Here is a 57,671-nt window from a genome sequence, read left to right as displayed (position 1 = left end):
GTGTGAAAATTATTAAGTGCCCCATAGTAGCAAGGTCGTTTTAAACTAGCTCTAGCTAGTTACAATCATTCACAATTTTTATACATATTAATTAACTTATGTGCATTATTTGAACAACTAAACATCTGGCGCTATCTCTATTCGATTACGACCATGAGTTTTTGCTATGTAAAGCGCTCTATTAGCGCGTTCAACTAACACAGTGCCATTAGTAAATGGTCGTAGAATAGCCAAACCAAAACTCGCAGAAATAGCACGTTTAGTATTAGTATCACCTTTTTTACGAACAGCCAATTTTGCAATATCCAAACGAATACAATCTGCAAATGCCATCATATCGTTGATAGTGTCAAAATAAGCTGTAATACAAAATTCTTCACCGCCATAACGATAAACTTTTGCAGTCTCTTTAATTTTTTCTTTCACTTTTTTTGCTACTAACTTTAATACTTCGTCACCTTTTTGATGGCCAAAGTCATCATTAAAACGTTTAAAATGATCAATATCAAACATAATGAGAACCGCAAGTGATGTGTGTTGATTTTGCTCAGAATACTTTTTACAAAAATCCGTAATATCTAAATCAAACTTACCTCGGTTATAAAAACCAGTAAGAGGGTCTGTATCAGCAACTTCTTTTGAAACATTGAGTGCTTCTTTTAAGTCTTTTATTTCATTATAAGCAAATGCAAGTTTAGTTTGAAACTCACGTGCATGATTTTGCATTGCAATCGATTCATCGGTTAAACGTTCAACGCACCCAAGCACTTGATTATAAGAGCTAATATCTGTAATCAAATTTAACTCATTCTGGGAGTCAACCAAGGTTGTAGTAAAACTTTTTGAATGCTCAAGCGCAATGCCTAAATCTTTTTGCACTTGATCGATTGTGCTATGAAATTTTTCGGATACGTCTTGAAATAACGCTAAATCGTCTTTATTTAAATGCTTATCAAATATTGCCTTCGCTCTATCTTGAGTGCAAGTTTGTTGCTGAGCAATGACATGATCAAGCTCTGCATTTAAAGAGGGTTTATTACCTTGTATATAACAATACCAAATAGCGTAATTGATTGGCGTAACCGGCATGCGGTACTTTACCATCATAGGAATCGCCTTTTTTAGGCATTGAGCAGAATGAGCAAGTGATACGGCACGATCCATAGTAAAATAAACTCTCAAGCGTCATTATTTTTATTGTTAGGTTTTTGATGTTAATTAATAGTAAACCTATAAGCAACTAATATTCATACTATTTTATGAACTAAATGAATATTTGATCCTTTAAATAGCACTTGCGTCTAAAGTTTGTGCAATACTCCATAAAGCACTAATAGCAGGATCATTTAACTCTTTACGAAGAACAGCTAGACCAATCTCAAAACCTTCTGGAGTAGCCCTCTTTGTATCCAATACTTGTACCTTATCCTGCAGTGGACTGTTATCTAGCACTATTTTAGGGACCATTGCGACACCTAAACCCAGACTCACCATTGACACCATAGCTTCATGACCAGCGACTTGCGCATAAATCTTTCCATGGACATTATTTTTACGCCACCACTGCTCAAGTCGTTGCCTTGAAAAACCTTGCTCCGGAACAATAAATTCAAGTTCAGACCAATCAATATTATCACCGTTGTTTATTAACTTTTCAGTGATCTGACAATGAATTCTAGGTGCAATTAAAACAAGTGGTGAATAGCCTATTTTTACAAATGCTATTTGTGTAGGAAGCTTATTTGGCTTGGCTGCAATTGCCATCGACTCGTGACCATCGAGTACCCTATTAATAGCTAAAGCTGGATCACCGGTATTTAAAGTTATTTCGATATGCTGATGCTGTGCACGTAATTGCTCTAATATTTGATGTAAAAAACTATAAGAAGCTGTCACTGAGCAATAAATACTAACATTGCCATAAATATGCTGTTGTGGATCTTTCACATTCGCTTTAAAACGTTGCCAACTGGCTAACGTTGCCGTAGCGTAATCAATAAACGACTCTCCTTCACGTGTTAATTTAACACTGCGGTTATCGCGTATAAATAATGCAACACCAACCTCTTCTTCCAAGTGTTTTATATTGCGGCTCAAAGTAGGCGCACTTATATGGCAAAGTTCGCTTGCGCGGCCAAAATGAAGTGTTTTAGCCAGTGCTAAAAAGTAGTTTAAATGTTTATGATCCATGCCAAACTCAGTGTTTCATATTATGAAACACTTTAATTCAAATATATCATTTTACGCAAGTAACTATTTTACATATGGTGTTTGTAAGCGCAGTAAACATTGCGCATCTAACAAATATTACTTTATAGGACACTAACAATGGCGAATTATTTCAATACCTTACCTTTACGCGAGCAATTAGCGCAATTAGCGCAATGTGAATTTATGGACGCAGCCGAATTTGCCGATGGCGTTGATGCACTTAAAGGTAAAAAACTCGTTATTGTAGGCTGTGGCGCACAAGGTTTAAACCAAGGCTTAAACTTACGTGACTCTGGTTTAGATGTTTCATACACATTACGTGCATCAGCCATTTCTGAGCGCCGTCAATCTTTCCTTAATGCATCTGAAAATGGCTTTACTGTAGGCACTTACGAAGAATTAATTCCTACAGCCGACGTAGTACTTAACTTAACGCCAGATAAACAACATACCGCTGTAGTAAGTGCGATTATGCCGCTTATGAAAAAAGACTCTACACTTGCTTACTCTCATGGCTTTAATATTGTTGAAGAAGGCATGCAAGTGCGTGAAGACATTACCGTAATCATGGTTGCGCCTAAGTGTCCTGGTTCTGAAGTTCGTGAAGAATACAAACGTGGTTTTGGTGTGCCAACTCTAATTGCTGTTCACCCAGAAAATGACCCTCAAGGTCATGGTTTAGCACAAGCTAAAGCGTATGCAGCAGGGACTGGCGGACACCGTGCTGGTGTACTTAAATCATCATTTATTGCTGAAGTTAAGTCAGACCTAATGGGCGAGCAAACCATTTTATGTGGCATGCTACAAACTGGCTCTATTTTATGTTTTGATAAAATGGTAGAAAAAGGCGTTGATGCGGGTTATGCATCAAAGCTAATTCAATACGGCTGGGAAGTAATTACCGAAGCACTTAAGTACGGCGGCGTTACAAACATGCTTGACCGCCTTTCAAATCCTGCAAAAGTAAAAGCGTTTGAACTAAGCGAAGAGCTAAAACTAATTATGCGCCCGCTTTATAATAAGCATCAAGATGACATCATCGACGGCACTTTTTCACGCACCATGATGGAAGACTGGAATAACGATGACGTAAACTTACTTAAATGGCGCGCTGAAACAGCAGAAACTAACTTTGAAAAGACTCCTGCTGGCGATGTAGAAATCTCAGAACAAGAATTTTTTGATAACGGTATTTTAATGGTAGCAATGGTTAAAGCAGGTGTTGAACTTGCATTTGAAACCATGACTGCCGCCGGTATTATTGAAGAGTCGGCTTACTACGAGTCATTACACGAAACGCCATTAATCGCCAATACTATTGCGCGTAAAAAGCTTTTTGAAATGAACCGTACTATCTCTGATACTGCAGAATACGGCTGTTATTTATATAACCATGCATGTTTACCATTACTTGCTGATTTTATGAAAAACGTTGATACAGACATTATTGGTAAAGGCCTTGGCGAGCACAGTAACCAAGTTGATAACCAAACATTAATTCAAATCAATGCTGCATTGCGTGAACACCCTGTTGAAAAAGTAGGTGCTAAACTACGTGGCTACATGTCTGCAATGAAGAAAATTGTTTAATTCTAGACAATAAAAGTTTCGCTTGTTAGAAACCAAGCCCATATGCTTTTCGCACGTGGGCTTTTTTATGCATATTCACAACACTGCTTACTTTCATTTGTTCAGCTTGAGCTAATAATTAGCCCATAATAAATAATGTGCTAACATGGCTTTCTAATTAAGTTGTAAAATAAATTATTATGATGTTACAAAACCTTTCTATTACTCAAAAAATAACAGCCCTTGGCAGTAGTATTGCTATCTTTGTTGCCGCACTAATAGGCCTAACCTCGTTATACAGTTCAGAAGATATTATTGAACAACGTATGATTGAGTCTGAACTTCCAAGTAAGCTGCAAACTATCAGTAACCATATTGGTGGTGAAATAAACGCACTCATTGGTGCTGCTGAACAATTATCGTCAAATGAATTCATTTTACAATGGTCGCAAACTAATACTAAAAATGATGCTGTCTTACTTAAAGAATTAAACCGTTTAGTCACGCAGTACAATTTAGCAACCGCGTCTTGGGCAAATAGAGACACAGCTCAATATTGGAACCAAAATGGCTTTTTGCGCGTATTAAAAAATGATACTGCTGATGGCTGGTTTTTTGCATTTAAACAATCGAAAAAACCATACTCAATAAGTATTTACCAAGAGTCTGCAAATGATGTAAAAATGTTTATAAATCATCAACAGCCTAATGGAACAGGCTTAGCTGGCCTTGCTAAAAGTATTACTGAGATGCAAAAGCTATTGCAGCAATTTAAAATTGAACAAACTGGTTTTGTATTTATTGCAGATAAAAGTGGTTTAATTCAGCTGCATAAAGATTCAAGTAAAGTAGCAAAAGTTAATATTGATGAATTATTTACAGCTGACATACATAACCAGCTATTAAGCAGTTATGGCTTTGTATTAAAAGAAATAAACTTAAATGGTGAGCCAACCCTCGTGGCGGCAACACCAATCAAAAACACCGATTTATATGTTGTAGCCCAAGTGCCAAAAAGTGAAGTATTCGCAAGCGTAAATACCCTGCAATGGCAAATTTTTACTTTTACATTAATCATTGCATTAGTTGCTAGCCTAATTAGTTACTTACTTGCTCGATCGCTCTCATCACCTTTATCTAAAATGGCAGAACTATTTTCACGCTTGGGTTCTGGTGATGCTAATCTTGCTTATAGATTACCTGAATCAAGCCAACCAGAGCTTAATAACTTAAGTGCTGGTTTTAATCAGTTTATCGAAAAAATAGAAATTGCTATTCAGCAAGTCGCGAATGAAAGCCATGACATAAGAAAAAGTTCAGATCATGTTTTTGAACAAGCTAAACGCAATTCACTCGCAATCGATAGTCAAAAAGAACAAACGATCTCGGTTGCTGCTGCAATAAACCAAATGGGTGCAACGGTACAGGAAATAGCACAAAGTGCGGCAAACACAGCAAAACTCACTGATAGCAGCCGTGAAAAAACTATACAAAGCCATCAGCAAGTTGTTCAAAGTCAGACAACTATTTCTGCTCTTGCGAGTGATATAGATGGCATTACAGAGCAAGTTACCCTGTTGTCTAAAAAAACAATTGATATTGCTAACATTATTGATGCAATCAGAAGCATTTCTGAACAAACTAATTTATTAGCATTGAACGCAGCTATTGAATCGGCTCGTGCTGGAGAGCATGGTCGCGGGTTTGCTGTTGTTGCCGACGAAGTGCGCGCACTAGCAAACCGTACTTCTCAGTCAACAAATGAAATTCAGTCAATGATAGAAGAGCTAACACAGATTTCTGATGATGTAGTTAACGATATTAGCCAATCAAAAGATAAAGCGCAGCAAAGCGTAGGGGCAATGCAAAACTCAGTAGAGTTACTTAATACGATAACCGAAACTGCAAACCAAATAAACGATATGGCCACACTTATAGCCACAGCAACAGAGCAGCAAAGCAATGTAGTTGCCGATGTAGGACGTAATATTGAGCAAATAAGTGAAATTAGTGATAAAGCAATGAGCGAGCAAATTAATACAGAGCAAGCCATTCGTGATTTAGCAAATAGCGCTCAAACTCTTGATGAGCTTGTCGATACATTTGAAAAGCATCGTTAAGTGGTTTGGCACTGCTATTACGAACAAGCTAGCATTAACTGCAGTTAATGCTAGCTTGTTCGTAGAGGTGAAGTTTTAATTACGATGAATAAAATTAATTAAAGTTTATATTTACAGCGATTTAGTCTTGTTAATATCCACTTTTTTAAAATTGAGAACATATGCCTCTTTTCTAACTTTTGTCAGTTTTTTAATCTGATGCTCCAACTTACTCGCATCACTTTTACTGCCCACTTTTTGTTGGTGGATAAGCAGTAAAGGGCCTTTCCCTCTGAGGTTTTTGGCCCCTTTACCCACTTGATGTGTAGCAAAGCGTTTTTCTACATTTGTTGTAATACCCGTGTACCAATGCCCAAAGCGAGTCTGCACGATGTACAAATACCAAATAGAATCCCTTTTTACATTACAAGATTCAATATGATGTAAACTTTTTTCATTATTAATGGTCAAAATATTACCTTAACGCCCTTAACAAAAAACAATTGCTAAAAGGGTTTTACCTTCAGTGACTAATCGGTATCATGCAGATTATAAAAAATAAGGATCACAACTAACAATGCAGTCGTTAAAAACTTTTTCCCTTTGGCTTATCGTTGCACTAACACTCAGTACAACAGCGGGTTGTTCTAGCTGGGTATACAGAATCAACATCCCTCAAGGTAATTTTTTAGAGCAATCTGATGTTGAAAAGCTTCGTGTTAGTATGACTCGAGAGCAAGTTATTTACGTTTTAGGCCGTCCAATTGCCGAGGATGCTTTTGATAACAATACATGGCGTTACGTTTATAGCTTCAATAAAGGCCGTAAAAACGAGCAACACAAATCTTTAGTTATTAAATTTGAAAACGAAAAACTAGTCTCTATTTCGGGCGATTATGATCAGCCAGAAAATTTCAACACACCGCTAGAGCAATAAAAAAGCGAGTTGTGCGTTAATAAAAAAGGTGACCCGTGCTCACCTTTTTTATTTCTACGTTAACGTTCTAATGGACGCCCACCCGTTACTTTGTTTGCTCGCCCTTCTTCCTTTGCTTTTTCAGCGCGTTTTCTACGGGCATCTTTAGGATCTGCAATTAATGGGCGATAAATTTCAACTCTATCACCATTTTTAAGTTCTTGATTTAATTTTACCGTTCGATTCCAAACGCCTAGAGTTAATGAAGTAGCCTCTATTTCTGGACATTTTTCTATAATGCCAGATTGGATAACAGCTTGCTCTGCTGTCGTCCCCTCTGGTACTTCAAGTGATAAACACGTCGCTATGGTTGGTAATGCAAATACCACCTCAACATTAATCATACTCGCGCTCCATAAACCTGCTTGGCACGTTGAGTAAATGCACTCACCATGTTTTTGGCAACATCGTTAAATATTTTACCAAAAGCAAGTTCGATTAATTTGCTTGAAAACTCAAACTCTAGCTCTAAATAAACTTTACATGCTTTAGCATCAAGTGCTTGAAAGTGCCAACGACCCTGCAGCATTTTAAATGGCCCATCCACTAGGCGCAGTAACACGGTTTGTTCATCAACAAAGGTGTTTTCGGTGGTAAACCACTTTTTTATACCCGCCTTAGATATTTCTAAACTCGCGGTCATGTTATTATCATGCTGTGAAACAATTTTTGAGTCTGAGCAATTTGGTAAAAACTGTGAATAAGCTTCTACATCATTAACTAGATCAAACATCTCTTTAGTGCTGTACATAACAAGCGCACTTTTTTCTATTTGTGGCATACTCACTCCCAACTGTGTGGGCGAATTTTAGCAAGCTTTGTGCGTTTCCCCAAATTTTCATACAGCTTAAATAAAAGCTTAATTTTTAAAAGCATTATTAAAAAATCGATGTAAAACATCTCACATTACGTATATTATAGGGCACTATGGCTAAGAAAAATTCATCAAAATCGACAAGTAATACCATCGCGCTAAACAAAAAAGCGCGACATGAGTATTTTTTACACGATAAGTTTGAAGCGGGTGTCGAACTCCAAGGCTGGGAAGTTAAAAGTATCCGAGCTGGAAAAGTAAACATCACCGAAACTTATATTCACCTTAAAAATGGCGAAGCATTTTTACTTGGCGCGCAAATCCAGCCACTTAATAGTGCATCAACCCACGTAATTTGCGATCCGTTACGTTATCGTAAATTACTATTAAGCAGACGCGAACTTGACCGTCTACTCGGAGCAACAGAGAGAGATGGTTATTCATTAATTGCTACTGCTATGTACTGGAAGAAATGTTGGGTAAAACTTGAATTTCATCTAGCAAAAGGTAAAAAGCTACATGACAAACGAGACGACGGGAAAAACAAAGATTGGTCTCGCGAAAAAGAACGCTTAATGAAGCACAAAGTATAATAAAAATGCCTAACCTTGTTAGGCATTTTATTTGATATGGATAACCTCCCCGTAGTAAACAGATCTCAAGCAGCTATTTAAAATGTTAACTCTGTTGAGCTTAATAGCAATAAAGTTGCGAGCGTCACGTAAATTCGCTTTGATAAATCTAGGCAAAAATTTTTATATTTAGTTGTTCTAAATAAAGAATTTTAACAACGTCATAGAGTTATTTAATTCGTTAAATTGTTCAAATATTTATGCCGGTTAGTATTGTCACGGCGCAAAGTTTATAACCTCGTAGACTCAAAAAATCGAGCAACATAAGCTCTACCTTAGCTAAAAACCAAACGTTTGGTGAAAATTCAACCTAAAAAGATAAGCAGCCCTAATTTCCCAAGAAATAAATTATTACAAATTAGTTTTATCTTCATTACTTACTTTTTCAGCCTAATTTAACAAGACAAGAAATATCAAATACAGCTCCTATTCACGCCCAGTTTGGCCTCAAGCAAAAATATATAAAAATTAATATATAAAAACTCTTTAAAATTCATAATCAAACCCTAAAAAACACGATTGATAACCTTTAATTTACATGTTATTAATTAATTCGCTTGTTAAGCAAATAATTTTACAATAAATAAACAAGGGTTTAAGGATGAAACAATCAACAGTATTTACACCTAGCATTATTGTGAGTGCAACACTCGCATTATCGGCAGGTTTTACAACAACAACTTACGCAGCAGAAGAAGCTAAAAAAGTAGAGCGAATTCAAGTTACTGGTTCTCGTATTAAGCGAACTGATATTGAAGGGCCTTCTCCGGTGCAATCAATCGGTAGAGCTGAAATCGAAAACATGGGTTACGATAACTTACAACAGCTTCTAGAAAGAATGCCTGTGGCAGGTAGCGGTACTTTTTCAACCCGTGGAAATAATCAAGATTCAACCGCTAACGGCTCAGCTGCAGTAAGCTTACGAGGCTTAGGTGCTGATGCAACACTGGTACTAATCAATGGTCGTCGTGTATCAATTAGTGCTTTTGCGGAAGGTATCACCAACTCATTTGTAGATATTAACAGTATTCCCGTTTCTGCTATTGAGCGCATCGATATACTAAAAGATGGCGCTTCAGCTATTTATGGCTCAGATGCAGTAGCCGGTGTAGTTAACGTTATTTTAAAGAAAGATATTGACGGCGTTGAGATTAATTTAGGCTATGGCGGTACAGATGGTCCAAATTATGAAGAGACAACAGCCAGCCTTGTTTGGGGTACTACGAGCGAAAAAAGTAGTGCATCCGTTATTATCGATTACTTTAAAAATACATCCCTTTCTTCTGATGAAATGGGCCGCCTAGGCACTGCAAACCAATCGCCTTATGGTGGTGAGGATTTCCGTTCATCTCGTGGTTTTCCTGGCTACTTTTATGTAGATGGTGTTAAAACTATCGATCCTGATTGTCCTGCTGAAAATGCAACTTCAAGTGGTAGCTGTTTATTTGATTACGGCCCATATGGCTATATTTCCCCAGCCTCTGAACGTATAGGCGCTATTTCACAATTTGAATACCGCTTTGATAACGGTATTACAGGCTTTTTAGAAATGGCTGTTCAGCATAATAGTTCTGTCGCTGCAGGAGCACCAACACCACTTGATGAAGATGCTGGCCTGACAGTGCCTGCTAGTCACCCTAACAATCCATTTGGTGAAGACATTCAAATTGGTCGTTACCGTACAGTTGATGCGGGTGCTCGCCAATGGGATATTGAGTCAGATACCTTACGCTTTGTTGCTGGGTTAAAAGGCGAAATAAACGATTGGAGCTGGGAAACAGCAGTACAAAAAGGTCGCAGTAAATCACTGCAAACTGGCGATCGCACACAAGGCTGGGTACGCACCGATTTTTTACAGCAAGAAATTGATGCCGGTAACTATAATCCATTTGGTGGCACATATAACGATCCTGCGGTAGTTGACAGAATAACAACCAGCTTAGTACGTCGCGGTGAATCTCATATGACGTCTTTTGATGCCAATATAACTGGTGAAGCATTTAGTTTTGGTGGCGAAGCAGTAATGATGGCCGCGGGTATTGAATACCGTGAAGAAGATGTAAATGATATTCCTGATGATCAATTTCAACGCGGTTTGATATTTGGTACTGAATCAGTATCCGCTTCAGCAGATCGTGATCAATACGCTGCATACGTTGAATTCTCAATCCCGCTTGCTGAAAACCTTGAATTGCAATTAGCTGGTCGTTACGATGATTACAGCGACTTTGGTACTACAACGAATCCAAAAGTAGCTCTGCGCTGGGCACCGACTGATGAAGTAACCGTTCGAGGTTCATGGGCGCAAGGCTTTAGAGCGCCTTCATTAGCGCAAATAGGCTTAGGTCCGTCACAAAAGAGTCAATTTTTTGTTGATACGCAGCGCTGTGAACAAACTGGGTTAGATTGCCAAGCGCTGGATTACAATATTGAGTTCTCTGGTAACCCTGATTTACAAGCAGAAGAGTCAGAATCATGGAACGTGGGCGTTATATGGGCACCAACAGCCGAGTTTGGCTTAAGTGTTGATGTATGGAGTATTACCCAAGATAACAAAATAGATGAAGAAGAGTTTGGCCCTATTTACGCTGCAGAATGTGGCAGTCAAAGTAGTACCGTGTGTGTTCGTTTGGCCCCAACGGGTGGTGCAAGCTTGGGCACAATACAAAAAATACACAGCACCTTCAAAAACTTATCATCGCAGGAAGTGTCTGGTGTTGATGTTTCAGCAAACTATAATCACTCTCTTGATGACTTAGGTTTACTTAAATTTAATCTAGAGTGGGCATATCAAGATAAATTTGAAAAAGATGGCCGTGATTACACGGGTGAATATGGTTACCCAGAGCACCGCTTTATTTTCTCAACTAACTGGGAAATTGGCGACTTTAACACTAACGTAAATATCAGTTATGTGGGTGAATTTGAAGATACACCTGATATCGACTTTGATGGTAATTTAGATTTTGATAGTAATACATCGCGTATGATAGATTCACAAACGCTTGTGGATTTACAAACATCGTACCGTATTACTGAATCAGCTAAAATATCTTTAGGTGTTAATAACTTATTTGATGAAGAGCCACCATTTGCTATTGGTGATGGCGATGGCGATTTATATGGTTATGCGTCAGGTGTGCACAACCCTCGTGGCCGTTACCTGTATACTAAAGTAAGCTTCTCCTTCTAAGTAAAGACACAAAAAAACCGCCAATTGGCGGTTTTTTATTTAAAACTAAGGGCTAAATTATAGCTCGCCTTCATTTTCAGATAAGAACTTTGCAACGCCTTCAGGGCTTGCGTCCATACCTTTTTTACCTTCAGTCCAACCAGCAGGACATACTTCACCGTGTTCAGTATGGAACGCTAGTGCGTCAACCATACGAAGCATTTCATCGATGTTACGACCTAGTGGTAAATCGTTCACTACTTGGTGACGTACATTGCCTTCTTCGTCGATTAAGAATGACCCACGAAACGCAACACCCGCTTCAGGATGCTCAACGTCATATGCTTTACAAATTTCGTGTTTAACATCTGCAACTAGTGCGTATTGAACTTTACCAATACCGCCATCTGCTACAGCAGTGTTACGCCATGCGTTATGTGAGAATTGTGAATCGATAGAAACACCAATAACTTCTACGCCACGCTTTTGGAACTCTTCAAAACGCTTATCAAATGCAATAAGTTCTGAAGGACACACAAACGTGAAATCTAGTGGGTAAAAGAAGATAACTGCTTTTTTACCTTTGATTGTTTCATGAAGGTTATAGCTATCTACAATTTCACCGTTACCAAGAACAGCTGCAGCGGTAAAGTCTGGTGCCTGGCGGCCTACTAATACACCCATTTTATTCTCCAAATATTTTGAGTTTGTTTTCAATTGCTTTCGCAATGCTGGTACTTATATGGGCGCTAAAAATTAAAAACCAATAGCGCATACATATAATTAATTGGCATTCTAAATTTTTTAGTTTAAAAAGAACAATCGTATTTAGCGATGTGAGCAATCGAAAATAACGAACACTTACAACTTGCACTAATCTGCTTGAATAATAGATCTATTTTGAGGTGTAAATTGCGTTGTAATTAGATAGTATTTTTAGCGTTACTGAAGAAGGGTTAATACATTAAATTGTTTAAAAAAACATATAATGTGGTATGAATTTTTACAGATAAAAAAACCTGCAAATGCAGGTTTTTCGTTTAGATTTAATCCATTATATCCGAAGGCATATCACCTCGAATATTCTGCCAAATTTCACCCGTTTGATGACCATACTTACGCATCATAGAAATAGCGCCATCATGCTCTTTATTTTCAGCCAGTATAGTTAAATCTTTATAAAACTGACGGGCAAGCTCTCGTGTTCCTGCATCTGAAAAGTAATGACAACCAATCTTTGAATAAAACCCTCTAAAACCGTTAAGAATTAATACATAAATACGGTTATTACCAGCAACTGCTAATTCGTGATGAACTTTATAATCGTAATCAGCAAATGCCTGTGCAGTATCTTCTAATTCATGGCTTTGTGATAAAATTTCAATAACGCGCTCTGGATTCAACTTAATAGCGGCACGCGTATAAATAGCACTAATATTCGTTCTTGCCGATAAAAGCTGATCTGTCAGCTCAGGCATTTTATCTTCATCAAGGCGTGCTAACGTTTCAAGAATATTTAAACCAGACGTTTCCCAAAAATTATTAACTCGTGTCGGTTTACCGTGCTGGATAGTCAACCAACCATCGCGAGCTAAACGCTGTAGTACTTCTCGTAAAGTTGTTCTTGTGACACCAATTAACTCTGAGAGCTCTCGCTCGGCAGGTAGAATTGAACCTGGAGGGAAATCGCCATTCCAAATAGACTCAACTATATATTCTTCAGCAAATCCTGCTGGGCTTTTCGCTTTAAAAATTCTCATTCAATTCCCACTCGAAGTAATCTACAACTTATCGTCTTACACGAATAACTGACTGATTGTACCAGAGGAAGCACAACTAACAAGTAAAGTAAGGCATATTAGTTCAACCAAATGAGTAGAAATTTAATATTTATAAATAATTAAATTTTGATTTTTCTATTTTAGCTACAGTGTATATAAATATAGGCCACATTCACATTAGGTACATTGTTATCACTTGCATATTTTTGTTTACACAAAGCTTTAGCTGAATTAACTTAACGGGCACTAGCTATACATATAAGTACAATAAAAGGAACACCTATGCAGCAGAGTGTTTTAACTGCAACATTTAAGAATTTTTTAGGTAATGCGCCACAATGGTATAAATATACGATCATTACGTTTCTAATTATTAACCCTATCCTTTTTCAACTAAATCAATACGTGGCAGGCTGGGCGTTAGTATTAGAATTTATATTCACCTTGGCAATGGCACTTAAATGCTATCCACTGCAGCCTGGTGGCTTACTTGTCATTGAAGCCTTATTTATAGGAATGACGACTGCAGGACAAGTTGAACATGAAATAGCACAAAACTTAGATGTAATTTTGCTGTTGATTTTTATGGTCGCCGGCATTTACTTCATGAAAGATTTATTACTCTACATTTTTACGAAACTAGTCGTGTCAGTCAGAAGTAAATCTATTTTATCTTTAGCGTTTACTCTTGCAGCTGCTTTTTTATCTGCATTTTTAGATGCATTAACAGTTATGGCAGTAGTCATTGCCGTTGCAATGGGATTTTACAGTATTTATCACAAAGTCGCGTCAGGAAAAGACTCCAACAGCGAACATGATATAAATGATGATAATCAAGTAAAAGAAGTTAATCGCCAAGAACTCGAAGAGTTTCGTGCTTTTTTACGTAACCTATTAATGCATGCATCTATTGGCACTGCACTCGGTGGTGTTTGTACTATGGTTGGTGAGCCTCAAAATTTAATTATTGCTGAGCGAGCGAGTTGGCAGTTTGGTGAGTTTTTCTTAAGAATGCTGCCTATCACCTTGCCTGTATTTTTTGCTGGTTTATTAACTACTTTTGTTCTGGAAAAAACAAAAGCCTTTGGGTATGGCGCTAAATTACCTAAAAAAATTCACACTATCTTAAAAAATCACGCTGAAGGGCTTGATAGTAAACGAACTAAACGCGATAAAGTTAACTTAACTATCCAAGCGTTCATTGCGGTATGGCTTATTGTCGGTTTAGCAATGCATTTAGCCGCTGTTGGGTTAATAGGTTTATCAGTGATTATATTGGCAACTGCCTCTGCCGGTATTATTGAAGAACATCAACTAGGAAAAGCATTTGAGGAAGCTCTGCCATTTACAGCGCTTTTATGTGTGTTTTTTGCCGTTGTTGCCGTTATTATAGACCAACACCTATTCACACCTGTTATTGCTTGGGTACTTACATTTGAAGGGCAATTACAATTAGTCATGTTCTTTATCGCCAATGGGTTACTCTCCATGGTAAGCGATAATGTATTTGTTGGTACTGTGTATATAAACGAAGTTGCAGCGGCACTGAAAGCTGGGGAAATTACCCGTGATCAATTCGACCTTTTAGCTGTTGCTATTAATACAGGTACCAATTTACCAAGTGTTGCGACTCCAAACGGTCAAGCTGCATTTTTATTTTTGCTTACATCAACACTTGCCCCAGTACTGCGTTTGTCCTATGGGAGAATGGTTTACATGGCATTACCATATACAATCGTGTTAACTACTATAGGGCTTACCTTTACTTACATAGGTTTAAGCGATATGACCGAACTAATGTATCAATGGGGCTGGATAGATCATCATGTAGCGACCATAGGGGCTGCATCAAGTAGTCACTAATCTCATCTTAAAAAAAGCTACTTCGATAGCTTTTTTCCTTTTTGTTGCTGCGTACTTTATCCTACGCCATAATATATCGTCTTATTTAAGCGTGGAATTTTTATGAACTGGCTTGCACAATTACCGACTCAACGTACCCCGTGGATTTTATTCACCGTTATTGTTTTTTTACTTGAAGTAACCGCCCTTTTCTTTCAATACAAAATGGGGTTAGCACCTTGCATAATGTGTATTTATCAACGTACCGCAGTACTAGGGTTACTTAGCGCTGGTATTATTGGCTCAATTAAACCGCAAAACAAAGTAGTCAGAATAGCGGCTTACTTAACTTGGGGCGTATCAAGTGTTTGGGGATACCTGATTGCTCAAGAACATATAGATATGCAAACCACCACAGACCCTTTTGCTTTTAGCTGTGAATTTGAACCTAATTTCCCATCATTTTTACCATTGCATGAGTGGATCCCTAGCTTTTTTCAGGCAACTGGTGATTGTGGAAATATAGACTGGCAATTTTTGGGTTTGAGTATGCCCGCTTGGATGGAAATCATATTTGGACTATTTGCTAGTGTATTTTTTATAGTGATTAGTAGTCGTTTACTTTTTAAAAGATCGGTTTAATTAGTATGTTTACTTTTTTCGAGTCAAATTATAGAATTAAAACATTTAAAAGTACGCGAAAGGCAAGCCGTTATAGCCCTGTCGCTAGGTCTGATTTCACCTACTGAACGCGTGTTATTACGTATAATAAAGCTTATATTATTAAGCCCACTGTTTTTAATATTTACCCTATTTGAAGGCTGGGTAGTTATTCCATTTTTAATGCTTGGTGTACTTTGTTATCCATTATTAACTACGCCTATCGAAATTAATTTTGCCAAAAAAATCTTAGTAAAGCATTAAAAGAATATGATCAGGGCGCTTAGAAGCGCCCTAACCCACTTATAATGTTATTTTATCTTTTAGCTTAGTTATTAACTTTTTTCCTACACCTTTCACTTTCGCTAAATCGTTTACTTCAGTAAACTCTCCATTTGCTTCCCTATAATCAACTATTGCTTGTGCTTTTTTCTTCCCTATTCCTGGTAGCTTAGCGAGCATACTCGCATCAGCATCATTAATACTTACAACATCATATTTAGGCATTTCTTTGACCACATCAACTACCTGTGAAAACGCTGCAGTAGTCGGGAGCAAACATAATATACTTATGAATAAGAGTTTTTGTAAAAGACGCATTTATTTTCCTTATTGTACTTTCGAATTATTAAATTTTGCTCAGGAAATAGTAAAATAAAAATAGCTCATTATATAAAATCACCTAAACACATGATCACTATTATCCGAAATCCTAAAATGCAGCTGGTACAACAAGTGATTTATTAAATAAAGTAAAGTTACAGTTTTTTGTCAAATCTTAAATAAACTAAAAATTAATATCAGATACTTGCAAATTACACCACAAACCATTACTGTACATAAAAACAGTAATCTAATGGTTTTCATAAACCACATTGCCACGCAAGCTTGCAGGAGAAATCATGGCTGTTGTTGTTAAATATGTTGTAGAACGAAACGGAGTCGAGCGCATGACGTTTACTACTAAAAAAGAAGCTGATGCTTATGACAAAATGCTCGATATTGCTGAGTCGCTTGAGCTAATGTTAGAAAAGGTAGATGTGCCATTAAGCGAGCAACAAATAGAGTCACTTGCTTTAGAAATAGCAAAGAGTAAAGAAGACTTTATGACTATATTAAAAGGTGGCAAAGACCCAGTTGTCACCAAAGCCCCAACAAAAACTAAAAAGTCAGATAACGTTGTATCAACTGAAGACAACAACGATAAAAAAGCAAGTTAACTAGCCGTTTGCTCCCTATTGGATGAGTTAAGCTAAATAAAAAAGGGAGCAACTAAGTTGCTCCCTTTTTTATTGCTTACCACTTATTTTAAAATAGGTGGTAATTGCTATTTAAAGCTCTTTCTCTACTTCATCAAATAAAGCAGTGATGTTTTGCTCTGGCTCTTTTGTTACTAAGCTGATAACAACAATTGCGATACAAGATAAAATAAAGCCAGGTACAATTTCGTACATAAAGCTACTTAAGCTTTCGCCATTAATAGTGAATGGGCCATAAATCCAAATTAGCACAGTAAATGCACCCACTAACATACCCGATAATGCACCGGCAAAGTTCATGCGTTTCCAATAAAGGCTAAATAAAACCAATGGTCCAAACGCGGCGCCAAAGCCTGCCCAAGCATTACTTACTAAATCTAAAATAGAGCTATCTCTGTCGTAAGCTAAGTAAATGGCAAACATAGCAACTATAGCAACACTGATACGGCCAACAGCCACTAGCTCTTTATCACTCGCCTCTTTACGCAAAAATGTTTTGTAAAAATCTTCTGTTAGTGAACTTGAACTCACTAATAACTGAGATGAGATTGTGCTCATAATTGCAGCTAATATAGCGGCAAGTAAAAAGCCTGCTATTAGTGGATGAAATAAAAGCTCTGAAAGAACTAAGAAAATAGTTTCTGGGTCTTTGACCGTAATATTATTTTCGTATGTGTAAGCGGCGCCAAAAATACCAGTAGCAACTGCACCAACAGCAGCAACAATCATCCAAGTCATACCTATACGACGCGCTGTGGGCATCTCCTTCACACTACGAACAGACATAAAGCGCACAATAATATGAGGCTGTCCAAAGTATCCCAACCCCCAAGCCATTGCTGAAATAATCCCTAAAGTAGACCCTGCACCTATCCAATTAAGCATTTCGGGGTTTACACTATGTAAAGTGGACTCTAAAGGCTGTTCTAAAAGTGAGTAGGTTACACAAGGCACTAAAATTAGTGCGATGAACATAATACAACCTTGAACAAAGTCAGTTAAGCTGACGGCTAAAAAACCACCAAACAAAGTATATAAAACAACAACACCTGTAGTGATATACAAACCCATCTCATAACTTAGCCCAAATGAGCTTTCAAATAATTTACCGCCGGCAACAACACCAGAAGAGGTATAAAGCGTAAAGAAAACAATAATAACTACTGCAGATACAACGCGTAGTAAGTTAGATTTGTCGTTAAAACGATTTGAAAAATAATCTGGAATAGTAATCGAGTCATTTGCTTTTTCTGTATAAACTCTGAGTCTTGGAGCTACTAAAAAATAGTTTAACCAAGCACCTGCGATCAAACCAATCGCTATCCATGTACTGCTAAATCCACTTACAAACATTGCACCGGGCAAGCCCATTAAAATCCAACCACTCATGTCAGATGCGCCAGCAGATAATGCAGCGACACTGGGGAAAGGTTTCGCCCACCTAACATGTAACCAGAGACATCGCTTGTAGATTGTTTATATGCATATAGTCCGATACCTAGCATTACAACAAAATATAACGCCAGTGAAATAATCATTCCTGTTTCCAAATTAGCCTCCGCACATTTAATAATACCAAGCTTTTAATCCGAATATTGACTCTTAAAATTTTATAATAAAGACAGCATTGAGGTAAAAGCATTCCAGCCGACTATATCATGCCTAATATGGAAATCTCCAACTTGTTACCTTTTCCTAGTTTAAAAATATTCATGCTGCACACTTTTAGAACAACACTATGTAAACTCACAAAATAAAACAGATAAACCCTCTTATTTTTAATGATAATTTATTAATCATGCAAATATACGTAATGCTATTTTGAATGTTTTCCAATATATTATTACAATACCTGCTGACTTTACTCATACGGAATTGTTTATGTACTTTTATGCCGCACGCCAACCGATTTTAAATCGTGAAAAAGAACTCATTGGTTATGAGCTTTTATTTCGCGATGGCGTCGATAATGTGTTTCCCGATATAGATGGTGACGAAGCGACAACACGTTTAATAGAAGGCAGTCAATTCAACTTTGGTTTAGAAGATTTAACTGATAATAAGCCCGCTTATATAAACTTTACGTTGGATACGTTATCAAAAGGTTATCCAACACTACTGGGTAAAGATACAATTGTGGTTGAAATACTCGAAACAGTTCAACCCGGGAAGCGCTTATTAGCAATTGTTAAAGACCTAAAAGATAAAGGGTATACTATTGCACTTGACGATTACATTCATCAGCCTGTGTGGCGTCACTTTTATCCATTTATAGACATCATTAAAATTGATTTCTTAACATGTGATACAAGTACAATAAAAAACGTTATTGACGATATAAAACAACATTCTCATATTAAATTACTTGCTGAAAAAGTTGAAACGTATGAAATGTATAGCTTGGCATTAGAACTCGGTTTTGATTATTTTCAGGGATTCTTCTTTTCAAAACCCGAGATGGTGCAAAGTAAAGCATTGCCACCATCAGAGATGGCATTAGCTGAATTACTGTATGAAACCTCAAGTATTGAAATAGATCTTAAAAAAATCACTAATGTATTTGAGCGTGATGTAAATCTATCTTATAAGCTTCTTAGGTATTCAAACTCTGCTGCCTTTGCAAGGCGTGCTGAAATCAGTACAATTAAGCAGGCACTTATTGTGCTTGGCGCTAGCGAAATTAAAAAGCTCTTATCATTACTTTTTGCTGCGCAAGTATCTGCAGATAAGCCCGTTGAATTAATCAAATTATCCTTAACCCGAGCACGTTTTGGTGAATTACTCGCTATTTCTCATGGCCAATTTAAAGATACTGGCATGGCTTTTTTAACCGGTATGATGTCTCTAATGGATGCTATTTTAGATGAGAGTATGGAAAGCGTAATGCAGAAATTACCTTTATCTAACGAAATAAAAGCAGCATTACTCGATAACGAAGGTTTATTGGCACAATACCTAAACCTAGTTAAGTATTATGAGCAAGCAAACTGGTCAGCTGCCAACGACATAACTACAGAACTAAACCTTGGTGAAAAAGTACCTGATGCCTACCATGAAGCGCTAGCTTGGGTCGATGAGCAAATGCATTTAATAATTCACGAATAATAACAACGCCAGCATTTAGCTGGCGTTTTTGTTTGCTGGTGTTGGGTTATAAGCTTTCTAAAAAGTCTTCATCAAAATCAGCGGGCTCTTCTTTGATTGGCGGGTTACCATCGTATAGTTCATAAATTTGACGCTGGAAATAAATATCTTTCACAAACAAGTATGGATCAAGTGAATCATTTAATAGCCCCTCTTGAGGGATTAATGAGGCGCGCGCTTCCACTGCCTTTAAAACAAACACTAGAATAGTTTGTGGAGTCGTTAATGCTACCTCAGGTAGTACAAAGTTATCGACGACATCACCCGTTAAGTTACGCACTGTTTTTGGCCCCATAGCAGGCAGCATTAAATAAGCGCCATCGCCCACCCCCACACACCCAAGGTCTGTCCAAAGTCTTCATCTACAACTTCAAGGCCTAATGAGCTGGCAACATCAAACAAACCAAATATGCCAACAGTAGAATTAACTAAAAAACGCGCAAGGCTAACACTTGCATTACCCGGCTTACCTTGCAGGCCGGCATTTATCATATCTACAGGAGCCGTTATATTGTCGGTAAAATGGACAACGCTCTGGCGTACAGGTACAGGTGTAACTGTCATGTAACCAACTGCTGCGGGGCGCAACAAGTATGCATCGAGTACATCCATATTAAAGTCATATAATGGACGATTAATACTTTGCAGAGGATCTCTCTCATCTACTTTACTTTGTGGTACTTGAGCACAACCGGCCAGTACCAATAAACATAAAAAAGTAAAACTATGCTTTAACATCTAACGTCCTTAAGGTATTAATGTATCAATTTGAAGTTGGTAGTCACTTACACTTTCACGCTTTAACGACTGTGAATGACCTTCTAGCTCACCAGAACTTGGCATAACCGAGTCATCTATAGAAATACGCGCCGAAATAATAATATTTTCGGCACTCGATAAGTTAAGCCCTGCAACCATTGCACTACTATCACTCAACTCGACTGTAATTGGAAATGAATATTTAGCGAGTTTAACAGCAGCTAATGGCATAGGTGAGCCAGTTGCAGCTTTTGCAAATATAAATAAAATACCGTTTTTTGGTTGTTTATCAATAAGCTCTTTTGCAATGTCGACAGTAACTGCAATAGCACCCGTTGTAGTAGTAACTGGCATAACTGAGCCTTCCGTTTGCATTTGCTGCTCTATATCAGCAATACGCTCAGAGATCATGCTATAACGAGAATCATTTTTTCCCATACTTGCCAATAAAACTTCAAATGCAGTTTTAGCTTGCGGCCAATCTTTACGCTCATACGCTATAAGCGCGAGTAACGAAATAGCATCTAAATTGGTAGGCTCAACTTTTAGTACTTTTGAGAGCATACCTGCCGCACGGGTCATATTAGCTTCGCTGCCTTCTAGTAATAAAACTTGGCTATAACTAATAAGTACCTGCATATTATCAGGATTCATACGTAGTGCTTTATCAAATGACTGCTGCGCCATGTCAAATTCATTAAGCGACATAGCAACTCGTCCAAGTAGCATCCAAGCGACTTCATCATCGCCCGAACGGCTAAGCTTAGTACGAAGCGCCAATGCAAAAGCCTGCAGCTCATTTTGACTAAGCGGCTCACCTTTTTGCATTACAGCACGCTCACCGTAATCCGCTAAATTATCCATTGCATCATGCCAAGCCGAAATTTGCTGCTGACTACCTGTAAAGCTATAAAAAATCCCCGTTAGCGCAAGAACAAATGCACCGCCTGTTAAAGCAAAAATACGATTATTACCTTTGCTATTAAGTGACTTTTCTGGCGATAATTCGTTCAATAAACGGCGTTTTAATTCAACAATTGATTCTGCGTGATTGACGCTATCAATGCGTTGATTATCTAAATCGGTTTGTAAATCAACTAAACGCTGCTCATAAATACTAATTAGCTCCGCATTGGCATTATGAGCAATTGTTTTAACGTGCTCTTTTTTTAAAAAAGGCAACATCACAAACGCAAGAGCAACCAGTGTGAGTAAAGCAAAACACGCCCACATTAAAATCATTTAACTTTGCTCCTGACGTTTATTTTGTTCAATTAGCTTAGCTAGCAGCATTTCGTCGTCACTGCTCCAGGTTTGTTTTACTGATGCTTTTCGCTGGCGAATAACAATAAAACCAAAGCCGACTATGACAATTAATACAGGTAATACCCAAAGTACTAAAGTCGCGGGTGTAACTGGTGGGTCGTAATGAACAAAATAGCCAAAGCGGTCAATCATGTAATCAATCACTTCGTCTTTGCTCTTACCTTCTTTAACCAATACGAGTACTTTATCGCGTAAGTCTTTAGCAACAACAGCGTCGGAGTCCGCAATATTTTGATTTTGACACTTAGGACAACGCAGCTCTTTAGTTAGCTCTTCAAACAATATTGCTTGTTTGTTGTTATCAAATTGATAGCGGTCTTGCTCTGCAAACGCACTGATGCTTACAAAAATGCTAAGCGTAAGTAGTAACCATTTCATTATTTAAGCTCCTGCATAATTGGCGCAAATTTAGCTCGCCATACTCGCGGGTTTATATCGCCCGTGTGATGCAACAAAATAGTGCCGTTTTTATCGACTAAAAATGTTTCAGGCGCACCCGACACGCCTAAATCCAACGACAAAGTACGATGTAAATCCAAGATATTAAATTGATATGGGTCACCCGCACGTTGCAGCATATCGCTCACTTCTGTGCGAAGTGATTGCATATCAAAAGGGCCATCAAAATCAGCATCGTAACCTTGTACGTAATAAAGCCCAATAATTTTAACACCTTGCTCACGTAACTTAGTTAAATAGCCAAGCTCAACTAAACATGTAGGACACCAAGTGCCCCATACATTTAGTAAGTAAACCTCGCCTTTTAAAGACTCGTTAGTCCATGGCTTATTGTCTTGCATTAAATCAGGTAGATTAAATGCTGGCATTTCTTGGCCTAATCGCCCCGTTTGAATTTCACGAGGGTTAGCAAAAAGACCTTGGTATAAAAATACACACACAAAAACAAACACTAAAAGCGGCGCAATAGCTAAAATTTTACGGTTCATAAAACACTCTCCGATGCAGCCCTACGAGCTGTTTTAGCTGATGTGCGGTAGCGTTTATCAAATAAAATCATAAATCCAGCGAGGGAAATAAGCACACCACCAATCCACATCCAACGAACAAACGGTTTGTGATAAATGCGAAGTGACCATGCGCCTTGGCTTAACTGCTCACCTAACGCTAAGTATAAATCACGTGTAAAGCCTGCATCTATTGCCGCCTCGGTCATAAACTGCATACCAATATCATACTTACGTTTTTCGGCGTGTAAGCGTGTTACTAATTCATTATTTTTAAGCACAGATACAACACCAGCATGACCACTGTAGTTTGGTCCGCGAATAGTTTTAACACCATCAAAGCGGTATTCATATTGATTAAGCTGGACTGTATCGCCTTGTTTCATAGATACATCACGCTCAACTGAATATGCCGATGTAAGCGTTACACCCGCAATAACAAATGCAATACCAATGTGCCCAAGCACCATAGCCCAGTAACTTACACCTAAGCGTTTTAAACCTTCTTTTAAGGTGCCATGCACTACGGCTTTAGTGTAAATATCGATCCCGGTTGATATTGCAATCCAAACCGCAAGCGTAGTAGCTAATAGCGTAAGTGGTTTTACTAAGTCGTAACTTGAAAACAACCAAGCGCAGGTAATAACAACACTTGCTAATACGCCCATTAATATTTTGTTTTGTAAGAAAGCCCATTTATTTTGCTTCCAGCGTAAAAATGGTCCTATTCCCATCAAAATAGCAAACGGCACTAAAATTATTGCAAACATTTTATTAAAAAACGGTTCGCCAATAGAAATACTGCCTAGGCCCATCTCTTTATGCACCATAGGTAATAGCGTACCAAGCAATACGATCAATGTAGCAACCACTAAAAATATATTATTGAGCCATAACGCCACTTCGCGCGATACCAGCTTGTATCGTCCTTCACTGTGAACTTGTGACACACGCAGTGCATATAACGCCAAGCCACCGCCTACAACGATGCCTAAGAAGGCAAGTATAAATAAGCCACGATCAGGGTCTGTTGCAAAAGCGTGTACCGATACAATAATACCCGAGCGTACAATAAAGGTTCCCAAAAGGCTTAATGAAAACGCTGCGATAGCTAGTAACACAGTCCACGATTTAAACACACCGCGTTTTTCAGTCACGCTTAAAGAGTGTAATAATGCAGTTGCAACAAGCCATGGCATAAGCGAGGCGTTTTCTACTGGGTCCCAAAACCACCAGCCGCCCCAGCCAAGCTCTGAATATGCCCACCAGCTACCAATTGTGATTCCTAGAGTTAAAAAGCCCCATGCAGTCATTGTCCATGGACGTGACCACTTAGCCCATGTGTTATCAAGCTTACCGGTTAATAACGCAGCAATAGCAAAAGAAAAAGCAACCGATAGCCCTACATAACCCATGTACAGTAATGGCGGGTGAATAATCATACCCGGATCTTGAAGTAACGGATTTAAATCACGCCCCTCTACCGGAAAATAAGGAAGTAGGCGCTCAAACGGGCTTGAAAGTAGCAAGGTGTACATCATAAAACCAACACCTAAAAAGCCAAGCACACCCAATACGCGAGCACGTAACACCCAAGGGAGTGATTTAGAGCGTGCAGCAACTACTGCTGTCCAACCCGCTTGCATTACAAGCCACAGTAAAATAGCGCCTTCATGGCCGCCCCATGTAGAGGTGATTTTGTAATACCAAGGCAGCGTGCTACTTGAATGATATGCTACGTAAGATACGGTAAAGTCGTCTGTTAAACTTGCATAAATAAGTGCAGCAAAAGAAATTAGTACAAAAGCAAACTGGCCTATTGCTAAAGATGGAGCCGCACGCATTAAGCGAAGATTACCGGTATGCGCGCCCCAAAGAGGAAAAATACACAGTAAAACGCTTAGCACCATGGCAAGCGTTAAAGAAAAATAACCAATTTCTGGGATCATAGCTAATTACCACTATCTAAGTTGTATTTTGGTTTTTCGTGCTTAATACCTTTAACTGCCTCTGCAACTTCTGCTGGCATATATTCTTCGTCATGCTTTGCTAGCACTTCAAATGCTTCAATAACATTAGGCTCGACTAATACGCCCTGCGCTACAATGCCTTGCCCCTCACGAAACAAGTCTGGCAATATGCCTTGATAACGCACAGTCACTAATGGGCCTGTATCTATTAGCTTAAAGCTTACTTGTAAGCTTTGTTCATTACGCTCAACCGTGTCTGGCACAACCATGCCGCCAATACGTAACTTTTGACCTATATGTGGTTTTTCTTTGTTAGGGCCTTTGCCATCAATTAATTCGCTTGGCGTATAAAAAAGATTAATATTTTCTTGCAGTGCATAAAGCACTAAACCAATTGACCCACCAATACCAAACAGTACGGCAATAATTACCAATAGTCGCTTTTTACGTCTTGGATTCATGAGATTTGTTCCTGCTTAGCTTTTTTAATTCGCGCTTCACGTATTATTTGTTGCTCCACTGAAGCCATAATACGTTTGGTGTCTCTCAAAGAGTTCACTAAAATACCGAGTAAAATAAGTGCGCATGTACCAAAAGAAAGCCAGACATAAAATCCATAACCTCCCATTGCAATAAAATCAGAAAAAGAGTCAAACTGCATAATTACCCCTTATTTAACAACGAGCGCACCCACGGTCGGTGCTTTTCACGTTGCAAAATTTCATTTTTAAGACGAATTAAAGTCACTGTTCCAACAAAAGCAGCAAAGGCTAAAATATTAACCATAAGAGGCCAAAACATACTTGGATCTATTGCTTTTGTGTCTAGCTTTGTAATGCTTGCACCTTGATGTAACGTATTCCACCACTCAACAGAGTAATGAATAATAGGTAAATTAATTACGCCAACAATTGCTAAAATAGAAGCCGCACGCCCTGCTGACTTCTTATCTTCAAATGCATGGTAAAGCGAAAGCACCCCAAGATATAAAAATAATAAAATAAGTTCAGACGTTAAACGCGCATCCCATACCCACCAAGCACCCCACATAGGTTTACCCCATGCAGCGCCAGTAATAAGCGCTATAGCAGTAATACATGCACCAACAGGCGCAATAGCAATAACAGCAAGCTCGGCATTTCGTAGCTGCCATACAAGTGCAACGATAGCGGCAATCGCCATTGAAGAGTAGGCGCCCATAGATAAAATGGCAGAAGGCACATGAATAAAAATGATACGGTAGCTGTCTTTTTGTTGGTAATCGGCAGGTGCAAAACCAAGCCCCCATACCCATCCAACAATCATACTAACTACGGTAACTACGGCAAAATATGGCAGTAACGTATTGCATAACTGGTATGCACGCTCTGCTTTAGCATAGGGATGTAACCACTTCCACATTAACTTACACTCACTTTTAAAGCTGACGATATGGCAATTGGTGCGCTAATAATAGCAATAAGTAACATTGCACCAAGGATGGCAAGCTGCCCACTATAATCCAGTGACATTGTACTGGTATCGATAGCCGACGTTGCAAAAATCAAAACAGGAATATACAAAGGCAGTACGAGTAAACTCATCAAAATACCCCCTTTTTGTAATCCTACAGTAAGCCCTGCGCCTATTGCGCCAATAAAGCTCAATAGTGGAGTGCCTAATAATAATGTTAAAACAGTCGCTGTTAACGCCGTACTTTCTAGGTTTAACAACAATGCAAATAGCGGGGTCATTAATACAAGCGGTAAACCTGTTACCACCCAATGAGCAGCCACTTTAGCAAGTACGGTTAGCGATAATGGATAAGAGGATGCAATTAACTGCTCCAACGAGCCATCGTTAAAATCATCCCTAAACAACTTATCTAAACCCAACATGGTAGAGAGTAATGCGGCAACCCAAATAATACCTGGCGCCATTCTCGCAAGTAGACCGGGCTCAGGCCCTATTGCTAACGGAAATAATGAAATTACAATTAAGAAGAATAAAATAGGATTTACAATTTCGGCGCGCTGGCGAAACGCAAGTTTTACATCTTTGGTAAATACCGCACTAAATAGCAACCAATAAGAGTGTTGACGAGTCATTAGTGGCGATACTCCAGTGTAACCGTTTGTAAGTTACTAAAGTGGGTCGTTAAGTCTTGGTGGGTCGTTAATAAAATGGCACCACCGCTTTGTAAGTGTTCAGTAAATCGCTGCTGTAAAAAGGCGACCCCGCTTTTATCAAGCGCGGTAAACGGCTCATCAAGTACCCATAATTTAGCATCACTTAACCAAAGCCTAACAAGCGATACACGTCGTTGTTGTCCAGCAGATAGCATTCTAACGGGTACATCTTCAAGTCCAACAAGGCCAAGTTGCGCTAAAATAGGATATAAATCAGGCTCGCTATAGCCATTAATTTGTAACCAGTGGCGAACATTTTCAACTGCACTAAGCTGAGTACTTACACCTGTTTTATGCCCTATAAAAAGCAGCTCTCTGGCATACTCTTCATAGTACTTAGATATAGGTTGATCTTGGAACAAAACAGACCCTTCATCAGGCACAGAAAAGCCAGCAATAATACGCAGTAGCGATGTTTTACCAGCCCCATTAGGACCCGCTAATTGCATGATTTGACCGCTATTAAGGCTAAAATTAAGATCCGCAAACAAACAACGATCTTGCTTGATGCAGGTGACGGACTTAATGTGTAACAAGATGACGATTCTCTCTGCCAAAAATTAGGCGTTAGTCTACCATAATGATAGGGTAATACGAATATTGCTTTATAATCGATTAACAAAAACTTGATTTAAAATAATGAATACACCAACGCAAATAACATTATCTAACTCATTGGTTACCAATCAATCGAGCAATGCTCAAACGAATGAATTATCGCAATTACCTGATGAGGTGCTTGCCGCTAAAAATATACAATTTTCGAAAGATTCGATTACGCTTGATGTATTTATTGATAAGCATTGGCAAACATTAAGGCTTGGCACTACTAACACACCTCAAAACTTACAAAAAATAGCCAGTGCTAACATACAGCTCAGCCCTGATGGCAAAAAGCTCAACATTATACCAAACAGTACAACCCTCACCTTAAGTCAACCAACTCAGTTACAGCGTTTATTAAATTATGTAAGCACAGGCACTGAGGTAGAAAGTAAGCCAATGGATGTCCAGGTTGTTTTATCGCCTACTCCCAAATTAGTCATTGATAAACTCAACGCCAGTATTGCAATAAATAAAGACGCAGCGCAGCTACTTATAACCGAGCAACCTTTAAAAGTAATTGTAAGCACTAACAATAAAGGCGCACAGCTAAATATTATTAACAGCTTTGCTGATACAGTTCATTCGCAACCACTGAATCAAACAAGACTGACTAAATTACTCGCAGCGCTGCTACCTAATGCACAACTGCAAGCAACACCAAAACTGGCCATTTTAACTCATCCACAAAAGTCGGGGTCGTTTACAACGCCTATAAATAATAAACAAGTTAGTGAACTACCCAGCACGACTATTAAGGTAAACTTAGTAAACCAGGCTGATAAATTGTTTATTAAAACCGATACTAGCAACATAAAAGTGATGCTTAATAACTCCTTCTCGAAACCATTTAACGAGTTGCTTTTAGCTCAAAAAATAATGCACCTGAAGTAGCCGTTTCTGCGAGTAATATTAAAGTAAATCCATTACTTACTACTGATAGCCCAATAAAATCGTGGCTACAAAATAGCTTGAGTGACTTAAGAACACGAATTAACGATGCGGTAAAATATTTTGAAAGTAAGCCTTTTACGACACAAAATAAGTCAGAGTTTACAGCTGCCAATTCATCCGCCACCTTACAAAAAAACACCAAAGTTGTACCACTAGACAGAGTTAACATTACCAAAAGTGCAAGTGTTCAGATATCAAAAAATACAAGTAACATTTTGACCGAGCACTTTTCTAGACTCCCGCCGCTTGTGCAACTAACTCAGCTTATGAAAGGAAGTGTTAGTGTTTGGCAATCATCTTCAAACATAACAACCAACACGCCAACAACAAATAACATTACTCAAAATACAGTAGCTAGCTCTACACCAAGTGATTTAAAAGCAAACCAATTAAACATCCTAAATGCGAGTACTAACAGTAAAACTGACACGTTAATTAAGACTACAAATGAAACAGTTACTAAAAATATTATCTCATTAGCAGAGCCGTTATCTAATACAGGCTCTCGTAGTCAAATGCTTCAACCAATAGAAGCAAAGCTATTAACTATATTATTAAAGCTTCCTGACACCACCGCCCCTACAGATAAAATGGCTAGCAATAAACAACTTTTAAGTAATCAGATCACTGATATTACAAATAAAGTAACAAAAGAAACACCCGATTTAACTCGGTTAATCAACCAAGCATTTAATCGTATGGTCTCAAGTAATAACACACACCCTGCGACCATACAGCGTGAAATACTTGCTACTTTACAACCGTCTCATCTAACGGGGGACATTTTGCAAAGTAGTTTCACTAAAGGGCTTGAACAAGTAGCTGTGAGTATTTTAGCCGCCCCTATAATTAGCCAGTCAGTAACACCTATCAGTTTTAATAATCAAACTGGCTTAGATGCACTTTTGCAAGTACTTATACCTACTTTTAAAACGGGTAACACTGGAGCAAAAATGCTTGAGCAACTCCAACAGGCTCAAGTTCAAGCTTTGGCTAGCGAAATTGTACAAGTTAAAAATACACTTACCCAAGTGAATATTTCAACACCAAATCAACAACCAGAGACAAACCCGCTTGCACAATTTTTATTACCCATGAGATTGCCACCTGAAGCAGCACAAACAGAAATAACACTGGGGCAATATAAAAAGCCAAACGCAGATAAATTAGGAGATAAAAATGTATGGTTTGTAAGGCTAAACTTTGATTATGCCCAACTTGGGCAGCTACAAATTACTGCTGAATTAATGGATAAAGCACTTGATTGCCAGCTATTAGCCTCAAGCCAAGAAGTAAGCGCGATTGCTCATCCTCACCTAGATAATTTAAGATCAAAACTAGCCAAACATGGTTTGCAAGTTGGTGAACTTAATTTAAAACGAGGAGATGCTAACAATCAGGCATTTTATAAATCTCATGCAATTATTAATATTAAGGTTTAGCTATGAGTGATACACCTATTAATAAATCAGCCATTGGACTTTTATACGAAGCTGGCAACACCCCCACTGTAAGTGTGAAGGGGTTTGGTGAGTTAGCTGATGAAATAATAGCAGCGGCTAAACTAAAAGGAATTATGATCCACGAAGATGCTGCACTTGCTAAAACGTTGTCGCATTTAGAGTTAGGAGAAGAGATCCCAAAAGAACTTTATTATGTAATTGCAGAACTCATTGCATTTTCGTATGTATTAAGGGGTCAATTCCCGCCAGGTTGGCAAGACTTTCAAGGTAAGTTGAATATTAAAGCATGAGATTATTTATACGCTGATAACTAAAAAGGCGCTAAGCGCCTTTTTGTTTATGCAATGAAAAGAGTAATTCAGCCTCAGCGCGAGGTAATTCACACTCGCGTATTACCTCCTCTAAATCAGCCCCTAACTCAACCATTTTAACAGCACGCGAATAAATTTTGGCATCTGGATCATCATACTTTTGAGCCGCTTGTTGTTGAACTAATTCTTGATGCTGCTGTTCAACATCAAGTACACGCTTACCTATACTCAACAAGCCTGTTCGTAATTCAGAAACCTCACTTCGCAAAATATGAGTTTGTTCGGAGGTATCTTTAAGCTGCTGCATGACAAAATTCAGCTCACTCGTTTGTTTATTTTTCAATGCAAAAACTAACGCTAACGATATTAGACCTATCGCCAGCGCAGCTATTGAAATACTAAGTAACAGCATATTTTTATTGGTAAAGCTTATAAATCGCTTAACTCATCCCATTCATCATCACTGAGTAACTTGTTTAAATCGACTAAAATAAGTAACTCATTATCACGATTACAAACACCTTGGATAAATTTAGCACTCTCTTCAGTACCGACATTAGGTGCACTGTCAATTTCTGAACTGCGTAAATATACAACTTCAGAAACACTATCGGCTAAAATACCAATAACTTGCTCTTCAGCTTCTATTATTAAAATACGAGAGTTATCGGTTGCATCAGCGGCGTCTAAACCAAAACGAGCACGCGTATCAATAACTGTTACTACGTTACCCCGTAAATTAATAATACCAATTACATAAGAAGGAGCACCTGGTACTGGAGCTATTTCAGTGTAACGTAATATCTCTTGGACTTGCATTACGTTTACGCCATAAGTTTCTTCTTCTAACTTAAAGGTAACCCACTGTAATATTTCGTCATTGTCTGCATTTTTATTTACTGACAGTAATTTATCTTGATTCATGCTGTTACTCCGTAATGGTCATTATTACTGACGACTATCTAAGCCTTTCTCTAATAGCGCATTTAAATTATCTACATCAATTAAAGCACACATTTTCTTTTTAATAACTCCAGCAAGCCATGGGCGCTTACTTTGATCTGTACGCCATTTTACATCTTCTTTACTCAATGTAATGTTATTTATTAACTTTTCAGCTAATAACCCCCATTGGCTGTCACCTAACGTTATTAAATATTGATAGTTAAGTGACGCTTCTAGTTTTTCGTCATACTTCTCAGGCATCACCCAATGCGCTGTATCAACAACATTAAGTTTTTCATCTCTATTAAGCATAACGCCTTTGAACCATTTTGGCTTACCAAATAAGTGATTTACTTCACCTAACTGATGAATCCCACCTAACGCTTTTAATGGTACAGCCAAAGTCAAACCCGCAACTTCAAAAAATAATGCTTGAAACTCACCGTCAAAATAATCTTCTTGGCTTTTTGTTACTGCTCTTTGTTCCGGCTCTACTGATAAATGTGAGCTTGTCTCTACAACTAAATCAGCTTTAACTGGCTCTGGCTCATTAGTAATATCTAATGGTTTTAGCTCTTCTGTTTGCAGATCTTGAGCAAATATTTTTTCCGCTGCTTTTAATTGTTCATTAGGCTTTAAATGTACTTGCCCTTTTTGCTGTTCACTCGGTATTTGTTCAAGCAGTTTTGCCACAGGTTCAAGGTTATCTGTAGGCTCGTCATCACGTAATAACGCACCTAAATATTGAGTCATTACTTTTTCATTAGCAAATAATTGCTTACTCATTCATTAACCTTGCTCTATTAAATAGTCTAATAATGCTTTATATGCAAAAACACCACGGGAACGAGGACAAAACTCTATTGGCACTTTTTGTGCCAAACTCGCATCTCTAAATTTTGTATCAACAGGAATAACACCTGGCCACACTTTATCTTTATAGGTTTCTTGTAAAGTTTTATATGCTTCCAACGATGCTTTAGTGCGTTTATCATACATAGTAGGAATTATAGTATATTGATAACTTTTCGCTTGAGAGCTTTGCATTAATTCCATAGTCCGCATCATCCTATCAAGCCCTTTTAGGGCCAAAAACTCGGTTTGTACGGGAACTAAAATACGCTCACTCGCAGCTAATGCATTAACCATTAAAACCCCCAACACCGGCGGGCAATCAAGTATTGCATAGTCATAATATTCACTAATTTTAGCAAGCGTTTTCTTTAGTATTAAACCCATGCCTGTTTTATTACCCATACTTCTATCAAGTGTAGCTATTGCCATAGTAGCGGGTAAAATATCAAGATTCTCAAGAGTTGACGGGCAAAGTGCTTGCAATATTTCTTCACTTTGCATGCTTGTTCCGCGAGCAAAAATATCGTACACACTGACTTCTAAATCTTCAGAGTCGATACCAAAATAATAAGTTAGTGATGCATGGGGATCTGTATCAATAAGCAATACACGTTTGCCCTGTAACGCTAAAATACCGGCTAGGCTAACTGCCGTTGTTGTTTTACCGACCCCGCCTTTTTGATTTGCAACAGTCCAAATCTTCACATTACATCCTAATTGCTATTCATTTCGCGTCGTTATTCGAATCCCACCATGAGGTAAACGAATTATTTTTATTGTATTATCGTCTGATGGTAGTTCCACTTCAGGCTCTGTCTGTACTGCTATATTTTTTTGCTCTAACGATGGACTATCTTTAGGTGGTAAACCATACTTAGAAAGAGCGATTACAACCTTACGGTTTTCAGCTCGACCTTTCTCTGTGTTATTATCAGCAAAAGGAGAATACTGGCCATAACCTTCTATTGCCATTCGTGCAGAATTAATACCCAACGCTTCAAGCTCGACTAAAATTGAGGTTGATCTTGCAACTGAAAGCTCCCAGTTTGAACGAAATATTTCGTTACTAATAACCTCATTATCTGTATAACCGCGCACTCTAATGTAGTTATCGACCGGGTCAATAATATCTTTGACAATTTTTACGACTTGCTTAGCACGCGAATGAGCAGCTGAACTACCACTAGAAAATAACATTCCTGAACTCAACTCTATAATGAGCCAATCTTGATTCAATTCAAGACTCGCTTCTCCATCACGAATTTCATCAATGAGTGCTGATTGAAGTTTAGTTAACAAGCTATCTAATGGTTTTCCTAAATATTTTTGTTTAATGTTACTTGTGTCACTTTGACCATCTAATAACTCAGGGCCTTGTTCCTTTTTTTGAATACTTTCGCCATACAACACCTCTTGTTCCGGCGTTACTCTGTCGGTTAAGACCCCACTCCCATTAACACCATCACCAACTTGTGAATGTTGGCGCGCAGATTTATCAAAAACATGCTCGAGCGAATCCGATAATATTTGAAATTTTTCTTCCTTATCTATAGCAATAGCGTACATAACCACAAAAAAGGCAAACATTATCGTCATATAATCTGCATAAGACACAAGCCAACGCTCAGTATGCTGACTTTTAGAGGAAGTGTGACGTAAACGTCGACGTAGCATAATCGTTATTTATCCACTAAATTAGGGCGTTCTACACGATAAGCTTCTAACTTTAATTCAATATTAACAGGGCTTTCGCCTAAACTGATTGCAATAACACCTTCAGCTAACAGTTCGTGATACAACATTTTTTGTTCAACACGTTGTTTTAGTTTATTTGCCATCGGTAAAAATAGTAAATTAGCTAAACCGACACCATAAATAGTGGCTATAAATGCTGTCGCGACACCAGCACCCAGCTTTTGCGGATCGGTAATAAATGACATAGCCTGAATAAGACCAAGCACTGCGCCCAAAATCCCTATTGTTGGGCTATACCCGCCCATAGCTTCATAAACGCGTCCTGCCTCTAATAAACGGTCGCGTTCTAATAATAAATCAATTTCAAGTGTATCGCGCAGCTTTTGCTCAGAGCAACCATCAACAAGTAAGCTAAGACCTTTAGCTGCATATGGATCGGGATGAGTTAAGGCCTCATTTTCAAGTGCTAAGTAGCCTTCTTGTCGTGCTTTGTGAGACCATTGTTTAACTTGTTCGATCGCTTCGTCTACATCATGCTTTGGCGAAATAAAAACCCAGTGGCTTATTTTTAGCATTTTTTAAAAGTACTAGATGATGTTTGCAACATCACAGCGCCAAGCGTACCACCAACTACGATTATAAGTGCTGGTCCATTGAATAACGCAGAGACAACACCGCCTTCTAAAGAATAACCTATCGCTATAGCGCCTAACGCAATAAATAAACCTAATATAGAAAGCTTATCCACAACCAATCTCTTTTTTAATCCTTAGAGCTATATCATCTAGAGCAAGACTTTCACTTGCTAAGCCAGCACTTGCAACCGCCTGTGGCATACCGTAAACAACACAACTTTTTTCGTCTTGTGCCCAAATAGTGGCGCCAGTCTGCTTCAACATTCGAGCACCATCACGCCCATCAGCCCCCATACCAGTAAGAACAATAGCCAGTACGTCACCTTGACAAGCTTTTGCAACGCTTGCAAAAGTCACATCAACACTTGGTTTATATGTTATTCGCTCACTGTTATCTTCAAATACGCGCAATGTTTTTGAAGACCCACGCCCCTCAAGCATCATTTGTTGGCCACCTGGAGCCAAGTATGCAGTCCCTGGTTGTAATCGATCCCCTTGTTGAGCTTCCTTTACTTTTATCTGGCATAAACCATTTAAACGCGAAGCAAATGCAGGTGTGAATGCGGCAGGCATATGCTGAATTAATAATATAGGATGCGGGAAATTTGCTGGTAATTGAGTTAATATTGTTTGTAATGCAACGGGTCCGCCAGTCGATGTACCAATAGCAACAAGTTGATATTTTTTACCACTAGCATGAACGGAGGCGTTAGAATTCGTACGTTGAAAGCTTCTATCTGGCTGCTTTAACGTTGCCGTGTTCCTTAATGAACTTGGAGTCGCTAATGGCATACTTTGCGGTTTAGCTGGTGTTATGGGCTTGAATGTACGGGGAACCCTTCTTCGACCAATTTCTTTCACTTTAGCTTGTAAAAGCTTTATTGCATCTTCATTGTTACGTGCAATATCTTCGAATTTTTTCGGTAAAAAATCCATTGCTCCGGCATCTAATGCATCAAGCGTTGCCGTTGCACCATCTCGAGTTAGTGAAGAAAACATCAAAATTGGTGTCGGATTACTCGACATTATTTCTTTAACTGCGCTAATACCGTCAAGCACAGGCATTTCTACATCCATTGTAATCATGTCAGGGCGTAGTTCAGCTGTTTTTTCAACAGCTTCTCTGCCATTCACAGCAAAACCTATTACTTTTATATCGCTGTCTTGCTCAAGTATTTCGCTCACTCTGCGGCGAAAAAAGCTAGAATCATCAACAACTAAAACTTTAACGGCCATTTAGCTCTCTTATTAAATTGAAGTGTAGGGCACTTTTACAGTGCACCTACTTTATTTATTATCAGCCCGCGTAATGTTTTAACATATTTGGTACATCTAAAATAAGTGCAATACCACCATCGGAAGTAATTGTAGCACCAGCCATACCGGGTGTTCCTTGTAATAAAGCATCAAGAGGTTTTATTACAACTTCCTCTTGCCCTATTAACGAATCTACGACAAAGCCTACTTGTTGTGTACCAATTTGGACAATAACTACATGACCATGTGCTTTACGCTGAGAGCGGTCAGCGCCTTTAACTAGCCAATGCTCAAGATAAAACAATGGAATTGCTTTTTTGCGCACAATAATTGTCAATTGACTATCAACAACATTCGTTTTAGTTAAATCGAGGTGGAATATTTCGCTAACACCCGCAAGTGGTAATGCAAATGTTTGCTCTCCAACAACAACCATTAAGGTCGGCAAGATAGCGAGAGTTAATGGTACTTTTATCTCTAAAGTAGTCCCAACACCTAACTCTGACTGAATACTTACTGAGCCATTAAGTTGGGTAATTTTGGTTTTAACTACATCCATACCAACGCCACGACCTGAAATATCCGAAATCTCTTCTTTTGTTGAAAAACCAGGTGCAAAAATTAAATTATATGCTTCAGTATCAGAAAGCCGGCTTGCTTGGTCGTGATCAAGAACACCTTTACTAATCGCTATTTTTTTCAGCTTCTCAGCGTCCATACCTGCACCATCATCTTTAATGGTAAGTAAAATATGATCGCCTTGCTGAGATGCTGATAACGTAACAGTACCTGTTCTTGGTTTTCCAGCAGCCTCACGAAAATCTGGCATTTCAATACCGTGATCAACAGAGTTACGCACTAAATGCACTAAAGGGTCGGCTAATGCCTCAACCAAATTTTTATCTAAATCAGTCTCTTCACCAACTAATAATAGATTAATGTCTTTATTTAAGCTGCGTGCTAAATCACGAACAACTCGAGGAAATCGGCCAAACACTTTTTTAATTGGTTGCATGCGGGTTTGCATAACCGCACCTTGAATATCAGCAGTAACAACATCTAAGTTAGATATAGCTTTACCCATTGCTTCGCTTTCAGAATTCGTAGCCAAGCTAACTAAGCGGTTACGAACAAGTACCAATTCACCGACCATATTCATAATTTGATCTAAGCGTTTAGTGTCAACACGCACTGTCGTTTCAGCAGTTGGTGCAGTAGCCTTTTTTGGAGCTGCAGCAGCTGTTTTTTCAGCAGGTTTTGCAGGTACTGGTTTTGATGCTTCAACTTTTGGTACTGGGGCTGCTTTGGGCTTAGGAACAGCTTGTTTTGCGGCTGGTTTTTCAGCAATCGCAGGAGTGCTTTCTAAAGATTTAGGTGCAGTTCCCTTACCATGAAGTTCATCTAACAGTGATTCAAATTCATCATCACTGATATCATCGTTCGATGAATCTGTATTGTTAGTCGAAGGCGATGGCTTTTGTACATCAGGTGTAACATTACTTTCTTGCGCTGCAACAGAGCCGAAACTGCCAACACCATGAAGCTCGTCTAGTAAATTATCAAACTCATCGTCTGTAATATCACCATTCAAATCATGACTATTTGTGGGGGCTTTTACTGCCGATTCTTGGCTTGTACCATGTAATTCATCAAGTAGGTTTTCAAACTCATCCTCTGTAATTTCATCAATTTGAGAGTCAGTTTCAGATGAAGTTGGACCACTAAACAGCTCATCAAAAGCAAAAGGGTCCGCACCATCAGTACTGGGAGTTTGTGCTTCAGCGGCTTCTTCTTGAGGCTGTTCTACAACAACTTCAGGAGAAGTACCTGATAACTCGTCTTCTGTGGGGAGACCTAACTTATGTAAAACTTCAAGTAGTTGAGGATCCGCAGGTTCTGGTTTATCACGATTTTGAATCGTCGCAAACATTTCATTGATAGTATCAAGTGCTTGTAAGATAACATCCATTAGCTCAGAATTAACAGAACGAACGCCCTGCCTTAACAAGTCGAATACATTTTCTGCGCCGTGACATGCGTCAACAAGCTCAGTCATAGCTAAGAATCCAGCACCGCCTTTTACGGTATGAAAGCCTCTAAATATAGCATTTAGCAACTCGGTATCTTCTGGATTATTTTCCAGTTCAACTAACTGTTCAGATAAAAGCTCAAGGATTTCTCCTGCTTCTACAAGAAAGTCTTGTAAAATATCTTCATCGACTTCAAACATGCAGTTACTCTCCTCTTAGAAGCCCAAACTTGATAAAAGATCATCGACTTCATCTTGATCAGACACAACATCATTACGTGATTCTTTATCAATAATAGGCCCTTCAGGACCTGCTAATGTTTCTGGGTCAACTGGGTCATCTATTTTTTGTGGTTTTTGGGTGACTGCTTTACTGATATCTTGTTCAGAAAAAGCAGTTAAAAGATGAAGTAAGCTTTCTTCAACTTCCCTAACAAGTTCTATAATTCGGCGAATTACTTGACCTGTCAAATCTTGATAATCTTGGGCCATTAATATGTTAGTCATGAAGCTTTGTAACTCATCAGTTTTATGATGAGAACTGCTCATGAATTTATCAATGCTGTGGCACAGTACTTTAAATTCACCGAGTTCAATTTCACGACTCATTAGACGGTCCCATGTCGGTTTGATATGGGATATTTCATCCGCTAACTGTTGTGCTATCGGTAAACTCGCCTCAACCGCATCCATGGTTTTATTTGCAGCATTTTCTGTCATCTCAATGACATAATTAAGCCGTTTTTTAGCATCAGGTATAGCGTCGTTAGTGAGATCTGTTAGGCGCGTGTCTAGCTCAAAGCCTTTTAAAGCTTCATGTAGTTGACGCGTCAACTTTCCCACTTCGTCAAATATTTCTGACTGCTCTTTAGATGCAGTATCTAAAATTAGTTGATCAGCTTTATCATGTTCGCCATTTTCTAAAAAAGTAACGAGCTGACGAGCTTGTTCTAACGTTATCCGAGGCGCAGCAGGTGCTGGCATAAGCCTTTCCCCTATTATTAACCTAAGCGTTCGAACACTTTTTCTAATTTAGTTTTTAATGTGCCAGCTGTAAATGGTTTTACAATATAGCCATTAACACCAGCTTGAGCCGCTGCTATTATTTGTTCTTTTTTAGCTTCAGCTGTCACCATTAAAACAGGAAGGTGTTTTAATTTATCGTCAGCCCTTATCGCTCTCAAAAGATCAATACCTTGCATTCCTGGCATGTTCCAATCTGTTACCACAAAATCAAAAACTTGATTTTGTAACATGGGTAAGGCTGTAGAGCCGTCATCCGCTTCTTGGACGTTGGTAAAGCCTAAGTCGCGCAATAGATTTTTAATAATACGTCTCATTGTCGAAAAATCATCAACAACAAGAATTTTCATGTTTTTATCCAAAACATCCTCCAGTGAGGTCTTAACCTGTATTTACTTACTACTAGTTTATCCAGTCATTGATTTTTGCTTTTAGCTTAATCATCGCCTGACCATGTATCTGACTTACACGCGATTCACTTACATCGAGTATATGTCCAATTTCTTTTAAATTCATTTCATCGTTATAGTACAAAGAAAGTACCATTGCGTCTCGCTCTGGTAATGACTTGATAGCATTTAATAATGATTCATTAAATCGTTCATTTTTAACGTTATTAAACGGTTTGTCTAGCGTTAAATCTTGGCCCGCCGTGGTAATAACATCTTCATCGACCCCGAGGTCTTCGATGCCTAACACTTTACTTGTGTTTACATCGTTTAAAATATGATGGTACTCATTTAACGAAATTTCAAGTTTTTCAGCAACTTCTATATCGGTTGGTTCACGATTTAAGCTACTTTCTAATCCAGCAATCGTCTCGGCTACAAGACGGCTTTTTCTATGAACCGACCGAGGAGCCCAGTCACCACGGCGCATTTCATCAAGCATGGCACCGCGAATTCGTATTCCCGCGAACGTTTCAAAACTTGCGCCTTTGGTTGCATCAAAGTTTTTTGATGCTTCAATTAGGCCTATCATACCCGACTGAATTAGGTCATCGAGTTGGACACTTGGAGGCAAACGAGCAATTAAATGGCATGCCACTTTTTTGACTAGCGATGCATGTTTTTCAACAATCACATTTAAATTTTGTGTTGATTGATATCCCATAGCTCTATTTACCAATGTTGTCATAATTAGCCGTTAACTAGCTTCTCAATAAAAAATTCTAAATGTCCTGAAGGTTGGTTAGGTATAGGCCATTTCACTGCTCTTGTCGCCAGTGCTTTAAAGGCAACTGAAGCAGGAGAACTAGGAAAAAGTTCTACAATCACTTTTTGACGGCGAGTTGCCTTACGCATATTTTCGTCATAAGGGATTGTTGCAACCAACTCCATTGACACATCTAAAAATCGGTCCGTTACTTTTGAAAGTTTTGCAAATAACTCATGACCTTCACGCATACTACGAACCATATTAGCTACAATTTTGAATTTATACACCCCATGCTCACGACTTAACACTTTAATAAGTGCATAAGCATCTGTGATTGAAGTCGGTTCGTCGCACACTACAACCATTACATCTTGAGCAGCACGAGAAAAACTCAGTACCATATCTGAAATACCCGCAGCGGTATCTACAATTAAGATATCAAATTCGGTATTTAATTCGCTAAAAGCGCGTATAAGGCCTGCATGTTCAGACGGTGATAATTCCACCATACTCTGAGAACCAGAGGTCGCTGGTACAATTTTAATTCCTGCAGGACCTTCAACTAAAATCTCATCGAGTTCACACTCACCAGAAAGTACATGTGATAAATTACGTTCAACCCGTAATCCGAGCATCACATCACAGTTCGCTAGACCTAAGTCGGCATCAAGTACTAAAACTCGATTACCTTGCTGGCCTAATGCTATTGCCGTGTTAAGTGAAACATTTGTTTTACCTACACCACCCTTGCCACCAGTAACAGCGATAACTTTTACGCCGTTGTTATTGTTTTGACTCATTTTGCGCAGGCCGCTTGCTTGATCTAATACTGTGTTAATCATACATCCCTACTGTGCTCGACGCCACTGCTTGGTGTCGTGAATGTTGTGCTTTTATTCTTTTCAAATATAATTGCTCAGCTTTTTTTACTAGTTTTTCTGCATTTGCAACACGAATGTCTTCTGGAACTCGTTGACCATTAGTAAGATACCCTATTGGAAGGCGATTTTGAATCGCAATACTAATAATCTCACCTAAACTTAAAGATTCATCCAACTTGGTGAAAATACAACCACTTAACTGCACTTTTTTGAAATGTCGTACTGTTTCTTGCAAGACATTTATTTGCGCTGTTGCACTTAATACTAAATAACTACGAATATCAACACGTTGATTGCGCATAAGCGTATTCAATTGCTCTGTTAAACGTAAGTCTCGTTGACTCATACCTGCTGTATCAATTAATACTAGACGTTTATTTCGTAAATGGTATAAAACTTCAGCTAATTCATTAGCATCTTTAACCTGCTTTACTCCACAACCGATAATTCGACCGTATGTTGCAAGTTGCTCATAAGCACCAATTCTGTATGTATCGGTGGTTATTAGCGCCACTTTATCTGCACCGTATTTCTGTGCGCCTAAAGCAGCCAACTTTGCAACTGTTGTCGTTTTCCCCACACCAGTAGGGCCTACCAATGCGTAAACACCACCTTGACGTAGTATTTCATTATTCGTAGTTTGCATCTGGTCTTCGACCATTGTTAACAAAGCCTTCCAACCTTGTTGGCGAGATACGTCATCAGGTACAAAACACGCCATTTGTTCTGCAACTTCTTTATCGATTCCCATACCAACTAAACGGTCAATCATACAAGCACGTGTGGGGTCACGGCGTGCCATATCTTGCTGCATTAAACCTGACACTTGGTGCTCTAGCAATTGACGAATAGCGTTCATTTCTTCACGCATTGACGTCATTTCTTCACTTTCATTATTTTTAACGTGCGCTTGAGGTGTTACGGGGCTATCTAGATCATCAAAATCACGATCTAGGTCATCAAAACCTAAACTATCGGCTTGGGTCTGTGGACGTGTTGGTGCAATATCTTCGCGAGCAAACATATTCGCTGAGCGAGGTTTGACAACTGGCTCTTGATAATTATCGGTCGTTTCAATACCCGATTGAGAAAACATTGATGCTAATTCAGGTGAACGTGGGCGAGGAGATTGACGCTCTAGTAAAGCTTCTAAACTATCTGCAACCCTAGCTTGGGGGGCAGCTTTAGCGCGTTGAGGCTCTGGCTTTACAAAATTATGTATACTGTGTGATTGTGCTGAGTCATCCGCACGCGCTAAAGTATTTTGCGGCTGTGCAGCTGATTTAGGGGCCGCTTTTTCATAATCAACTGCGGCTACAATCTCAACGCCATTAGCCAGCTTTTTGTTAGACATAATAACCGCATCAACACCAAGTTCATCTTTCACTTCTTTAAGTGCTGTACGCATATCTTTAGCAAAAAAACGTTTAATTTTCATTATTCAACCCCTTTAAAATCTTATTGTTGGCCTACAGAGCTGACAATTTTTATCTGTCTTTCGTCTGGCACCTCTTGATAAGACATCACCCTTAATCCTGGTATGGTGTACTTAACAAAACGAGATAACACAGTACGTAACATTCCTGACGTTAACAGTATTGAAGGTTCACCGGCCATTTCTTGATTTTGATGCGCTTCATTCAATGACACTTGAAGTCGCTCTGCAAGTCCTGGCTCTATACCGGCACCTTCATCGCCTGCATTTTGTAATGACTGATGCAACATCTGTTCCAACTCAGGCGCCAAGGTTATGACAGGTATTTCAGATGACATTCCAACCGCATCTTGAACAATTAATCTACGCAGAGAAATACGCACTGCAGCCGTTAATACATCAGGGTCTTGGCTACGAGGACCATACTCAACAAGGGTTTGTACAATTGATCGCATATCGCGAATAGCCACCCCTTCGTTCAATAAGTTCTGTAGTACTTTTACAATAGCGGTTAACGGCAATACATCAGGGACAAGTCCTTCAACCAAACGAGGATGACTCTTTCCAAGCATATCAAGTAAGTTTTGAACTTCTTCATGCCCTAGTAACAACGCTGCACTGTTAGTTAACAACTGACTAATATGAGTTGCAACCACTGTGGCAGAATCAACAACGGTATAGCCTAAAGATTGAGCTTCGTCTTTTTGATCAGGTTTAATCCAAACCGCGTCTAATCCAAATGCAGGATCTTTAGTTTCAATTCCTTTTATTGGACCAAATACTTGCCCTGGGTTAATAGCCAGCTCATCACCATGCTTAAGCTCCCCCTCACCAGTAGATACTCCCATTAGCGTTATTCTGTAAGCATTAGGGTCTAGTTCTAAATTATCGCGAATATGAACAGGAGGAACTAAAAATCCAAGCTCTTGAGAAAGCTTTTTACGCACTCCTTTAATCCGGTTGAGTAGTTCACCACCTTGTGATTGATCAACCAGCGGAATTAATCTATACCCTACTTCTAATCCTATTACATCAACTTGCTGAACATCATCCCAACCAAGCTCTTTTTGCTCTTGTTTATTCGCAACACCTGTCGCAGTGCTTCCGCCATTTGCAGCCTCTTCAGCTTCGACTGCAGCAGCTTTGATTTTACTTTGCTGCGTGTAATAGGCTAAGTAACCAAGTAGTGCGCCTAAACTCAAAAAAGCAAAATGCGGCATACCAGGGACTAACCCCATGATGATCAAAATACCTGAAGCAATAAAGAGTGACTTTTCGTTACCAAGTTGTTTCTTGAATTGGTCACCCATATTAAGCGACTCATTTTGACGTGTTACTACAATTGCCGTGCCAATTGAGAGCAATAATGATGGAAGCTGAGCAACCAAACCGTCACCAATGGTTAGAAGTGTATATACTTCCATTGCATGGCTAAAACTTAAGTTATGCTGGATCATCCCAACAAATAAGCCACCTACAATATTAATAATTAAAATAACGATACCGGCTATTGCATCGCCTTTTACAAACTTACTCGCACCATCCATTGAACCGTAAAAATCGGCTTCGCGAGTTACTTCCTCGCGACGGTCACGCGCTTGCTCAGCACTAATAAAGCCGGCATTTAAATCGGCATCTATTGCCATTTGTTTACCTGGCATTGCATCAAGGGTGAAACGTGCAGATACCTCAGAAATACGTCCAGCACCCTTTGTTATTACTACAAAGTTGATAATGATAAGAATTAAAAATACAACTAAACCAACGGCATAGTTACCACCAATTACAACTGAGCCAAATGCTTCAATGACCTTACCTGCAGCATCACCACCGTTGTGACCCTCAAGTAACACAACTCGAGTACTAGCAACGTTGAGCGCTAAGCGCATAATCGTAGCGATAAGTAATACAGCGGGGAACATACCAAATTCAACTGGTTTCATCGTGTAAACAGTCACGAGTAATACAACTAATGCGAGCGCAATATTAAACGAAAAAAGGATGTCGAGTAAAAATGGCGGTAATGGTAAAATCACCATTCCCAGTGCAGCAAGCACAAGCAAAGGAGTCCCTACTCCTTTGGCATATTCTTTTTTGTCTCTGTTAAGTTGTTGTAATACCGCTTTAAAACTCATAATTCTACAATTTCAAAAAATTGACACTATATAGAATTAGCAATAACTATTCCAAGTTAGTAAATTTGCGATATTAATACTTGTAGGCGTCGGGGATGGGGAGTTTATTACTAAGCTTTGTAGGGCGTTTTCCTCGTCCCTTGTTAAAACGTTTTAGCTGAAATACATACGCTAGCACTTGTGCAACAGCCGTAAATAGCTGATCAGGTATTTGGTCGCCAACTTCAGCCGTATGATAAAGTGCTCTAGTTAGCATGGGGGACTCTACAATGGGGACTTCATTACCAATTGCTACTTTACGAATTTGCATTGCCATCTCGTCAATACCTTTGGCTAGTACAATAGGCGCTCCTGCACGCTCCGTATCGTACTTTAAAGCGACTGAGTAATGAGTTGGGTTAGTAACAATAACATCTGCATCAGGCACATCTTGCATCATGCGTTTTTGCGACATTTGCCTTTGTGTTTGCCTAATACGTGCTTTTATTTGTGGGTCACCTTCCGAGTTTTTATACTCATCTTTAACCTCTTGCATTGTCATTTTTAATTGTTTGTGGTGGGTGTAACTTTGATATGGCGCATCGATTGCTGCAATAATAATTAATGTACAAGAAAGTGCTAAAAACATCCATGCTAAAATCTCTAAGGCATGAATAATATTACCTGGTGCAGGTTCTATACTTAAATGTAAAATTTCGTCAAAATAGGTGTTAATCAAAAATACAGCAAATCCTGCAACAACAGAAAACTTCAAAATAGCTTTGAACAACTCAACTGCGGCTTGTGGTCCAAACATACGTTTAAAACCCTTAAAAGGTGACATCTTACTTGCCTTTGGTGCTGCTGCTTGCCAACTGAAATTAAACCCCCTAAAAGCGTGTTCCCTATTAAACCTGCAAATAAAATAATGGATACAAACATCGCCATAGGAAAAATTAAGGCATCAGACACACTAGCCCATACCGCAAACATCTTAGTAGTATCGTAAGTTTCATTTCGGTTCAGACTTAGCATTCTTCCCATAATATTATACAGCCCCTTACCAATCTCAGGGCCGTACATCAAAAGTGAAATAGCTGAAAAAATAAGCACAAACATTGTACCTAATTCTTTTGAACGTGCAACTTGTCCTTTTTTCTTAGACTCATCTACTTTTTTCCCCGTAGGCTCTTCTGTTTTTTCTTGACCTGAATCTTCAGCCACTAGACTCTCCTATGGTTAACAGCCAACTAAAATGCACATTAATTCAATCATTTTTAACCATTGAAACTCAAACTGAATAATAAAGTTACCTAACGTTGCCCAGATAATGACAAGCCCTGCTACTAGAGTAAATGGAAAGCCAATTGCAAAAATATTTAACTGTGGCGCAGCGCGCGTCATAATACCAAATGATATGTTAATTACTAACATAGCCGTCAAAGGAGCCAATGAAAGTACCAGCGCGGTAGTAAACATCCAGCCTCCCCATGTCACTATGTCCCAATAATGATCAACCGCCCACCAGTTACCATCAATAGGTAATACTTTAAAACTGTGTATTACCATTTGTATCATCATTAAATGACCATTGAATACAAAAAATAGTAATGTTGCTAAAATGAGATAAAATTGACCAACAGCTGGCACGCTCATACCATTTGAGGGGTCAACAACAGAAGCAAATCCTAGACCTGTTTGCATAGCCAATATTTGCCCAGCCAATACAAAAGTATTAAGTAGTAAAGTCGAAGCAAAGCCAATAGCGACACCAATCAACATTTGTTGAATAACTACTAAAATCATTTCAAACGAAAATAAGTTAGTAAAAGTAGCTGAAGGAAGTGTTGGTGCAGCAATAAAAGTAACTACGACGGCCAGTCCCATTTTTATTCGCGTGGGGACATTTTTAGCGCCAAGGCCAGCCATAATCATAATCATGGAACTAATGCGAACTAATGGCAACAGAAAGTCACTCAACCACTGAATAATAACGGCAAACGGAAGTTCCATTACTATCCTGCTATTTCGGGAATAATTAATACAATCCTAGTAAAAAATCCATTAACTCTTGAGTCAACCAATGTCCCCCTACAATTAATGCACTGATAGTAATTAATAAACGAGGTAAAAAGCTTAAAGTTTGTTCATTGATCGATGTTGCAGCTTGAAACACAGCAACCACTAATCCAACAAGTAGCCCAGGAACCACAATTGCGGACACTAGTTTTATTACTAAAAACAGTGCATCACTTAGAATATCAACAAAAATTTCCGGTTCCATGTTGTCCCCCTATTGTTGAATTACATTAATACTTTGCATACTAAGTTCCCAAACCAAAGCTTTTTGCTAAGGTACCCATCACTAAACTCCAACCATCAACAAGCACGAATAACATGATTTTAAATGGTAAGGACACAATCATAGGCGATAGCATCATCATACCCATCGCCATTAATACCGAGGCAACAACTAAATCAACAATTAAAAATGGAATAAAGAACATAAAACCAATTATAAATGCAGTTTGTAATTCGCTAGTCACAAACGCGGGTATCAATACGATTAATGGCGTTGCTTCTGGAGAATCTAATTGATCGTAACCAGCTATTTTAGCAAACGTTTCCAAATCCTTTAGCCGGACCTGAGACAGCATAAATGTTTTCATTGGTTCTTTTGCAAGCTCAAGTGCTTGTATTGACGTTACTTGTTCATTTAAGTAAGGCTCTATAGCTCTTTCATTTACCTGCTGGTAAATAGGAGACATTATAAAAATACTTAAAAAAAGCGACATGCCTAGTAACACTTGATTCGACGGTGTTTGCTGCAAACCAATTGCTTGGCGTAAAATAGCAAGCACAACAATAATACGTGTAAATGAGGTCATCATGATTATAGCGGCTGGTATAAAACTCAGCGCCGTCATAATCGCTAAAACTTGTAACGTTACTGAGTAATCTTGTGTGCCATCGGCGTTTGTTGTAATGGTTAGCGCATCAATACCCTCAGCACTGACACTTGGTACAAATACCATGGCGAAAATAATAAGCAGCCACTTTGTCATAGGTCTAATTCTTTTTATTTTGGTTTGATTGCGGATTTAAAAGTTTACCAAATCGTTTAGCTAGTTCAGGAAGTTCTTTTTCACTTAATGGGGTTTCTAACTTGTGTAAGTAATTAATACTGTGAGGCGTTACACCAAGCAAATGCTGCGCATTGTCTATTTCAACAACCATTAAACGCTCACGAGAACCCAAAGGTAGGCTTCTGACTACTTTAAACTCATCGCTGTTTGCTAGATTTGGATTAAGCTTCTTTACAAAAAATGCCAGCACGATGATAAGTACTAGCACCATTACTAGTGACAGCACCATAGAGAGTATATCTCCAGTTGGTGTTGCCACATCTGCTTTTGAAAAAAGGAACTGGTTAAAGCAACTAATAAGCTCATCGTAGTTTTTTGATCCGCTCTATTTGGCTTATTACATCAGTTAAGCGAATACCAAACTTGTCATTTACTACAACAACCTCTCCATGAGCAATCAAAGTGCCATTAACCAAAACATCCAATGGCTCACCCGCAACACGATCAAGCTCAACAACTGATCCTTGGTTAAGCTGCAGTAAATTACGAATATTTATTTTAGAACGGCCAACTTCCATAGAAATGGTAACTGGTATGTCTAAAATCGTATCGAGTTTACGTTTTTCATCGCCGCTGATTTCGTGCTTTGAATCACTTAACTCGTCTAATTCCGCAACATGCGCCTCAGCACCTTCATCTGGGGTATCGGCTTCTGCAAGCGCAGCAGCCCACTCGTCCATAGTATCTTGATCATCACTCATACTTTTAACCTTTTAATCAATTACCAGTCTAAATCTACACCATCAGAAAGGTGTAAATCATCCTCTAATTCTGCTAATTCTGCATCTGAGTCAATTTTCTTGCCGCCTTTGGTAAATACATGCAGCTCAGATTTAACTGAATCAGGTCGTTTAATTTTTTCGCTAATCTGTAGGGCAACACTATCACGAGAGCGGCCCATTTTGGCTCTGAATGTAGGTAACTCTTCGACAAATACTGTAATGTGCTCAGGCATTTCAACAGGGATTATATCGCCTGCTTTGAGTTCCATTATTTGCTTTAAAGACAAATCAACTTCAAGTAATTGAGTTGATAATCCAACTTCTACATCCATAATCTCATCGCGAAGCGCTTTACTCCATCGTAAATCAGTATCTTCAGTATCCGACTGCACACCTGCATCTAACAGCTCTCTGATTGGCTCAAGCATCGAGTAAGGTAATGCTATGTGAAAATCACCACCACCACCATCAAGCTCAATATGAAAAGAGCTAATAACTACAACCTCTGTGGGGCTCACAATATTAGCCATGGCAGGATTGACCTCTGAGTCGAGGTATTCAAAAGATACATCCATGACAGGCGCCCATGCTTCTTTGTAATCTTCAAAGATTATTTTAAGTAGCATTTGTACTATACGACGTTCTGTTGGTGTGAACTCGCGGCCTTCTATTTTTGCATGATAACGTCCATCGCCACCAAAAAAGTTATCAACCAAAATAAACACAAGTCGTGCTTCCATGGTGATTAGTCCGGTGCCTTTTAGCGGTCGAAAGCGGACCATATTTAAGCTGGTAGGTACAAAAAGGGTGTGAATATATTCACCAAATTTAATCATTTGCACACCATTTATCGATACTTCAGCAGTACGGCGCATCATGTTAAATAGGCTAATTCGCATATGCCTAGCAAAACGTTCGTTAACAATTTCAAGTGTCGGCATGCGACCACGCACGATTCGATCCTGCGAAGAAAAGTCGTACTGAAGTGTACTACCTCCGCCGTCTTCACTATCGTGCTCTTCCTCTTCGACATCATCAACACCGTGTAATAACGCATCAATTTCGTCTTGGGATAATAAATCGCTCACGCTAACCCCTTATTGCATCACAAAGCCGGTAAACAAAACCCGCTCAATTACTTTACTACCTTCAACGCCAGCTAAAGCTGTTTGTACTTTTTCAAGCGCAGAAAAACGCAATGTTTCTTTTCCTGCACTCGTACTTAATTCATCAGCTGTAGTTGTAGAAAATACACTTAATAACGTGCCTTCTATAAGTGGGATATGTTTTTTTGCAGTTTCTTCATTGACTTCACCACGTACCAATAACTGCACTTTAATTTGTACAATCCTATCACGACTTGAACCTGGTACATTAAATACAAAAGGTCTGGGCATAGCAACATACAGTGCACTGCCAATCGAAGCAGATGAGCCAGAAGCAACAGGAGCCTCAGCCACTATGGCTGTTTCTTCATCTAACGTTTCTGCTGGGACCTCATCAGAACCTGACATTAAAAAATAACCTGCGGCGGCACCAACAACAAGTACAACGGCAACAATAATAATTATCAGCTTCTTTTTACTTTTACCTGTTTCTTCAATTTCTAAATTAGTGTCTTCAGCCATTGTATTTCCTTTATTTGCAAAGGTACTTACTTGTTTTAGTTATTATAATAGCAGTACTTAGGCATAGTAATCTATTGCTGATGAAGTTTGTTGTCGAGAACTTTGTAGTTGAGCCTCTCCTGAATCGGCATTTTCTTCGTTAATGATATTTTTATTAACCAAACCGTTTTTTGAATCATCGTCATTTTGTTCTGTGGTTTCGTTCTTAGAATCGCCATATGAAATACTGCTATCGCCTAATTCAATACCTTGTTGTGCGAGCATTTCACGCAAACGAGGTAATGATTGTTCTAACGCCTCTTTTGCTTGCTGATTTTGTACTACAAAATTAATTTGGGCTTGCTCAGCATCACTTCTAATACGTATTTGCATACTGCCCATTTCAGGTGGATCTAAGCGTATTTCAGCTTCTTTATTGTTAATACTTAGCATTGAACTGACGCGCTCTTGCAAGAGCTTAGCGGCATCACTTTTAATAATATTAACCGCCTGCATAACACCCGGATCAATACTCATTTGCTTACCTTGCGCAGTGCTTTGTAATTGTTGAGATTGCAACACTTGCGTATCTAGTATTGCTTGTTCATAGCCTAAAGTATCGTAATTACTTAATCCGCCCCTTTGCAAGGTATCAAGTGCGCCTGTGATTTGTGTAAATAGCTGCATAGAACGCGGGGTTAGCTGTTCTGCATTATTGATTTTAGAGCCATTTTTTTGAATCATGTCTAGTTGTTTTATCAAATCATCGTCCGCCTCAGCTAATTGGTCTGGCGGAATACTATTTTCATTTATTGTCGATTTCACACTCTGCTTCTGCGGATTGTAAACAGTATTTGGAGTTTCACCTGCAACAAAAGTAGTTATTTTATTATTTGGTTGTTCTAAATTGATTGATGTTTCAAGCACACTTACCGCTTCTTTGAGATAAGTTAACTGAGCACCTTGTGGCTGTTCGGTTTTAATATAAGTTGTTAACTGAGACAATAACGCTTGTTTTTCAGTCGTCGTTAACGCGCTAATTTCTGCATTAAAAGATTGTTTAGGTACTAAAGCTTGTGGTTTATTATTTTCAGTCACAAACGCATTAAGCATTTGTTTTAAAGCCGTAATATTATCATTGTTAGTTGATTTATTTACGGTTTGAGATTGAGTAATTAATTGTTCACGCTGCTCAGGAGTCAAACTTGACAATATTTTATCTAACTTTATTGCACTATCATCTTTACTTAACAACGTTTCAACTGCAGCACTGTTACTGCTTTGAGAATCCACATTACTTACACGTTGAGTATTCGTGATCTCACCTTTTGGCGTTTGCTTGTTGTCTACCAAGGCAGGTTTAATTTGTGATTCATCAGCAGCAACACGTTTGGCGACGCCTGGTTTATCTATAATAGGCCCCTCTTTATCGTGTTCATTTTTATCAACGACTGGATTTAATTGCTCATCAAGCTTCTCTGCGGCAAAACCTTTATTTATATTACTTTTATTTAATGCTGGAGCATCGCTAGTACCTTTGTCAGTAGCTTGCGATTCAGTGCTTTTTTGTTCAGCGGCCTTTTGCCCGATGTTTTGTGATGCACTTGAAATTATATTATCAGCGGATTTACTTTTAGTTTTATCTAAATCAGTATCAATAGTATCAGAACTCTGTTCAGAGTGTTTTTTAACTGATATATCAATAGCTTGTGCAGAGTTAATTTGAGCCAGCATACTATCTCCAGATAAATTAGTATTATCTTGGTTTTCTTGCTCATTTTCTACAATATCGGTTTTGGCCTGTTTAGGCTCAGCGGCACGAATCGAATCTTTCGCATCACCTGAAGAGCTACGTTTACTTGCCGCTTCAATTGAATTATGCGCACTGTGTAACTGATTTAGAAACTCGGTGTCATTGCTTTCTTTATCTTTAGCTAAACGATTGTCTTTAGAGGCTAAATAAGAATCTTGCTCAGACGCAACCAAACTAGAAATATCATTCATCACCATAAACCACCTAACATTATTGCGGCAACACGCCACCGCATATTGCCAAAAATTAAAGACTGCCTAAATAAAGCAATTTACGTGCCTAATTTATAAAACTTTACGACGCTGAAAAAATTGGTTGGATGAAAACTCATCTAACATTTTTTGCTCACTTTTCGCAATAAGCACATCTGCTTTTAATTTTTGGTTTTCAATTAACTTAGCAACAGCTTTAGCTTTAATTTGTTGCTTTAACCAAATTGCTTTTCGTTGACTGACTACTTGCTTAGCCGTATTAACTGTACTCGCCTGTTGGCGAATTGCTTCTTCTATTTTTGCTATAAAAGCATGATATTGACTAAATCCTGCACTTGATAAACCTGACTGGCCTTTTACATGTAACTGTTGCATGTATTCCATTCGAAAATCATTCAGACCTTGTAATTTTTGTTGATTGGCCTGCAAATTCTGATTTGCTTGTAGGTAACTCATGCGTAAGTTTTCTTCTTTGTCATTTTCAAGTTTGAGCAACATATGCAGCTTATTCTTAGCCATTATGCTTGTCCTAATAGTTGTGCTAAGCCTTGTAAGCCATCATCGTAACTAATCACATCACGCATACCCTGCTGTAAAAAAGTATTAACTCTGGGCATCATATTAATAGCTTGATCAAGCATTTGGTCAGTGCCTTTTTGATAAGCGCCTAAAGTGATCATATCTTTATTTTGCTGATACATAGAATATACCTGCTTAAGCACACGAGCTTGTTGCATATGCTTTTGTGAGACAACTTGAGGCATCACTCGTGAAATCGACTTTTCAATATCAATTGCCGGATAATGACCACTGTCAGCTAAATCACGGGAAAGTACAATATGACCATCTAAAATAGCCCGTGCAGCATCAGCAATGGGATCCTGCATATCATCACCTTCACTTAATACTGTGAAAAAAGCAGTAATTGATCCCTGCCCTTCCCCGCCGTTACCCGCGCGTTCCACCAGCGCCGGTAATTTAGCAAACACTGATGGCGGATAACCTTTTGTAGCTGGAGGCTCGCCAACAGCAAGTGCAATTTCACGTTGTGCCATTGCATATCGAGTAATTGAATCTAGTAGCAACAATACATTTAAACCTTGATCACGAAAATACTCAGCAATTGTTACAGCACTTTCACAGCCTTTTAAACGCATAAGAGGAGATGAATCAGCCGGTGCAGCAACAACAACTGAACGTTTTCTCCCTTCTACACCAAGAATCTCTTCAATAAATTCTTTTACTTCTCGGCCACGTTCACCTACTAGTCCAACAACAATAACATCCGCCTCACTGCCGCGTGTCATCATACCTAAAAGCACCGACTTACCGACACCAGAACCTGCAAACAAGCCCATGCGCTGGCCTTGACCTACAGTAATGACCGAATTTATAGCACGCACTCCCACATCCATAGGCTGGCTTATCGGACGTCGAGAAAGTGGGTTTATAGTATTTTGTGCAAATTTTAAATAATGCTCCGCATTTATTTTACCAAGACCATCAAGTGGGCGACCTAATCCATCAACAACGCGGCCTAACAAACTCATTCCAACAGGTAAACCTAAGTTATTGACCTGAGGGATCACTCGAGCACCAGGTAATACTCCTGAAATATGATCATTAGGCATTAGGTAAAGAGTTTGCTCATTAAAACCTACTATTTCGGCATCAACAAAACCATTCATAGTTTCTATTTTGCATTGGCTTCCAACAGGTGCACGTAAACCTTTTGCTTCAAGAGTGAGGCCTACGACACGTGTTAAGATACCCGCTACCGCGAGGGCTGGTGTATTAATATGCTGTTTATATTGAGATAAGCGTTCGCTTAAAGATGCACATTGTTCAGACATGACATGCCAATAAAGTAGTTAGATACCACTATTATGCAAAAAACTATCCAATGTTTCTTTGACGCGAGTTTTCAAGGTCATATCGAGTGAGGATTGGGCTGTTTTAACCTCGCAACCGCCACGTTCAAGTGTAGGTTCAGCGATTAGTTGCCAATTATTATCTGCGATGGTTTGTTCTCCATAGCTGTTTTTTATGAGTTCTAAATCTTCTGGGTGTAAATGTATACGTACCTTTTCTTGCTCAGCATTAAGCGAATCTATACTTAGTTTAAGTGTATGTAAAATAACATCAGGAGAGGTTTTTACTTCTTGATAAATTATTGCTTCAGCAAGCATTACTGTCAATTGGACTAATTGTTTTTCAACTTGTTCATCCACTTTATTCAAAGGAGTAGTTAAATTATCTAATATGCTACGCAAACCCGTGAGTTTTTCTTCAATTAATGGTTTTACATCTTCATGACCTTGAGTTTTACCTAGTTCAAGCCCCTCTTTATAACCGGCCTCTTTTCCCTCTGTAACGCCTTTATCAAAACCATCAATATAACCTTGCTCATGCCCTTGTTTAAGACCTTCTTCATAAGCATCTTGTCGAATTCGCTCAAGTTCAGCCATAGTAATAGAAGGTAATTCTGGTTCCTGCGGTTCCTCTACAGGTACCTCTTCGGCCATTTCTTTTTTGTATAAATCCGAAAGTGGTGTGCCAAAAGCAGTTGAACGATCTCCAAAACTTCTTTCGTCCGGAGCCATATTGGGCACCGACCAGTTTCTTAATAATTCATCTGCTTCTTCTGCATTGAGTGGACGACCTTTTAACTTACTCATGCTTTACAGGAACTCCTCACCACCACCGCCACCTAGCTGAATCTCGCCAGAATCAGATAAACGACGTGCAGTTGATAAAATTTCTTTTTGCGCAGCTTCAACTTCACTAATTCTTACAGGTGCCATTGCTTCTAAATCATCAGCAAGCATTTCTGCTGCACGTTTAGACATGTTACCTAATATTTTCTCTTTAAGAGCATCGTCTGTGCCTTTAATCGCTTTCATAAGTACATCTTGTTGTACTTCACGCAAAATTGCTTGAATGCCACGGTCTTCAACATCCATTAAGTTTTCAAATACGAACATTAAGTCTTGAATTTGCTGTGACATCTCTTCATCGTGCTCACGAATAGAGTCCATTAACTGCCCTTCTACATTTGTATCAAGGTAGTTCATAATATCAGCTGCAGCTTTTAAACCGCCCATTTTAGCTGCTTGCGCACCCGCTTGACCTGCAAATTGTTTTTCCATAATCTCATTGAGCTCTTGCAATGCCGCTGGTTGCACTTCTTCAAGATTAGCAATACGCATAGTTAAATCTAAACGTACTTTTTCAGGAAACTGTGCCAATATTTCAGCAGACTGCTCTGGCTCTAAATAAGATAAAACGATAGTTTGAATTTGCGGATGCTCATTACGAATAATATTCGCTACCTGCTTAGAGTCCATCCACTTAAGAGAATCAAGTCCCTTAGCGCCTGATCCCATAACAATTTGGTCAATAAGGCTGGCTGCTTTATCTTCACCCAATGCAGCTGTAAGTGCTTTTTTGATAAAATCTTCTGATTGGAAGCCTATCGTACTAAAACTCTGAATTTGTTCAATAAACAAATTATGCACGGCACTTATTTTAGCTTGAGACAAGTCATCTAAGCCCGCCATTGCCATACCCACTTTTTGTACCTGTTTAGGTTCTAAATGCTTGAGTATTTGCGCCGCATCTTCTTCTGATAAACTCAAAAGTAATATAGCCGCTTTATCTACACCATCGAGCTTATCAACATCAAATGCTGTTGGCAGTTGTTTTTGTTCTTGATCAGTCATCTTCTGTTAACCACGCTTTCACTACTTGTGATGATAGTTCTGGTTCGTTAGCTACAAGGGCACGAATTGCTTTTAATAAGTCCTCGTCACCATGTAGGTCTGGTAACTGTAGTGTACCATCGCTAGAGAAGCCAATTGAAGCAGAATCAAAGTCTTTATTTAGCATATCAAGTGTACTGTCACCAATATCAACCCCTGAACTCAATGCATCTTCATCATACTCTTCCAAAGTATTATCTGGGTAAATTAGACGTTTTAGCATTGGCTTAACTACGGCCATAATAAGAACAATAATTACTAAGGCACCTAAACCAAGACGCACATACTTCACAAACCAATCTTGCTCCCACATTGGGACTTCAAGGTCTAAACCTGTCGTTTCACGCACAAATGGCACTGTTACCACTTCAAGTGCATCGCCACGCTGCATATCAAACCCTACACCGCCTTGTAATAAACGACGAATATTTGACAATGCCTCCACTGATCGTGGTGTCATGGTCGTTTCGCCGTTTTCACCCACTTTTGGAATATAATCAACAGCAACCGATACACTTATTCTACGTATTACCCCCGTTTGCTGGCGTTTATGCGAAATAGTAGTATCAAGCTCATAGTTTCGCGTAGATTCTTTGTGATTACGAGTTGGCGAAGTACCTGTTCCTGCACCACCTTGTCCTGCTACTTCTGGAATATTCGAGTTTAGTGGAGGCTGATTCGTAAGCGCACCTGGAATACCAACGGCTAAACCGCCTATGTTATTTTCTTCAAATGTGGTTTCACTTCTCACTGCTGGTAAATCTGGATTGTAGCGTTTTTGTGTTTCTTCTATCGCACTAAAGTCCATACTTAAATCAACTTGGGCTGTGTAATTTGCAAGCCCTACGACAGGTATTAGAATGCTGTCTATTTTTTCTAAATATTCTTGTTCTCGTTTACGTTCTAAGTCGTACTCTTTACGAGAACGTGCTGCTAATGAGCTTTGCGAACCTGAATTTAATAAGCGACCATTTTGATCTGTAACAGTCACCCTAGCTGGCTCTAAGCCTTGTACTGCTGAAGCAATCATATCAACAACAGAGTCTATCTCTTCACCATTAAGAGAGCGCCCACGTTTAAGTGTTAGCACAACGGTGGCAGATGGCTTTTCTCTCTGCGCGCAAATACGTTCTCTTTTGGTATCGCAAGCAATACTTTCGCACGAGTAATATTATTAAGCTCTTCTATAGTACGTGCTAATTGCTGCTCTCTACCATGTTTGAGGCGCTCACGTTCAAGGCGCTGACTAACCCCAAACCCCATATCTTGCATGATAATATCTGATCCCGAAGTAGGTCCTTGGTCTAACCCTTCGCGAGTCATTAATAATTTTATATTTTGATATTCACTTTCATCAACCGATACGACATTACCATCAAGTTGATATTCTATCTTTTGTGCATCTAAAAAATCGAGGGTTTGAATTAACTCTTCTGTTTGCATTTTACCCAATGGGCGCATATCTGGCTGACGTGCCCAAATAATGATAAAAATGGCAATAGCCAAACAAATAGCCAGAGCTATAACCAGTGTCACTTGGCGTAATACATCAGTACCATTTAAAGCACTTAAATAGCCTGATTTCTGTTCTTGTTGATCATCACTATCACTTTGGTCGATATCACCACCAGCAAGTGCAAGGTCTGTAGATTGGTTAGATTGCGCCACGATAATTCTCCACTACCTAGTTAGACAGGCATGTTCA

At 38.8% G+C, this 57,671-nt stretch carries 52 protein-coding genes and 8 pseudogenes (1 of these 60 running past the window's edge); 12 read left to right on the top strand and 48 right to left on the bottom strand.

What is annotated here, in order from left to right:
• Positions 1-117 precede the first annotated feature (117 nt).
• The gene (locus tag P4S65_RS09210) at positions 118-1,164 is read right to left on the bottom strand and encodes a GGDEF domain-containing protein (RefSeq protein ID WP_239462858.1); all 1,047 of its coding nucleotides are present in this window, start codon (positions 1,162-1,164) and stop codon (positions 118-120) included.
• Positions 1,165-1,284: 120 nt separating this feature from the next.
• The gene (gene ilvY, locus P4S65_RS09205; RefSeq protein ID WP_149614282.1) at positions 1,285-2,190 is read right to left on the bottom strand and encodes an HTH-type transcriptional activator IlvY; all 906 of its coding nucleotides are present in this window, start codon (positions 2,188-2,190) and stop codon (positions 1,285-1,287) included.
• Between the two features lie 138 nt (positions 2,191-2,328).
• On the opposite strand from ilvY, the gene ilvC reads away from it, so the two are divergent.
• Together ilvC and P4S65_RS09195 are read left to right on the top strand one after the other, a co-directional pair.
• Entirely contained in the window at positions 2,329-3,801 is a 1,473-nt protein-coding gene (ilvC, locus tag P4S65_RS09200; RefSeq protein ID WP_096792664.1) for a ketol-acid reductoisomerase, read from the top strand.
• A 179-nt stretch (positions 3,802-3,980) separates the two neighbouring features.
• The gene (locus P4S65_RS09195) at positions 3,981-5,900 is read left to right on the top strand and encodes a methyl-accepting chemotaxis protein (protein WP_033023841.1); all 1,920 of its coding nucleotides are present in this window, start codon (positions 3,981-3,983) and stop codon (positions 5,898-5,900) included.
• Positions 5,901-6,011: 111 nt separating this feature from the next.
• Here the strand turns inward: P4S65_RS09195 and P4S65_RS09190 are convergent, their stop codons facing one another.
• Positions 6,012-6,350 carry a GIY-YIG nuclease family protein gene (locus P4S65_RS09190; protein WP_193371851.1) on the bottom strand — a complete coding sequence of 113 codons (339 nt, stop codon included), beginning with the start codon at positions 6,348-6,350 and terminating at the stop codon, positions 6,012-6,014.
• Between the two features lie 106 nt (positions 6,351-6,456).
• On the opposite strand from P4S65_RS09190, the gene P4S65_RS09185 reads away from it, so the two are divergent.
• A complete protein-coding gene (locus tag P4S65_RS09185) occupies positions 6,457-6,816 on the top strand; it encodes an outer membrane protein assembly factor BamE (RefSeq protein WP_008135869.1) in 360 nt (119 codons plus the stop codon).
• A gap of 59 nt (positions 6,817-6,875) precedes the next feature.
• Here the strand turns inward: P4S65_RS09185 and P4S65_RS09180 are convergent, their stop codons facing one another.
• Complete coding sequence (locus P4S65_RS09180; RefSeq protein WP_337120004.1) at positions 6,876-7,199, bottom strand: RnfH family protein; 324 nt, start codon at positions 7,197-7,199, stop codon at positions 6,876-6,878.
• Positions 7,196-7,636: a type II toxin-antitoxin system RatA family toxin gene (locus P4S65_RS09175; protein WP_007378640.1), complete on the bottom strand. Its 441-nt coding sequence runs from the start codon at positions 7,634-7,636 to the stop codon at positions 7,196-7,198. The genes P4S65_RS09180 and P4S65_RS09175 overlap by 4 nt, the downstream gene beginning before the upstream one ends.
• A 146-nt stretch (positions 7,637-7,782) precedes the next feature.
• Here P4S65_RS09175 and smpB point away from each other — a divergent pair, with 146 nt between their 5' ends.
• Positions 7,783-8,262, top strand: coding sequence for an SsrA-binding protein SmpB (gene smpB / locus P4S65_RS09170; RefSeq protein WP_004335699.1), 480 nt, complete (start codon positions 7,783-7,785; stop codon positions 8,260-8,262).
• A 640-nt stretch (positions 8,263-8,902) separates the two neighbouring features.
• Positions 8,903-11,494, top strand: coding sequence for a TonB-dependent receptor (locus tag P4S65_RS09165; RefSeq protein WP_337120003.1), 2,592 nt, complete (start codon positions 8,903-8,905; stop codon positions 11,492-11,494).
• Between the two features lie 57 nt (positions 11,495-11,551).
• Here P4S65_RS09165 and P4S65_RS09160 read toward each other — a convergent pair whose 3' ends face one another.
• Positions 11,552-12,157, bottom strand: coding sequence for a peroxiredoxin (locus P4S65_RS09160; protein ID WP_007378637.1), 606 nt, complete (start codon positions 12,155-12,157; stop codon positions 11,552-11,554).
• Between the two features lie 362 nt (positions 12,158-12,519).
• On the bottom strand, positions 12,520-13,233 hold the full coding sequence (fadR, locus tag P4S65_RS09155) for a fatty acid metabolism transcriptional regulator FadR (RefSeq protein WP_007378635.1): 714 nt from the start codon (positions 13,231-13,233) through the stop codon (positions 12,520-12,522).
• Positions 13,234-13,536: 303 nt separating this feature from the next.
• Between fadR and nhaB the strand changes: the two genes are divergently transcribed.
• From nhaB to P4S65_RS09140, 3 genes and pseudogenes are all read left to right on the top strand, one after another.
• Positions 13,537-15,117, top strand: a complete 1,581-nt coding sequence (gene nhaB, locus P4S65_RS09150; RefSeq protein WP_007378634.1) for a sodium/proton antiporter NhaB — start codon at positions 13,537-13,539, stop codon at positions 15,115-15,117.
• 102 nt (positions 15,118-15,219) lie between these two features.
• Positions 15,220-15,738, top strand: a complete 519-nt coding sequence (dsbB, locus tag P4S65_RS09145) for a disulfide bond formation protein DsbB (protein ID WP_033031451.1) — start codon at positions 15,220-15,222, stop codon at positions 15,736-15,738.
• Positions 15,739-15,765: 27 nt separating this feature from the next.
• Positions 15,766-16,043, top strand: a pseudogene (locus tag P4S65_RS09140) (DUF6170 family protein).
• Between the two features lie 16 nt (positions 16,044-16,059).
• Here the strand turns inward: P4S65_RS09140 and P4S65_RS09135 are convergent.
• Complete coding sequence (locus tag P4S65_RS09135; protein ID WP_007378631.1) at positions 16,060-16,356, bottom strand: ComEA family DNA-binding protein; 297 nt, start codon at positions 16,354-16,356, stop codon at positions 16,060-16,062.
• Positions 16,357-16,658: 302 nt separating this feature from the next.
• On the opposite strand from P4S65_RS09135, the gene P4S65_RS09130 reads away from it, so the two are divergent.
• Positions 16,659-16,976 (top strand): YebG family protein, encoded by a 318-nt coding sequence (locus tag P4S65_RS09130; protein ID WP_337120001.1) that lies wholly within the window; start codon positions 16,659-16,661, stop codon positions 16,974-16,976.
• Between the two features lie 111 nt (positions 16,977-17,087).
• Here the strand turns inward: P4S65_RS09130 and putP are convergent.
• Positions 17,088-18,553 (bottom strand): annotated as a pseudogene (gene putP, locus P4S65_RS09125) (sodium/proline symporter PutP).
• A gap of 343 nt (positions 18,554-18,896) precedes the next feature.
• Between putP and P4S65_RS09120 the strand changes: the two are divergent.
• A complete protein-coding gene (locus tag P4S65_RS09120) occupies positions 18,897-20,120 on the top strand; it encodes an EAL and HDOD domain-containing protein (RefSeq protein ID WP_337120000.1) in 1,224 nt (407 codons plus the stop codon).
• A 46-nt stretch (positions 20,121-20,166) separates the two neighbouring features.
• Here P4S65_RS09120 and P4S65_RS09115 read toward each other — a convergent pair.
• From P4S65_RS09115 to ccmA, 10 genes and pseudogenes are all read right to left on the bottom strand, one after another.
• Positions 20,167-20,771: pseudogene (locus P4S65_RS09115) on the bottom strand (MlaA family lipoprotein).
• 135 nt (positions 20,772-20,906) lie between these two features.
• A complete protein-coding gene (gene ccmI, locus P4S65_RS09110; RefSeq protein ID WP_337119999.1) occupies positions 20,907-22,160 on the bottom strand; it encodes a c-type cytochrome biogenesis protein CcmI in 1,254 nt (417 codons plus the stop codon).
• Positions 22,161-22,622: a cytochrome c-type biogenesis protein gene (locus P4S65_RS09105; protein WP_007377923.1), complete on the bottom strand. Its 462-nt coding sequence runs from the start codon at positions 22,620-22,622 to the stop codon at positions 22,161-22,163.
• Entirely contained in the window at positions 22,622-23,191 is a 570-nt protein-coding gene (locus P4S65_RS09100; protein WP_007377924.1) for a redoxin family protein, read from the bottom strand. The genes P4S65_RS09105 and P4S65_RS09100 overlap by 1 nt, the downstream gene beginning before the upstream one ends.
• A complete protein-coding gene (locus P4S65_RS09095) occupies positions 23,188-25,158 on the bottom strand; it encodes a heme lyase CcmF/NrfE family subunit (protein ID WP_337119998.1) in 1,971 nt (656 codons plus the stop codon). Before P4S65_RS09095 ends, P4S65_RS09100 begins: the two co-directional genes overlap by 4 nt.
• Positions 25,159-25,160: 2 nt before the next feature.
• The gene (gene ccmE, locus P4S65_RS09090; protein ID WP_337119997.1) at positions 25,161-25,640 is read right to left on the bottom strand and encodes a cytochrome c maturation protein CcmE; all 480 of its coding nucleotides are present in this window, start codon (positions 25,638-25,640) and stop codon (positions 25,161-25,163) included.
• Complete coding sequence (gene ccmD, locus P4S65_RS09085) at positions 25,637-25,840, bottom strand: heme exporter protein CcmD (protein ID WP_002959284.1); 204 nt, start codon at positions 25,838-25,840, stop codon at positions 25,637-25,639. Before ccmD ends, ccmE begins: the two co-directional genes overlap by 4 nt.
• A 2-nt stretch (positions 25,841-25,842) precedes the next feature.
• Positions 25,843-26,580, bottom strand: coding sequence for a heme ABC transporter permease (locus P4S65_RS09080; RefSeq protein ID WP_002959285.1), 738 nt, complete (start codon positions 26,578-26,580; stop codon positions 25,843-25,845).
• Positions 26,580-27,266 (bottom strand): heme exporter protein CcmB, encoded by a 687-nt coding sequence (gene ccmB, locus P4S65_RS09075; RefSeq protein WP_002959286.1) that lies wholly within the window; start codon positions 27,264-27,266, stop codon positions 26,580-26,582. The genes P4S65_RS09080 and ccmB overlap by 1 nt, the downstream gene beginning before the upstream one ends.
• Complete coding sequence (gene ccmA / locus P4S65_RS09070; RefSeq protein WP_337119996.1) at positions 27,266-27,883, bottom strand: cytochrome c biogenesis heme-transporting ATPase CcmA; 618 nt, start codon at positions 27,881-27,883, stop codon at positions 27,266-27,268. Before ccmA ends, ccmB begins: the two co-directional genes overlap by 1 nt.
• 103 nt (positions 27,884-27,986) lie before the next feature.
• Between ccmA and fliK the strand changes: the two are divergent.
• Both fliK and P4S65_RS09060 read left to right on the top strand, forming a co-directional pair.
• A pseudogene (gene fliK, locus P4S65_RS09065) lies at positions 27,987-30,346 on the top strand (flagellar hook-length control protein FliK).
• 2 nt (positions 30,347-30,348) lie between these two features.
• Positions 30,349-30,657 carry an EscU/YscU/HrcU family type III secretion system export apparatus switch protein gene (locus P4S65_RS09060; protein WP_007377933.1) on the top strand — a complete coding sequence of 103 codons (309 nt, stop codon included), beginning with the start codon at positions 30,349-30,351 and terminating at the stop codon, positions 30,655-30,657.
• A 31-nt stretch (positions 30,658-30,688) separates the two neighbouring features.
• Here P4S65_RS09060 and P4S65_RS09055 read toward each other — a convergent pair whose 3' ends face one another.
• The 29 genes and pseudogenes from P4S65_RS09055 to fliE form a co-directional block, all read right to left on the bottom strand.
• Complete coding sequence (locus P4S65_RS09055) at positions 30,689-31,090, bottom strand: DUF2802 domain-containing protein (RefSeq protein ID WP_337119995.1); 402 nt, start codon at positions 31,088-31,090, stop codon at positions 30,689-30,691.
• Between the two features lie 17 nt (positions 31,091-31,107).
• Positions 31,108-31,602, bottom strand: coding sequence for a chemotaxis protein CheW (locus P4S65_RS09050; protein WP_337119994.1), 495 nt, complete (start codon positions 31,600-31,602; stop codon positions 31,108-31,110).
• 24 nt (positions 31,603-31,626) lie between these two features.
• Positions 31,627-32,409 carry a chemotaxis protein CheW gene (locus P4S65_RS09045; RefSeq protein ID WP_007377936.1) on the bottom strand — a complete coding sequence of 261 codons (783 nt, stop codon included), beginning with the start codon at positions 32,407-32,409 and terminating at the stop codon, positions 31,627-31,629.
• Between the two features lie 3 nt (positions 32,410-32,412).
• On the bottom strand, positions 32,413-33,183 hold the full coding sequence (locus P4S65_RS09040; protein WP_007377937.1) for a ParA family protein: 771 nt from the start codon (positions 33,181-33,183) through the stop codon (positions 32,413-32,415).
• A gap of 15 nt (positions 33,184-33,198) precedes the next feature.
• Positions 33,199-34,152, bottom strand: a complete 954-nt coding sequence (locus tag P4S65_RS09035; RefSeq protein WP_337119993.1) for a flagellar motor protein MotB — start codon at positions 34,150-34,152, stop codon at positions 33,199-33,201.
• Positions 34,153-34,157: 5 nt separating this feature from the next.
• Positions 34,158-34,921: pseudogene (locus P4S65_RS09030) on the bottom strand (flagellar motor protein).
• Positions 34,914-36,044 (bottom strand): protein-glutamate methylesterase/protein-glutamine glutaminase, encoded by a 1,131-nt coding sequence (locus P4S65_RS09025; RefSeq protein WP_337119992.1) that lies wholly within the window; start codon positions 36,042-36,044, stop codon positions 34,914-34,916. Before P4S65_RS09025 ends, P4S65_RS09030 begins: the two are co-directional and overlap by 8 nt.
• A gap of 61 nt (positions 36,045-36,105) precedes the next feature.
• Positions 36,106-38,295 carry a chemotaxis protein CheA gene (locus P4S65_RS09020; protein ID WP_337119991.1) on the bottom strand — a complete coding sequence of 730 codons (2,190 nt, stop codon included), beginning with the start codon at positions 38,293-38,295 and terminating at the stop codon, positions 36,106-36,108.
• A 15-nt stretch (positions 38,296-38,310) separates the two neighbouring features.
• Positions 38,311-39,078 (bottom strand): protein phosphatase CheZ, encoded by a 768-nt coding sequence (locus P4S65_RS09015; protein WP_337119990.1) that lies wholly within the window; start codon positions 39,076-39,078, stop codon positions 38,311-38,313.
• Between the two features lie 17 nt (positions 39,079-39,095).
• Positions 39,096-39,479, bottom strand: a complete 384-nt coding sequence (cheY, locus tag P4S65_RS09010) for a chemotaxis response regulator CheY (protein ID WP_007377943.1) — start codon at positions 39,477-39,479, stop codon at positions 39,096-39,098.
• A 40-nt stretch (positions 39,480-39,519) separates the two neighbouring features.
• Positions 39,520-40,230 carry an RNA polymerase sigma factor FliA gene (locus tag P4S65_RS09005; protein ID WP_033015920.1) on the bottom strand — a complete coding sequence of 237 codons (711 nt, stop codon included), beginning with the start codon at positions 40,228-40,230 and terminating at the stop codon, positions 39,520-39,522.
• Between the two features lie 26 nt (positions 40,231-40,256).
• On the bottom strand, positions 40,257-41,117 hold the full coding sequence (locus P4S65_RS09000) for a MinD/ParA family ATP-binding protein (RefSeq protein ID WP_007377945.1): 861 nt from the start codon (positions 41,115-41,117) through the stop codon (positions 40,257-40,259).
• Entirely contained in the window at positions 41,110-42,594 is a 1,485-nt protein-coding gene (gene flhF / locus P4S65_RS08995) for a flagellar biosynthesis protein FlhF (protein ID WP_337119989.1), read from the bottom strand. Before flhF ends, P4S65_RS09000 begins: the two co-directional genes overlap by 8 nt.
• Before the next feature lie 20 nt (positions 42,595-42,614).
• Complete coding sequence (gene flhA, locus P4S65_RS08990; protein WP_337119988.1) at positions 42,615-44,726, bottom strand: flagellar biosynthesis protein FlhA; 2,112 nt, start codon at positions 44,724-44,726, stop codon at positions 42,615-42,617.
• 73 nt (positions 44,727-44,799) lie between these two features.
• A pseudogene (gene flhB / locus P4S65_RS08985) lies at positions 44,800-45,929 on the bottom strand (flagellar biosynthesis protein FlhB).
• A 15-nt stretch (positions 45,930-45,944) separates the two neighbouring features.
• Positions 45,945-46,718, bottom strand: a complete 774-nt coding sequence (fliR, locus tag P4S65_RS08980; protein ID WP_033015905.1) for a flagellar biosynthetic protein FliR — start codon at positions 46,716-46,718, stop codon at positions 45,945-45,947.
• A 2-nt stretch (positions 46,719-46,720) separates the two neighbouring features.
• Positions 46,721-46,989, bottom strand: a pseudogene (locus P4S65_RS08975) (flagellar biosynthetic protein FliQ).
• A gap of 40 nt (positions 46,990-47,029) precedes the next feature.
• The gene (gene fliP / locus P4S65_RS08970; protein WP_008136725.1) at positions 47,030-47,770 is read right to left on the bottom strand and encodes a flagellar type III secretion system pore protein FliP; all 741 of its coding nucleotides are present in this window, start codon (positions 47,768-47,770) and stop codon (positions 47,030-47,032) included.
• A gap of 4 nt (positions 47,771-47,774) precedes the next feature.
• On the bottom strand, positions 47,775-48,080 hold the full coding sequence (gene fliO, locus P4S65_RS08965) for a flagellar biosynthetic protein FliO (RefSeq protein WP_337120749.1): 306 nt from the start codon (positions 48,078-48,080) through the stop codon (positions 47,775-47,777).
• Between the two features lie 73 nt (positions 48,081-48,153).
• Entirely contained in the window at positions 48,154-48,552 is a 399-nt protein-coding gene (gene fliN / locus P4S65_RS08960) for a flagellar motor switch protein FliN (RefSeq protein WP_007377953.1), read from the bottom strand.
• Between the two features lie 20 nt (positions 48,553-48,572).
• Positions 48,573-49,661, bottom strand: a complete 1,089-nt coding sequence (fliM, locus tag P4S65_RS08955) for a flagellar motor switch protein FliM (RefSeq protein WP_007377954.1) — start codon at positions 49,659-49,661, stop codon at positions 48,573-48,575.
• A 9-nt stretch (positions 49,662-49,670) separates the two neighbouring features.
• The gene (gene fliL, locus P4S65_RS08950) at positions 49,671-50,201 is read right to left on the bottom strand and encodes a flagellar basal body-associated protein FliL (RefSeq protein ID WP_033031477.1); all 531 of its coding nucleotides are present in this window, start codon (positions 50,199-50,201) and stop codon (positions 49,671-49,673) included.
• 57 nt (positions 50,202-50,258) lie between these two features.
• Positions 50,259-52,184 carry a flagellar hook-length control protein FliK gene (locus P4S65_RS08945; RefSeq protein ID WP_442961876.1) on the bottom strand — a complete coding sequence of 642 codons (1,926 nt, stop codon included), beginning with the start codon at positions 52,182-52,184 and terminating at the stop codon, positions 50,259-50,261.
• 93 nt (positions 52,185-52,277) lie between these two features.
• Complete coding sequence (fliJ, locus tag P4S65_RS08940) at positions 52,278-52,724, bottom strand: flagellar export protein FliJ (RefSeq protein ID WP_337119985.1); 447 nt, start codon at positions 52,722-52,724, stop codon at positions 52,278-52,280.
• A complete protein-coding gene (gene fliI, locus P4S65_RS08935) occupies positions 52,724-54,058 on the bottom strand; it encodes a flagellar protein export ATPase FliI (protein WP_337119984.1) in 1,335 nt (444 codons plus the stop codon). Before fliI ends, fliJ begins: the two co-directional genes overlap by 1 nt.
• 18 nt (positions 54,059-54,076) lie before the next feature.
• Entirely contained in the window at positions 54,077-54,883 is an 807-nt protein-coding gene (fliH, locus tag P4S65_RS08930; protein ID WP_337119983.1) for a flagellar assembly protein FliH, read from the bottom strand.
• Between the two features lie 3 nt (positions 54,884-54,886).
• Complete coding sequence (gene fliG, locus P4S65_RS08925; RefSeq protein ID WP_007377960.1) at positions 54,887-55,927, bottom strand: flagellar motor switch protein FliG; 1,041 nt, start codon at positions 55,925-55,927, stop codon at positions 54,887-54,889.
• Positions 55,920-57,634, bottom strand: a pseudogene (fliF, locus tag P4S65_RS08920) (flagellar basal-body MS-ring/collar protein FliF). Before fliF ends, fliG begins: the two are co-directional and overlap by 8 nt.
• Positions 57,635-57,654: 20 nt before the next feature.
• Positions 57,655-57,671: the end of a flagellar hook-basal body complex protein FliE gene (gene fliE, locus P4S65_RS08915; protein ID WP_008136717.1), read on the bottom strand. 316 nt of this gene lie beyond the right edge of the window; only the last 17 of its 333 coding nucleotides appear in the window; its start codon lies beyond the right edge, outside the window; its stop codon occupies positions 57,655-57,657.

Source organism: Pseudoalteromonas sp. B131b (assembly GCF_037162545.1).
Taxonomy (GTDB): Bacteria; Pseudomonadota; Gammaproteobacteria; order Enterobacterales; family Alteromonadaceae; genus Pseudoalteromonas; species Pseudoalteromonas fuliginea.
This window is presented reverse-complemented; position numbering and strand designations above follow the sequence as displayed.

Coding starts and splice junctions, on each gene's coding strand:
- P4S65_RS09210 (WP_239462858.1), bottom strand. CDS start 1,164: ATGGATCGTGCCGTATCACTTGCTCATTCTGCTCAATGCCTAAAAAAG.
- ilvY (WP_149614282.1), bottom strand. CDS start 2,190: ATGGATCATAAACATTTAAACTACTTTTTAGCACTGGCTAAAACACTT.
- ilvC (WP_096792664.1), top strand. CDS start 2,329: ATGGCGAATTATTTCAATACCTTACCTTTACGCGAGCAATTAGCGCAA.
- P4S65_RS09195 (WP_033023841.1), top strand. CDS start 3,981: ATGATGTTACAAAACCTTTCTATTACTCAAAAAATAACAGCCCTTGGC.
- P4S65_RS09185 (WP_008135869.1), top strand. CDS start 6,457: ATGCAGTCGTTAAAAACTTTTTCCCTTTGGCTTATCGTTGCACTAACA.
- P4S65_RS09180 (WP_337120004.1), bottom strand. CDS start 7,199: ATGATTAATGTTGAGGTGGTATTTGCATTACCAACCATAGCGACGTGT.
- P4S65_RS09175 (WP_007378640.1), bottom strand. CDS start 7,636: ATGCCACAAATAGAAAAAAGTGCGCTTGTTATGTACAGCACTAAAGAG.
- smpB (WP_004335699.1), top strand. CDS start 7,783: ATGGCTAAGAAAAATTCATCAAAATCGACAAGTAATACCATCGCGCTA.
- P4S65_RS09165 (WP_337120003.1), top strand. CDS start 8,903: ATGAAACAATCAACAGTATTTACACCTAGCATTATTGTGAGTGCAACA.
- P4S65_RS09160 (WP_007378637.1), bottom strand. CDS start 12,157: ATGGGTGTATTAGTAGGCCGCCAGGCACCAGACTTTACCGCTGCAGCT.
- fadR (WP_007378635.1), bottom strand. CDS start 13,233: ATGAGAATTTTTAAAGCGAAAAGCCCAGCAGGATTTGCTGAAGAATAT.
- nhaB (WP_007378634.1), top strand. CDS start 13,537: ATGCAGCAGAGTGTTTTAACTGCAACATTTAAGAATTTTTTAGGTAAT.
- dsbB (WP_033031451.1), top strand. CDS start 15,220: ATGAACTGGCTTGCACAATTACCGACTCAACGTACCCCGTGGATTTTA.
- P4S65_RS09135 (WP_007378631.1), bottom strand. CDS start 16,356: ATGCGTCTTTTACAAAAACTCTTATTCATAAGTATATTATGTTTGCTC.
- P4S65_RS09130 (WP_337120001.1), top strand. CDS start 16,659: ATGGCTGTTGTTGTTAAATATGTTGTAGAACGAAACGGAGTCGAGCGC.
- P4S65_RS09120 (WP_337120000.1), top strand. CDS start 18,897: ATGTACTTTTATGCCGCACGCCAACCGATTTTAAATCGTGAAAAAGAA.
- ccmI (WP_337119999.1), bottom strand. CDS start 22,160: ATGATTTTAATGTGGGCGTGTTTTGCTTTACTCACACTGGTTGCTCTT.
- P4S65_RS09105 (WP_007377923.1), bottom strand. CDS start 22,622: ATGAAATGGTTACTACTTACGCTTAGCATTTTTGTAAGCATCAGTGCG.
- P4S65_RS09100 (WP_007377924.1), bottom strand. CDS start 23,191: ATGAACCGTAAAATTTTAGCTATTGCGCCGCTTTTAGTGTTTGTTTTT.
- P4S65_RS09095 (WP_337119998.1), bottom strand. CDS start 25,158: ATGATCCCAGAAATTGGTTATTTTTCTTTAACGCTTGCCATGGTGCTA.
- ccmE (WP_337119997.1), bottom strand. CDS start 25,640: ATGAATCCAAGACGTAAAAAGCGACTATTGGTAATTATTGCCGTACTG.
- ccmD (WP_002959284.1), bottom strand. CDS start 25,840: ATGCAGTTTGACTCTTTTTCTGATTTTATTGCAATGGGAGGTTATGGA.
- P4S65_RS09080 (WP_002959285.1), bottom strand. CDS start 26,580: ATGTGGAAGTGGTTACATCCCTATGCTAAAGCAGAGCGTGCATACCAG.
- ccmB (WP_002959286.1), bottom strand. CDS start 27,266: ATGACTCGTCAACACTCTTATTGGTTGCTATTTAGTGCGGTATTTACC.
- P4S65_RS09060 (WP_007377933.1), top strand. CDS start 30,349: ATGAGTGATACACCTATTAATAAATCAGCCATTGGACTTTTATACGAA.
- P4S65_RS09055 (WP_337119995.1), bottom strand. CDS start 31,090: ATGCTGTTACTTAGTATTTCAATAGCTGCGCTGGCGATAGGTCTAATA.
- P4S65_RS09050 (WP_337119994.1), bottom strand. CDS start 31,602: ATGAATCAAGATAAATTACTGTCAGTAAATAAAAATGCAGACAATGAC.
- P4S65_RS09045 (WP_007377936.1), bottom strand. CDS start 32,409: ATGAGTAAGCAATTATTTGCTAATGAAAAAGTAATGACTCAATATTTA.
- P4S65_RS09035 (WP_337119993.1), bottom strand. CDS start 34,152: ATGCTACGTCGACGTTTACGTCACACTTCCTCTAAAAGTCAGCATACT.
- P4S65_RS09025 (WP_337119992.1), bottom strand. CDS start 36,044: ATGGCCGTTAAAGTTTTAGTTGTTGATGATTCTAGCTTTTTTCGCCGC.
- P4S65_RS09020 (WP_337119991.1), bottom strand. CDS start 38,295: ATGTTTGAAGTCGATGAAGATATTTTACAAGACTTTCTTGTAGAAGCA.
- P4S65_RS09015 (WP_337119990.1), bottom strand. CDS start 39,078: ATGCCAGCACCTGCTGCGCCTCGGATAACGTTAGAACAAGCTCGTCAG.
- P4S65_RS09005 (WP_033015920.1), bottom strand. CDS start 40,230: ATGGGATATCAATCAACACAAAATTTAAATGTGATTGTTGAAAAACAT.
- P4S65_RS09000 (WP_007377945.1), bottom strand. CDS start 41,117: ATGATTAACACAGTATTAGATCAAGCAAGCGGCCTGCGCAAAATGAGT.
- flhF (WP_337119989.1), bottom strand. CDS start 42,594: ATGAAAATTAAACGTTTTTTTGCTAAAGATATGCGTACAGCACTTAAA.
- flhA (WP_337119988.1), bottom strand. CDS start 44,726: ATGAGTTTTAAAGCGGTATTACAACAACTTAACAGAGACAAAAAAGAA.
- fliR (WP_033015905.1), bottom strand. CDS start 46,718: ATGGAACTTCCGTTTGCCGTTATTATTCAGTGGTTGAGTGACTTTCTG.
- fliP (WP_008136725.1), bottom strand. CDS start 47,770: ATGACAAAGTGGCTGCTTATTATTTTCGCCATGGTATTTGTACCAAGT.
- fliO (WP_337120749.1), bottom strand. CDS start 48,080: ATGGTGCTGTCACTAGTAATGGTGCTAGTACTTATCATCGTGCTGGCA.
- fliN (WP_007377953.1), bottom strand. CDS start 48,552: ATGAGTGATGATCAAGATACTATGGACGAGTGGGCTGCTGCGCTTGCA.
- fliL (WP_033031477.1), bottom strand. CDS start 50,201: ATGGCTGAAGACACTAATTTAGAAATTGAAGAAACAGGTAAAAGTAAA.
- P4S65_RS08945 (WP_442961876.1), bottom strand. CDS start 52,184: ATGAATGATATTTCTAGTTTGGTTGCGTCTGAGCAAGATTCTTATTTA.
- fliJ (WP_337119985.1), bottom strand. CDS start 52,724: ATGGCTAAGAATAAGCTGCATATGTTGCTCAAACTTGAAAATGACAAA.
- fliI (WP_337119984.1), bottom strand. CDS start 54,058: ATGTCTGAACAATGTGCATCTTTAAGCGAACGCTTATCTCAATATAAA.
- fliH (WP_337119983.1), bottom strand. CDS start 54,883: ATGAGTAAGTTAAAAGGTCGTCCACTCAATGCAGAAGAAGCAGATGAA.
- fliG (WP_007377960.1), bottom strand. CDS start 55,927: ATGACTGATCAAGAACAAAAACAACTGCCAACAGCATTTGATGTTGAT.